General features: G+C 72.8%; 57 protein-coding genes and 1 pseudogene. 32 read left to right on the top strand and 26 right to left on the bottom strand.

Translation table 11 applies throughout. The features are described from left to right. The 3 genes and pseudogenes from ACGF07_RS32050 to ACGF07_RS32040 all read left to right on the top strand — a co-directional run. A pseudogene (locus ACGF07_RS32050) lies at positions 1–1,314 on the top strand (hypothetical protein); the annotation flags it as partial. A gap of 292 nt (positions 1,315–1,606) precedes the next feature. Beyond that, entirely contained in the window at positions 1,607–2,080 is a 474-nt protein-coding gene (locus ACGF07_RS32045) for a DUF6245 family protein (protein ID WP_392904528.1), read from the top strand. A gap of 180 nt (positions 2,081–2,260) precedes the next feature. Continuing rightward, the gene (locus ACGF07_RS32040) at positions 2,261–2,545 is read left to right on the top strand and encodes a hypothetical protein (RefSeq protein WP_392904526.1); all 285 of its coding nucleotides are present in this window, start codon (positions 2,261–2,263) and stop codon (positions 2,543–2,545) included. 26 nt (positions 2,546–2,571) lie between these two features. Here ACGF07_RS32040 and ACGF07_RS32035 read toward each other — a convergent pair whose 3' ends face one another. Beyond that, on the bottom strand, positions 2,572–3,819 hold the full coding sequence (locus tag ACGF07_RS32035; protein WP_392904524.1) for a hypothetical protein: 1,248 nt from the start codon (positions 3,817–3,819) through the stop codon (positions 2,572–2,574). Between the two features lie 185 nt (positions 3,820–4,004). Here ACGF07_RS32035 and ACGF07_RS32030 point away from each other — a divergent pair, with 185 nt between their 5' ends. Genes ACGF07_RS32030 through ACGF07_RS32020 form a run of 3 tightly spaced genes read left to right on the top strand, consistent with a single transcriptional unit; the run spans position 4,005 to position 5,613 of the window. Continuing rightward, positions 4,005–4,748, top strand: a complete 744-nt coding sequence (locus ACGF07_RS32030; RefSeq protein WP_392904521.1) for a hypothetical protein — start codon at positions 4,005–4,007, stop codon at positions 4,746–4,748. Beyond that, a complete protein-coding gene (locus ACGF07_RS32025; protein ID WP_392904518.1) occupies positions 4,745–5,140 on the top strand; it encodes a hypothetical protein in 396 nt (131 codons plus the stop codon). Before ACGF07_RS32030 ends, ACGF07_RS32025 begins: the two co-directional genes overlap by 4 nt. After that, entirely contained in the window at positions 5,137–5,613 is a 477-nt protein-coding gene (locus tag ACGF07_RS32020; RefSeq protein WP_392904516.1) for a hypothetical protein, read from the top strand. Before ACGF07_RS32025 ends, ACGF07_RS32020 begins: the two co-directional genes overlap by 4 nt. 69 nt (positions 5,614–5,682) lie before the next feature. Here ACGF07_RS32020 and ACGF07_RS32015 read toward each other — a convergent pair whose 3' ends face one another. The 8 genes from ACGF07_RS32015 to ACGF07_RS31980 all read right to left on the bottom strand — a co-directional run bounded on the left by ACGF07_RS32015 (position 5,683) and on the right by ACGF07_RS31980 (position 15,022). Then, on the bottom strand, positions 5,683–6,228 hold the full coding sequence (locus tag ACGF07_RS32015; protein ID WP_392904514.1) for a hypothetical protein: 546 nt from the start codon (positions 6,226–6,228) through the stop codon (positions 5,683–5,685). Continuing rightward, on the bottom strand, positions 6,221–7,927 hold the full coding sequence (locus tag ACGF07_RS32010; protein ID WP_392904513.1) for a type IV secretory system conjugative DNA transfer family protein: 1,707 nt from the start codon (positions 7,925–7,927) through the stop codon (positions 6,221–6,223). Before ACGF07_RS32010 ends, ACGF07_RS32015 begins: the two co-directional genes overlap by 8 nt. Next, positions 7,928–9,322 (bottom strand): type VI secretion protein, encoded by a 1,395-nt coding sequence (locus tag ACGF07_RS32005; RefSeq protein WP_392904558.1) that lies wholly within the window; start codon positions 9,320–9,322, stop codon positions 7,928–7,930. A 155-nt stretch (positions 9,323–9,477) separates the two neighbouring features. Beyond that, a complete protein-coding gene (locus ACGF07_RS32000; RefSeq protein WP_392904511.1) occupies positions 9,478–11,010 on the bottom strand; it encodes an SCO6880 family protein in 1,533 nt (510 codons plus the stop codon). A 3-nt stretch (positions 11,011–11,013) separates the two neighbouring features. Next, entirely contained in the window at positions 11,014–12,948 is a 1,935-nt protein-coding gene (locus ACGF07_RS31995; RefSeq protein WP_392904509.1) for a hypothetical protein, read from the bottom strand. Beyond that, positions 12,938–13,735, bottom strand: coding sequence for a hypothetical protein (locus tag ACGF07_RS31990; protein ID WP_392904507.1), 798 nt, complete (start codon positions 13,733–13,735; stop codon positions 12,938–12,940). The genes ACGF07_RS31995 and ACGF07_RS31990 overlap by 11 nt, the downstream gene beginning before the upstream one ends. 4 nt (positions 13,736–13,739) lie before the next feature. Continuing rightward, a complete protein-coding gene (locus ACGF07_RS31985; protein WP_392904505.1) occupies positions 13,740–14,123 on the bottom strand; it encodes a hypothetical protein in 384 nt (127 codons plus the stop codon). After that, positions 14,123–15,022, bottom strand: a complete 900-nt coding sequence (locus ACGF07_RS31980) for a hypothetical protein (RefSeq protein WP_392904502.1) — start codon at positions 15,020–15,022, stop codon at positions 14,123–14,125. The genes ACGF07_RS31985 and ACGF07_RS31980 overlap by 1 nt, the downstream gene beginning before the upstream one ends. A 481-nt stretch (positions 15,023–15,503) precedes the next feature. Between ACGF07_RS31980 and ACGF07_RS31975 the strand changes: the two genes are divergently transcribed. From ACGF07_RS31975 to ACGF07_RS31940, 8 genes are all read left to right on the top strand, one after another. After that, entirely contained in the window at positions 15,504–16,457 is a 954-nt protein-coding gene (locus ACGF07_RS31975) for an NlpC/P60 family protein (protein ID WP_392904500.1), read from the top strand. 20 nt (positions 16,458–16,477) lie between these two features. Beyond that, the gene (locus ACGF07_RS31970; protein ID WP_392904497.1) at positions 16,478–17,155 is read left to right on the top strand and encodes a hypothetical protein; all 678 of its coding nucleotides are present in this window, start codon (positions 16,478–16,480) and stop codon (positions 17,153–17,155) included. A gap of 222 nt (positions 17,156–17,377) precedes the next feature. After that, positions 17,378–17,965, top strand: a complete 588-nt coding sequence (locus ACGF07_RS31965) for a hypothetical protein (RefSeq protein WP_392904495.1) — start codon at positions 17,378–17,380, stop codon at positions 17,963–17,965. A gap of 20 nt (positions 17,966–17,985) precedes the next feature. After that, entirely contained in the window at positions 17,986–18,669 is a 684-nt protein-coding gene (locus tag ACGF07_RS31960; protein WP_392904492.1) for a hypothetical protein, read from the top strand. Between the two features lie 235 nt (positions 18,670–18,904). Next, a complete protein-coding gene (locus ACGF07_RS31955) occupies positions 18,905–19,417 on the top strand; it encodes a hypothetical protein (RefSeq protein WP_392904489.1) in 513 nt (170 codons plus the stop codon). Positions 19,418–19,431: 14 nt separating this feature from the next. Beyond that, positions 19,432–19,638 (top strand): hypothetical protein, encoded by a 207-nt coding sequence (locus ACGF07_RS31950; protein WP_392904486.1) that lies wholly within the window; start codon positions 19,432–19,434, stop codon positions 19,636–19,638. A 192-nt stretch (positions 19,639–19,830) separates the two neighbouring features. Beyond that, positions 19,831–20,586 (top strand): hypothetical protein, encoded by a 756-nt coding sequence (locus tag ACGF07_RS31945; protein ID WP_392904484.1) that lies wholly within the window; start codon positions 19,831–19,833, stop codon positions 20,584–20,586. 35 nt (positions 20,587–20,621) lie between these two features. Further along, positions 20,622–20,786, top strand: a complete 165-nt coding sequence (locus ACGF07_RS31940; RefSeq protein ID WP_392904481.1) for a pRL2-8 — start codon at positions 20,622–20,624, stop codon at positions 20,784–20,786. A gap of 287 nt (positions 20,787–21,073) precedes the next feature. Here ACGF07_RS31940 and ACGF07_RS31935 read toward each other — a convergent pair whose 3' ends face one another. Then, positions 21,074–21,427, bottom strand: a complete 354-nt coding sequence (locus tag ACGF07_RS31935) for a hypothetical protein (protein ID WP_392904479.1) — start codon at positions 21,425–21,427, stop codon at positions 21,074–21,076. A 150-nt stretch (positions 21,428–21,577) separates the two neighbouring features. On the opposite strand from ACGF07_RS31935, the gene ACGF07_RS31930 reads away from it, so the two are divergent. After that, entirely contained in the window at positions 21,578–22,135 is a 558-nt protein-coding gene (locus ACGF07_RS31930) for a hypothetical protein (RefSeq protein WP_392904477.1), read from the top strand. A gap of 358 nt (positions 22,136–22,493) precedes the next feature. Continuing rightward, complete coding sequence (locus tag ACGF07_RS31925; protein WP_392904475.1) at positions 22,494–22,727, top strand: hypothetical protein; 234 nt, start codon at positions 22,494–22,496, stop codon at positions 22,725–22,727. Between the two features lie 29 nt (positions 22,728–22,756). Here ACGF07_RS31925 and ACGF07_RS31920 read toward each other — a convergent pair whose 3' ends face one another. The 10 genes from ACGF07_RS31920 to ACGF07_RS31875 all read right to left on the bottom strand — a co-directional run bounded on the left by ACGF07_RS31920 (position 22,757) and on the right by ACGF07_RS31875 (position 28,398). Continuing rightward, positions 22,757–23,545, bottom strand: a complete 789-nt coding sequence (locus ACGF07_RS31920) for a hypothetical protein (RefSeq protein WP_392904473.1) — start codon at positions 23,543–23,545, stop codon at positions 22,757–22,759. Between the two features lie 171 nt (positions 23,546–23,716). After that, positions 23,717–24,046, bottom strand: a complete 330-nt coding sequence (locus ACGF07_RS31915) for a hypothetical protein (protein WP_392904471.1) — start codon at positions 24,044–24,046, stop codon at positions 23,717–23,719. Continuing rightward, positions 24,043–24,906, bottom strand: a complete 864-nt coding sequence (locus tag ACGF07_RS31910) for a ParA family protein (RefSeq protein ID WP_392904468.1) — start codon at positions 24,904–24,906, stop codon at positions 24,043–24,045. The genes ACGF07_RS31915 and ACGF07_RS31910 overlap by 4 nt, the downstream gene beginning before the upstream one ends. A 278-nt stretch (positions 24,907–25,184) precedes the next feature. Beyond that, the gene (locus tag ACGF07_RS31905; RefSeq protein ID WP_392904466.1) at positions 25,185–25,505 is read right to left on the bottom strand and encodes a helix-turn-helix domain-containing protein; all 321 of its coding nucleotides are present in this window, start codon (positions 25,503–25,505) and stop codon (positions 25,185–25,187) included. Beyond that, positions 25,502–25,939, bottom strand: a complete 438-nt coding sequence (locus tag ACGF07_RS31900) for a type II toxin-antitoxin system RelE/ParE family toxin (RefSeq protein WP_392904464.1) — start codon at positions 25,937–25,939, stop codon at positions 25,502–25,504. The genes ACGF07_RS31905 and ACGF07_RS31900 overlap by 4 nt, the downstream gene beginning before the upstream one ends. Next, positions 25,920–26,588: a Crp/Fnr family transcriptional regulator gene (locus ACGF07_RS31895; RefSeq protein ID WP_392904462.1), complete on the bottom strand. Its 669-nt coding sequence runs from the start codon at positions 26,586–26,588 to the stop codon at positions 25,920–25,922. The genes ACGF07_RS31900 and ACGF07_RS31895 overlap by 20 nt, the downstream gene beginning before the upstream one ends. Continuing rightward, positions 26,585–27,208, bottom strand: a complete 624-nt coding sequence (locus ACGF07_RS31890; protein WP_392904459.1) for a hypothetical protein — start codon at positions 27,206–27,208, stop codon at positions 26,585–26,587. The genes ACGF07_RS31895 and ACGF07_RS31890 overlap by 4 nt, the downstream gene beginning before the upstream one ends. After that, the gene (locus tag ACGF07_RS31885; RefSeq protein WP_392904457.1) at positions 27,205–27,555 is read right to left on the bottom strand and encodes a hypothetical protein; all 351 of its coding nucleotides are present in this window, start codon (positions 27,553–27,555) and stop codon (positions 27,205–27,207) included. The genes ACGF07_RS31890 and ACGF07_RS31885 overlap by 4 nt, the downstream gene beginning before the upstream one ends. Next, entirely contained in the window at positions 27,552–27,971 is a 420-nt protein-coding gene (locus ACGF07_RS31880; RefSeq protein WP_392904455.1) for a hypothetical protein, read from the bottom strand. Before ACGF07_RS31880 ends, ACGF07_RS31885 begins: the two co-directional genes overlap by 4 nt. Before the next feature lie 112 nt (positions 27,972–28,083). Continuing rightward, entirely contained in the window at positions 28,084–28,398 is a 315-nt protein-coding gene (locus ACGF07_RS31875; protein ID WP_392904453.1) for a hypothetical protein, read from the bottom strand. Positions 28,399–29,284: 886 nt separating this feature from the next. Between ACGF07_RS31875 and ACGF07_RS31870 the strand changes: the two genes are divergently transcribed. After that, on the top strand, positions 29,285–30,004 hold the full coding sequence (locus ACGF07_RS31870) for a hypothetical protein (protein WP_392904450.1): 720 nt from the start codon (positions 29,285–29,287) through the stop codon (positions 30,002–30,004). Positions 30,005–30,116: 112 nt separating this feature from the next. Here the strand turns inward: ACGF07_RS31870 and dnaB are convergent, their stop codons facing one another. From dnaB to ACGF07_RS31850, 4 genes are all read right to left on the bottom strand, one after another. Beyond that, on the bottom strand, positions 30,117–31,553 hold the full coding sequence (dnaB, locus tag ACGF07_RS31865; protein WP_392904448.1) for a replicative DNA helicase: 1,437 nt from the start codon (positions 31,551–31,553) through the stop codon (positions 30,117–30,119). Between the two features lie 91 nt (positions 31,554–31,644). Then, positions 31,645–33,060: a hypothetical protein gene (locus ACGF07_RS31860; protein ID WP_392904446.1), complete on the bottom strand. Its 1,416-nt coding sequence runs from the start codon at positions 33,058–33,060 to the stop codon at positions 31,645–31,647. Positions 33,061–33,540: 480 nt separating this feature from the next. Then, on the bottom strand, positions 33,541–33,810 hold the full coding sequence (locus ACGF07_RS31855) for a helix-turn-helix domain-containing protein (RefSeq protein WP_392904443.1): 270 nt from the start codon (positions 33,808–33,810) through the stop codon (positions 33,541–33,543). 69 nt (positions 33,811–33,879) lie between these two features. Then, positions 33,880–34,614: a GntR family transcriptional regulator gene (locus ACGF07_RS31850; RefSeq protein WP_392904441.1), complete on the bottom strand. Its 735-nt coding sequence runs from the start codon at positions 34,612–34,614 to the stop codon at positions 33,880–33,882. A gap of 246 nt (positions 34,615–34,860) precedes the next feature. On the opposite strand from ACGF07_RS31850, the gene ACGF07_RS31845 reads away from it, so the two are divergent. From ACGF07_RS31845 to ACGF07_RS31790, 12 genes are all read left to right on the top strand, one after another. After that, positions 34,861–35,184: a hypothetical protein gene (locus ACGF07_RS31845; protein WP_392904439.1), complete on the top strand. Its 324-nt coding sequence runs from the start codon at positions 34,861–34,863 to the stop codon at positions 35,182–35,184. Beyond that, positions 35,181–35,414 (top strand): hypothetical protein, encoded by a 234-nt coding sequence (locus ACGF07_RS31840; RefSeq protein WP_392904436.1) that lies wholly within the window; start codon positions 35,181–35,183, stop codon positions 35,412–35,414. Before ACGF07_RS31845 ends, ACGF07_RS31840 begins: the two co-directional genes overlap by 4 nt. Continuing rightward, a complete protein-coding gene (locus tag ACGF07_RS31835) occupies positions 35,414–35,632 on the top strand; it encodes a hypothetical protein (RefSeq protein ID WP_392904435.1) in 219 nt (72 codons plus the stop codon). Before ACGF07_RS31840 ends, ACGF07_RS31835 begins: the two co-directional genes overlap by 1 nt. Then, positions 35,629–35,793, top strand: coding sequence for a hypothetical protein (locus ACGF07_RS31830; RefSeq protein ID WP_392904433.1), 165 nt, complete (start codon positions 35,629–35,631; stop codon positions 35,791–35,793). Before ACGF07_RS31835 ends, ACGF07_RS31830 begins: the two co-directional genes overlap by 4 nt. Further along, on the top strand, positions 35,790–36,161 hold the full coding sequence (locus ACGF07_RS31825; RefSeq protein ID WP_392904430.1) for a hypothetical protein: 372 nt from the start codon (positions 35,790–35,792) through the stop codon (positions 36,159–36,161). The genes ACGF07_RS31830 and ACGF07_RS31825 overlap by 4 nt, the downstream gene beginning before the upstream one ends. Positions 36,162–36,208: 47 nt before the next feature. Continuing rightward, on the top strand, positions 36,209–36,349 hold the full coding sequence (locus ACGF07_RS31820) for a hypothetical protein (protein WP_392904428.1): 141 nt from the start codon (positions 36,209–36,211) through the stop codon (positions 36,347–36,349). After that, the gene (locus ACGF07_RS31815; protein WP_392904426.1) at positions 36,346–37,647 is read left to right on the top strand and encodes a hypothetical protein; all 1,302 of its coding nucleotides are present in this window, start codon (positions 36,346–36,348) and stop codon (positions 37,645–37,647) included. Before ACGF07_RS31820 ends, ACGF07_RS31815 begins: the two co-directional genes overlap by 4 nt. A 148-nt stretch (positions 37,648–37,795) precedes the next feature. Further along, positions 37,796–38,035 (top strand): hypothetical protein, encoded by a 240-nt coding sequence (locus tag ACGF07_RS31810; protein ID WP_392904423.1) that lies wholly within the window; start codon positions 37,796–37,798, stop codon positions 38,033–38,035. 188 nt (positions 38,036–38,223) lie between these two features. Next, positions 38,224–40,584 carry an FtsK/SpoIIIE domain-containing protein gene (locus tag ACGF07_RS31805; RefSeq protein ID WP_392904420.1) on the top strand — a complete coding sequence of 787 codons (2,361 nt, stop codon included), beginning with the start codon at positions 38,224–38,226 and terminating at the stop codon, positions 40,582–40,584. Positions 40,585–40,782: 198 nt separating this feature from the next. Continuing rightward, the gene (locus tag ACGF07_RS31800) at positions 40,783–41,400 is read left to right on the top strand and encodes a hypothetical protein (RefSeq protein ID WP_392904419.1); all 618 of its coding nucleotides are present in this window, start codon (positions 40,783–40,785) and stop codon (positions 41,398–41,400) included. Between the two features lie 157 nt (positions 41,401–41,557). Beyond that, on the top strand, positions 41,558–42,322 hold the full coding sequence (locus ACGF07_RS31795) for a hypothetical protein (RefSeq protein WP_392904416.1): 765 nt from the start codon (positions 41,558–41,560) through the stop codon (positions 42,320–42,322). A gap of 142 nt (positions 42,323–42,464) precedes the next feature. After that, positions 42,465–43,388 carry a tetratricopeptide repeat protein gene (locus ACGF07_RS31790; protein WP_392904414.1) on the top strand — a complete coding sequence of 308 codons (924 nt, stop codon included), beginning with the start codon at positions 42,465–42,467 and terminating at the stop codon, positions 43,386–43,388. Between the two features lie 323 nt (positions 43,389–43,711). On the opposite strand, the gene ACGF07_RS31785 is transcribed toward ACGF07_RS31790, so the two are convergent. Beyond that, the gene (locus ACGF07_RS31785; RefSeq protein ID WP_392904412.1) at positions 43,712–44,239 is read right to left on the bottom strand and encodes a GNAT family N-acetyltransferase; all 528 of its coding nucleotides are present in this window, start codon (positions 44,237–44,239) and stop codon (positions 43,712–43,714) included. Further along, complete coding sequence (locus ACGF07_RS31780; RefSeq protein ID WP_392904410.1) at positions 44,236–45,498, bottom strand: XRE family transcriptional regulator; 1,263 nt, start codon at positions 45,496–45,498, stop codon at positions 44,236–44,238. Before ACGF07_RS31780 ends, ACGF07_RS31785 begins: the two co-directional genes overlap by 4 nt. 245 nt (positions 45,499–45,743) lie before the next feature. On the opposite strand from ACGF07_RS31780, the gene ACGF07_RS31775 reads away from it, so the two are divergent. From ACGF07_RS31775 to ACGF07_RS31765, 3 genes are all read left to right on the top strand, one after another. Continuing rightward, positions 45,744–46,094 carry a hypothetical protein gene (locus ACGF07_RS31775; RefSeq protein ID WP_392904408.1) on the top strand — a complete coding sequence of 117 codons (351 nt, stop codon included), beginning with the start codon at positions 45,744–45,746 and terminating at the stop codon, positions 46,092–46,094. A 5-nt stretch (positions 46,095–46,099) separates the two neighbouring features. Continuing rightward, on the top strand, positions 46,100–46,528 hold the full coding sequence (locus ACGF07_RS31770) for a hypothetical protein (RefSeq protein WP_392904406.1): 429 nt from the start codon (positions 46,100–46,102) through the stop codon (positions 46,526–46,528). Positions 46,529–46,616: 88 nt separating this feature from the next. Beyond that, on the top strand, positions 46,617–47,036 hold the full coding sequence (locus ACGF07_RS31765) for a hypothetical protein (protein WP_392904405.1): 420 nt from the start codon (positions 46,617–46,619) through the stop codon (positions 47,034–47,036). Positions 47,037–47,407: the final 371 nt, after the last annotated feature.

Here is a 47,407-nt window from a genome sequence, read left to right as displayed (position 1 = left end):
GAGGAGCCGGCCCCGGTCGTCACCACCGAGGTGGTGGCCGAGGCCGAGCTGGACGAGGACCAGGACCAGCCCGAGCTCACCCAGGAGCCGGCCGAGCTCACGGCCGAGATGGCGGTCGAGGTTGCCGAAGCGGTCGCCGAACTCACCATCGAGGACGAGCTGGACGAGCCCGAGGCCACCACCGAGGTGGAGCCGAGCGCCCTGCAGGCCGAGCTCGCGGTCGACGGCGCCGAGGCAGAGCTGCAGGAGGACCAGGCCGTCGAGGAGCCGGCCCCGGTCGTCACCACCGAGGTGGTGGCCGAGGCCGAGCTGGACGAGGACCAGGACCAGCCCGAGCTCACCCAGGAGCCGGCCGAGGTGGCGGTCGAGGTTGCCGAAGCGGTCGCCGAACTCACCGTCGAGGAGGACCTGGACGAGCCCGAGGTCACCACCGAGGTACCGCAACAGGCCGCCGTCGAGACCGCCGCAGCCGAGCGCGATACCCAGCAGGACCAGCCCGAGCCGGCCGACGAGGAGAGCTGGCAGCACCTGCCCTACGCCATGCTGTCCGATGCTGAGCTGTCGGCCGCCCTGGCCTACGCGGTGGATGCCGCCGAGACCGCCCAGGACCAGGCCGCTGCCCAGGAAGCCCGCGCCGCCGAGCTGGCCGCCGCCCTCGCCCCCGGTGGGGAGATCGAGCAGCGCGTCGCCGCCCGGGCCGAGCGCGTCGAGGCCATCCAGGAGATGCGCGCGGCCGCCGTCCAGGTCGAGGAACTCACCGCCGGCATCGAGTACGACCAGCGCCAGGCCGCCGGCATCGAGGCCCGCCTGGCGGAGACCGGGCGATTCGGTCGGCCTGCCGTGCGCGGCCCCGAGCGCGAGCAGTTGGAGCGCCAGCTGCTCGACCTGCGCGCGGCCGCCGGGCGCCGGGACCAGGAGCTCGCCGCCGCCCGTCAGCAGCTGCAGGACAGCACCCAGCGCGCCGGCAGCCCGGCCGAGCACGAGGAGGTGCTGGCCAACTGGCAGCGCGCCGGCGGCAGCCGCGAGGCAGTGCTGGCACGGACCACCGCATCGCGCGAGCGAGGCCTGCAGGCCGCCCGCGCCGAGGCCGACGCCGCCCGCGGCCGGGTCACCGAGCTGGACACCTCGGCCGCCACGATCCGCCAGGAGATGCAGCGGCGCGACGCCCAGCCGTACGCCCAGCGCCTCGCCGAGGAGGCCCGGCGAATCCAGGCCGCCCAGCGCGCCGCCGAGCAGCAGCGCCAGCAGAACCAGCAGCAACAGGGCCCCGACCAGAACCGCGGCGGCCGCGGCCGCAACGGCCCCGAACTGTAGGAGAACAATGTGAGGCCCGGGGGCGAGCCCCAGGCCTCACGAGTCCAGGTTGTATACCGCTCGCTTCTGTCCGTTCGGCACCCGCCCTGCACGGACTGGCCACCTGGCAACACCGGCACTGCGCGTGCTGGTCGGGCTGCGGGGACCGGCACGTACCGTCCGAGAGTAGCGGAGCATCCTAGCCCGGACGCGAGACCGTCAGCACGGGTTGACGAATGCTCATCCCGGGGGATGGGGCTGTTGCCAGGGTGAGCACAGCGGCCGCCGTCCCGGCCCCACTAGGCTCCGGGCCATGTCGATCCCGAACCAACAGCAGATGCCCGCGCCCGCCCCGAGCGCGGCGGCAATCTCGGCGGCGATGGCCGCACTTGGGGCGTACGCCGAGCCCCCGACTGCCGGCGAACTGGAGCAGCAGGCCCGGGCCGTGGGCGGCGAGCACGTCCTGGCCGCCGTCCTGGCCAATGCCTTGTACGGCGCCGCGATCGGCACCGGGATGCTCACCGAGGGGCACATGCTCGCCCAGGGCGCCGGCGCCGAGGAGATGTCGCTGGCCCGCCGGCAGGTGCTCCAGGCGTCCGGCGCCGAGGGCCCGGGCGTGATTGGAGTGCTGCACTGGCAGGCCGGGCACGTCTCGCACCTGCTCAAGGGACTGGACGCGCAGGGCTGCGGCCCGGTGGTCGCGGCGGCCGCCCGTACGGCCAGCGCGCTGCTGGCGCTGCTCGCCTGCTCGGCGGTGTTCTCCACCGAGGACGAGCGGGCCGGGTAGATCCCCGACGAACTGGCCCGCGCCCGACGCGAACTCGCCGAGGCCCTGGCCGAGCTCGATGCACTGCCAGCCACGGCTGCGGCGATGTTCCTCGGTGCCGTACCCGGCATGTAGGGGCGCCGTCAGCGCCGGTTGACGGAGTGTTCGCCCGAGCGGGCGGAGCTGTGCCAGGGTGGGCGCATGACCGACCTGGTGGACACGTACGCCGAACTCGGCGCCCGACTGGGCACCTGGCTGACCGCCCCCTCGCCGCTCACCGCGGACGCGCTGCTCGACTGCCTGCGCGCGGCGGAGGCCGGCACCACCGGCGAAGTGCGGTCGTTCTGGGGGTTCGCCGCGATGAACTGGCAGGCCAGCATCAGCGCCACCGCGGACACCCGGCCGAGCGTCGGCGAACTGCGGGCGGTCGCCATCGAGTACGCCGAGATTGCCCGCAGCCGGGAGACGGCGAACGCCGGGCAGTGACCCACTGCCCGGCGTTCGAGGCCTCGCTACTCGGCGGGTGCACCGCCGGGCAGGATGAGGGCGAGCTGGCCGTCCGAACCCAGACGCCCCTGGCCGTCGGACCGCTGGTCGTTGACGATGACGAACCCGTCCTCGGTGGTCTCGACCGGACGGGTGGTGTCGGCGGCGCCCTGCTCGGCCGCGAGCTGTCGGGTGCGACGGCGGCGCGACGCAGCCACCTTGGACATGGGGTTGTCGGCGAGCCCGCCGCGGTCGCGCTCGTAACCCTCGCCGGCCTTCGAACCCGGCTTCCACCGGCCGTGTTCGTCGGCGGCTTGGGAGCTCGCCCCGGCCGCCCGGGCGGCGCTGCGACCGGAGGCGCGCCAGCCGTGCGAGGTGAACGTCCTTCCGCGCTCGTCGGTGGCGTGGCCGGCCGCGCCCACCAGTTTCTTGGAGATGTCGTTGACCGATCCGGGGTGCAGTTCGGCGCTGACGTTGCCCCACCGGTCGACCTTGCGCAGCAGGCGGCCCTCGGTGACGCCGCGTTCGGCGAGGAGCGTGCGCCAGGCGGTGAGCGCCGCATGCGGACACAGCGCGTCCCCGGTGGCGGGCAGGAACAGCTCGGCGCCCTTCCCGGCCTGGTCGGTCTTGCTGCTGCGGAAGCGGACCGCAACACCCTTGGGGCTGCTGGTCGTCCAGGCGTCGGACAGGTTCAGCGCCGCGAGCTCGGACCGGCGGGTCCACGCCGCGTAGGACAGCGCGCACAGCAGCCGGTCGCGGGCGCCGGTCAGGGTGCTCGGGTCGATCCGCTCGGCCACGTCGAGCGCCTGGTCGTCGGTGACGATCGCCGACTTCTTCGTGGTGCGGCCGGCGTCGGCAAGGCGCTTGCCGTGCGCGCGGATCAGCGTGCGGGCGTCGTCGGCGTCCGGCTTGGGCTGCCGGGCGATCTTGTGCATGGACTGGATGGCCGCGACGGCCTGGTCCAGGGACGACGCGGCGTAGGGCTTGCCGGTGCGCTCGCTGACCGTCTCGGTGAGGTGGTGGACCCATTCGGTGAGGGTTGCGGTCGTCATGGGCAGGGTGGTGCGTCCGTTGGCCCGGCACCACTGGTCGGCCTGGCTCCACCAGTTGCGGTACGCGCGGCGGGTGTTCTCCGGGACGGCGACCACCAGCGCTTCGCGGGTCGCCGGTGTGAGGTGGTGGTCGGCGTCCGTCCACGGGCCCGCGCCCGGGACCGCGAGGGCGCTTCGAGCGCCCGGGAGAGCGACGCTCAGCCCTTCCGAAGGCTGGTCCATTTGCCCCCTTTCGTCGCCCGTGATTTGGAGCAATATCACGAGTGAGCCGAACCTTACCAGGCTCGGCCGACGCTGCGTCAGCGATTCGCTGACGCGTGGGCCGGATGTCAGCGAAACGCTGACATTAGCTGAAAGTGTCAGGGTTAGCCTGACAAAGTTAATCTGTCAGGAGTAGCCTGACAGGCATGACGGACACCGATCCCGGCACCGACCGGTACGCCTACAGCCGGACCGCCCTCGCCCGGCTCGCCCTCTCCCACGAACTCGCCGGACTCGCCGACCGGGCCGCGGCCGGCGTGCCCACCGTGAACGACGCCTTCACCAACCCGGGCGAGTCGGTCGGCGACGCGCTGCACCTGGTCGAGCTCGCCCAGGAGGTGCTCGCCCGGGCCGTGGTCTACGAACGGCAGCGCGGCGCCAGCTGGGAGAAGATCGGCGAACAGCTCGACGTCGCCCGGCAGTCTGCGCACGAGCGGTACCGGGAGGCCGAGGAGGAGTGGGGGCAAGCCCTGGTGGAGCCGCTCTACCCGGCCGAGCCCGGGCGCCGCGTGCGCGGCCTGCGGCTGCACGAAGCCGCGTACGAGCCCACCAAGGCCGGCCGGCGGCTCGACCAGTGGGCGCGCGAGCACGTCGACCAGTGGGCGAGTGCGCACGGCAAGCAGCACCGCGACGACGAGCACCCGGTTACCGGCCGCTTGCCGCACCTGACCACCGCCGAGGAGATGGTGCAGGTCATGGACGCCATCAACCTGCTGCACCGGACCCACGCCGGCCCGGCCAAGCGCGCCGAGGTCATGGAGCGCAAGGCGGCGCTGCTGGACCGGATCGCCGTCGAGGACGGCAAGCCCGAGGCTGCCCAGCAGGCCGCCGAGGCCCGCGCCTACGCCGCCCAGCTGCGGGCCGAGGCCGAAGCCGAGGCGACGCCGTGACCCGCGTCAACCCGGACCAGGCCTACCGGGACGCCCCGCCGCAGCCCGCCGAGCTCGGCGAGGTCATGCGCGGGCTGGCGGAGTGGATCGAGGGGAAGCTGACCCCGGCCGGCGTGCGCGAGCACAAGCTGCGGGCCGCCGCGGCCGCCGACCGCAGCGCGCTGCTGGCCGCCGACGAGGTCACCCACTACAAGGGGCAGCGCACCGCGGCCGCCCGCGAGGTCCGCGCCCTGGTGGGGGAGACCCGGGAGTCGGCAGAGGAGGCCGCGGCCGCGCTGATCGAGCACGACCGCCAGCACCGGACGGCCCTGGCCGAGCCGGCCGGGCTGACCGGCCGGGACTACGTCCGCGCCGAGTACCTGGCGTGGCAGACGAAGGAGAACGCGCGATGACGGAGCCGACACCCGCAGAGCTGCGCGAGCTGCAGGGCCGCGCGGAGGCGCTGCTGGCCGACCTGGAGGCCGTCCACGGCCGCCTGCTCGCCGCCGACGAGCCGCTCAGGGATACCCGGTTCGCGCTCACCGGAGGCAAGGACGGCCTGCGCGAGGCCGTCGACTCCTTCTCGCGCTGCGCGGGCGAGATCGCCCGGGTTCGCACGGCCCGCGACCCGCGGCTCTGCAAAGCGCACTGGGGGATCTGCCCGACGTGCGGGCCGACCCTGCGCAGCAGCGGCGGCGAGACCTGGTGCGAGCAGTGCGGCACCCGGTGGGACTACGACCGTCTCGGCAGCCCGTGCCTGGAGGTGGCCGAGTTCATCGGCGAAGACCCGGGCGGCGGCCGGGTCCTGCTGTGCGGCGCCCACGGCCGCCAGCTGGAGAAGCAGGTCACCAACGGCCGGCTGATCCCGCTCGGCGAAGAGGAGTAGGCCCCACCTGCAGCCGGCAACGAGAAGCGCCCCGCCATCGGCGGGGCGCTTCTCGTTGCCGGCGGTGGATCAGGCGCCGCCGCGACGCTCGGCCTTCGCCCGCTCGGCGGCCGCGAGCTCGGCCGCCAGCCGGTTGGCCTCGGCCTCGGCCGGGTGGAACACCGGCGCGGTCACCCACTCCGGATCGTCGTCCAGCCAGTCCTGCAGGCCCTCCCCGGTCGCCTTCGGCGGAGCGGTTTCCTGGTGCGACTCCAGGCAGGCCGGCGCCGCCAACTTTGGCGCCAGGGTGTGCAGCCGGCTGATCCACTCGATCTCGCCGAGCGTGCCCACCTTCGCCGGGTCGCCGGCGTACGTGCGCACCCACCCGAGGTAGAGGGCGGTCAGGATCTCCCGCACCTTCCGGTGGCGGTACCAGCAGCGCGGCACCTCCCGCGGCATCTCGTGATACTCGATCAGCCAGTCCACCCACAGGCCGAGCTCGCCGATGCGCTGCTGGCGGTCGGCCGGCTCCATCGCCGACCAGACCCACCGGCGCGGTGGGGTGGTCTTCTGCCCGGTGGCGCTGGCCACCGTCTCGGCCGGCACCTGCTGGGCCAGCTCGGCAGGCTCAAGCACCAGTGATCTCCTTCGTCATGGACACCCCGGCCGGCTCCAGGGGGCGGGCCAGCCAGGCCTTGATATCCGCATCGCGCCAGCTCGGACGCATGTTGACCCGGATCGGTGCGCGGTTGAAGTACAGCACGATGGCGGTCAGGTCCGGGATCTGGCGCAGCTGGTGGACCGGCAGCAGGTCGGACTCCACCCACTGCGTCGAGGTGGACTCGCCGGTGCTGCTGCTGGTCCGGCTGGTCCGCTCGACCAGCTCGCGGCCGAACAGGAACGAGAAGTACCGCAGGGTTTCGTCATCGGCGAGGCCAGGCAGCAGCATTCGCAGCGTGGACGCCGAGATGATGGTCCGCGCGCCCTCGGCGCCCATCCGCTGGACCAGTTGTGAGTAGCTGTGCCAGAAGGTGAACATTGCCACGCCCATGCCGCGGCCCGTGGTCAGCGTGTTGGGCAGCTTCGGGTAGCGCAGCATGTTGCCGGCTTCATCAATGAAGCCGCCCAGGGTGCGCTCCGGGTGGCGGCCGGTTCGCTCGTAGCGCCGCTCCGCCTCATGGATCACCGAGGCGATCAGCGAGGTGAACAGCGGAGAGAACCGCTCGGCGTTGGTGGGCGAGGCGATCAGCACCAGCGTGCCGTTGCTCTCCAGGAGCTTCTCGGCGGTGAAGTCGGTACGGGACGCCACGTCGCGCACGCCCTTGTTGCGCCAGACCGCCGCCAGCACGTTGAGCGTGAACTGGACGCTCCCCACGCCGTCCTCGTGGAGCGTGGTCCACGGCTGGGCGTAGTCGACCGCGGCCTCGGGGTAGCGGTCTTCCAGGATGGCGCGCACGTGGTCGACGGCGCCGGCGCCGAGCGCGAGCCACCGGCGGAAGTCGTTGATGCCGCCGCCGGAGATGCGGGCGGCCAGCAGCAGGCCGGCGACGATCGCCCGGGCCTGGATCAGCCAGGGCTCGGCCTTGGGGTCGTACGACTTCTGTGCGGCGTCGGCCTGCCATTCCGCCATCAGTTCGGCGCGGTCTTCGTCGGTGGCGTAGTCCACCGGCGACCAGTGCGCTTGAATCCACGGGCCGGGCGGCAGGCCGCCGGGGGCGATCACCCACACCGGGCCGAGGTGGCGCCGGGCCTGGTAGATCTCCTCCAGGTCACCCACCTTGGTGCCGGTGACGATCGCCGGCCCCTGCCACTCGGCCGCGTTGGGGATGACCACGCCGGTGGTCTTCGCCGAGCCGGGCGGCCCGAACGCGATCCCCGAGGCCGAGCGTTCGATCGCGCCGACGATCTGCTTCGTCTGCTGGCCGCGGCCGGCGGTGAGGCGGTCCGGCCGCTCCTTCGGCGCCTCGGCCAGCGCCATCTCCCGCTCGACACCGGCCCCGCCCCACGCCGCACCGCCCGCAGGTGCCTGCCGCCGGCGCCGGGTGAGACGGCGGACCAGCACCCGGGCGAGGACGCCCAGGAGCACGACCAGCACGGCGAACACCGAGTAGAACAGCCAGGTGGGCGGGGCCGGGCTGTACACCGCCCCCGGTCCCTCGGCGACGGACAGCAGCGCCGTGCCGGGAACGGACGAGGTCATGTGGGGCAGGCCCTGCCCGGACAGCAGCCCGGACAGGACGCCGGCCGCCAAGGACACCGCGCCCAGCGAGATGACCGCGCCGGCGCCGAGCGCGGTCATGAACGTGCTGTCGTCCATCCGGCTGCTGTCGGACACTCAGACCACCATCTTTTCGTCGGTCTCGAAGAGTCGTTCTTCCTCGCGCGAGAGCACCAGCTGCACCGCGTGCGAGCCGCCGCCGCGGCCGACCTTCCACAGGGCCCGGCCGCGCTGGCCGGCGCCCCAGCTCCCGATCAGGTCGCACTCGGCATCGGTGAGGCCGATCGCCTCGCGGGTGATCTGCAGCGGCTTGGTGTCCTGCGCGAGCTGAATCCGGGTTTCGCACGAGCTGATCAGGTCCTTGGCGATGGCGACCGCCTCGGAGCCGGCCGCGCCGACCGCTTCGAAGTCCGAGAGCCGGTGGGTGGCCAGGAGCTGGATCGTGCCCTTCGCCCGGGAGAGCCGCAGGTCGGCGTCGATCTTGCGGACCATGCTCGCGCCGCCGGACTGCATCTGTCGCCACAGCTCATCGCGGACCACGATCCACGGCCGGCCGGGCTGGTCGATCGCCGCCTGCGCCCAGGAACTGACGCAGGTCAGCACCATGGCGACCGTTTCGTCTCCGTACTGCTCCAGGGCGGAGATGTCGACCGACTGGATCGGCGCGTTCCAGTCCAGGCCGATGCTGGTCTGCTGGTCAAACAGGCCGCCGAGGTGGCCGGTCACCATGGCGCCGAGCGCCGAGCGGATGGAGGCCATCTGCTCGCGGGCGGTCTGGATGTCGTTGCCGCGCACCCGCAGCTCGCGGGCCATCGCCTCGCTCGGGTCGCGCAGCACGTCGTAGACCTGCGGCAGCGTGGGGGTGGCCAGGCGCGTCTCGCTGGTGCCGCTCAGCGCGCCGGTCACCTCCCGCACCGCCACGTCCAGGCACTCCTCTTCCTGTGGCAGCAGCGAGCGCCGCAGCTGGAGCTCCAGCAGCGCCTTGCACAGGGTGAGGCGGCGCCGGTGAATCTCCGTCAGCCGGCTGAGCAGCTCGGTGCGGTCCTTCACCAGGTCCAGGCCCATGCCGAGCGGGCCTGCGTCCAGCGGGTTGATCCGGCCGGCGAGGCCCGGGCCGAGGCGGACCGGCTCCACCCCGAGGTGCTCGCACATCCGGGCGTACTCGCCTTTAACATCGCCCGCGATCAAGGTGCGTTGCCCGAGCGCCATCAGCCGGAAGCAGAGCGCTTTGATGTGCGCCGACTTCCCCGACCCGGGGATGCCGGTGATCATCACGTTCGGGTTGGTGGTCAAGCCCTCGCGCACCCACACGCTTGGGTGCGCCGAAAAGGCTTGCCTGGTCAGGGTGTTCTGCCCGATGTACACCCCGATGGCCGGCAAGCTCGCGGCGTGCAGGAACGGGTACACACCGGCGGCGCGGCCGGTGTCCGCGCGGAAGACGGCCGGCTTGGCGGGCGAGGCGGCCCGCCCCGCGTAGGGCTGGTGCCAGCCCAGGCGCGGGGCGATCCGCATAGCCGCCTCGGGGTCTTCGAGCAGCCGGGCCCGGCGCAACTCGCGCGCGGTGAGCTGGCGCTGGCGGGGCAGCGCCTCGGTGGAGGGCAGCAGCTCGGCCAGTGAGGTGGCGTCGAGGGCGCTGTCCCCTCGGGTGCGCCGGAAGAACGGGAAGCTCACAGTGCCATCCTCCGAGGGGGCAGACCCATGCCCAGCGGCAGCGCCGCGGACGCGAAACCTTCGTCCTGCGCACCCCAGCAGCGGCGGAGCTCCAGGCCGGCATCGCTGGCGTCCGCCTGCAGCTCGGCGCACGCCGTCTCCAGCTCATCGAAGCTGGTCACGGTGACCGCGAGCATGGCGACCATGCGCACGACGCCCTGGCCGCTGGCCCGGGCGATGTCCTGCGCCCGGGCGGTTGCATCCTCGCGCCGCTCGTCCTCGGACTCGGCGCGGCCGGTCTTCTGGCGCAGGATGCCGGCCGCCTGGCGCTTGGCCTTCTCGCGGCTCAACTCCCGGCGGGCCCGCGACGGTCCGAGCGGCTCGTACACCAGCGACAGCGAGCGCCTGGCGTTCTCGCGCGGCCGGAGCAAGGGCTGCAGGAACGTGGCGTACACCTCGGAGTGCGGGAAGCCGCGCACCTGGTAGGTGACGGTCCAGGCGCCATCGTGCCGGTAGACGCCCCAGCTGGTCTCGGCGGCCGCCGGCCCGGCGAGCGCCGGGTCGACGCCGGCCGGCAGACCCTTGTGGCCGGGGTTGGTGGCCGCGGCGGCCCGGGCGGCCAGCATCAGCTGGGCCTCGGGGTCGAACGCCGAGCGGATCACCTCGGCGACCCGGCGGGGCGAGAGCACCTCTACCACCTGCAGGCCGGCCGAGGAGAGCGTGCCCTGCAGGGCGTTGTACTCCCGCACCAGCACCGCGGCGGCGCCGACCTGGCCGCCGCCGGCGCCGCGCACGGCGAGCCGGGCCCGGGCCGAGGACAGCGTGACCGACAGGTAGGTCTCCCGCGCGGTCGCGGCCGGGCCGGCGCTCTCCATCAGCTCGCCGAGGGACTGCACGGCGGCCGCCGGCGCGTCCGGGCTGATGTGACGGGTCGTCCAGGCCCGCAGCGCCGCCCCGTCGTCGGGGAGCGAGCGCTGGTGGACCTGAATCCGGGTGATCGCACCGTCTTCCTTGCACAGGCCGCGCAGGAAGGCGGCCCACTGCCGCACCCGGGTGTTCTGCTTGTCGGTGTCGATCAGTGCCAGGCCGGGGAAGGTGACCCGCGCGATCAGCGTGTAGGTCTCCTCCACCGGGTTGTGCACGATGCCGACAGAGCCGCCCAGGCCGTCCGGTGCGGTCAGAACGCGCAGGCGCGCCAGCACGCCCGGCAGGTCCATGGGCTGCTCGCCGTCTTTGGTGGCCGGGGCGAACACCCCGGACATGAACACGTTTCGCTTCGTTGCCACGCTGATCTGATGCCTAACTGCGAGGAGGACCCATTCCTCGGCGGCTAGCCCCATCACGCGCCCGTAGGCGAGCAGGAGCAGGACGCCCGCGACGGGCAGCGCGACGAGGGCAGCGGTCCAGCTGTGCTGATAGATGGGCATGAGGGCGATGACCGACGCGGCGGCCATCATGGCGAAGCCGACCCCCGACAGGTTGCCGATGAATCCCGACTTCTCGGCCTGCCACCCTGTGTAGGTGTCCGGTTGGACGGTGTGCTGAGACATAGGTCAGCTCCCCTTGTTCGGCGGGGTGGGCGGGGTCGGGGGAGGCGTCGGCGGGTTGCTCTCGGTGGGCTGGCTCGGGGCGGGCCCGCCGCCGCTGGCCGGCCGGGGGCCGGAGCCCTCGGCCAGGCCGGCGCCGGTGCCGGGACCGCCGGCCGGGCGGTCTGCCGGGCGCGAGCCGGTGTCGGCCGACTCCGCCTCGGGCTTGTCGGCCGGGACCGCGGTACGGGCGTTGTCGTCGGATCGGCGCGGGGGCACCACGTTGCCGTTGTGGTGGGCCGGGCCGCCCAGGTCGGCGTGCGCCGCCGCGTTGTGGGTGGCCGCTTCCACGATGCCGAAGCCGGCGGCCGCCGCCTGCAGGCCCAGGCCGACGCCGCCGCCGACGCCGCTCCAGAACCCGCGCTTCTTGCCGCCGCCGTTGCCGCCCCCGCCGCCGGAGGAGGAGTTGGCGTTGTCCTCTTCCAGCGCCCGGGTGTAGCCGGAGCCGCCGCCGACCGCGCCGGCGCCGGCGGCCGCGCCGGTGTAGCCGCCGAACATGGCGCCGAGGCTGGAGCCCACCGCGCCGAGCATGCCGGCGCCGGTGCCGTTGCCGTTGCCCGTGGACGAGAAGGTGATGAACTTCGCCAGGGCGGGCCAGGAGAAGCACGCCAGCAGGAACATGATCAGACCCACGATGACGTTCTGCAGGCCGCTGCCGCGGGCCATCGCCGAGAAGCCGATGGCGAAGCAGAGCACGATGACGAGCTTCATCAGCACCAGGGTGATGGCCGCGTTCCTGGCCTTCGGCCACCACTCCTTCGTCGCGTCGGACAGCTGGCCGGCGACGGTCACCGGCATGGTGGCCGCGAGGACCATGATCCCGGCCTGGCGGACCATGACCTCGATCCACAGGGCCCCGATGGCCAGGATGCACAGGATGCCGAGCACGATCACGACGCCGACCGCCTCGGATGCCACCGTGCCGCCGGTGACCAGGGCGGCGCCGCCGGCCGACGCGGTACCGCCGCCGCCGACCAGGGCGGCGAACAGCGTTCCGAGCTGCGTTTTCATCGCCGTGGCGGCGTCCGCTTCGCCGTTGCCGCCGCCGGTGAACGACACATTGATGATCCAGGTAGAGACGGCGTCCACCCAGCTGAGCGCGGTCTGCAGGGCGAGGCCGTACACCGCCAGCACCATGGCCCACTTGCCCAGGCCGGCCAGCACGGTGCCCAGCGGGGCGCCGTTGCTGGAGATGGCCACCTTGGCGAACTGAATCAGCATCAGGAAGACGGCCACGAGGACGGACAGCACGGTCATGATGCCCATGACCTGGCCGATCCCGGTCTGGTCCAGGTTGATCGTGGAGGCGGAGTTGAAGGCGTCAGCGAACTGCTGCAGGGCCCAGACGGTCCCCTCGCCGATGGCGCCAGCCGCTTCCTTCATGGCGTCGGACGCCATTTTGCTGATCTTCCCGGCGACCCAGTCCACCGGGCCATTGACCGGCGGCGGGTACTGGCCGCCGAACTCGTTCATGCAGTCCTGAAAGCCGCGGGTCTGCTCGGTGATGCACTTGGTCAGCGCCTTGTCCAGCGGCGCGTAGTTGGGCAGCGAGTGGTCGTAGGAGTCCTCCCACTTCTTGAGGTGGGCGAGCTCGACCTTCTTAATGTCGTCGTCAGTACAGCCCTTGCTGTCGCCGATCATGTCGGCGCTGCAAGGCTCCGAGGTGCCGGGCAGCTGCCCGGCCTCCAGGCTGCAGCCGTCAGCTTCCGACAGGATGCAGTACTTGCCGTTCTTGTCGACGCCGACCGCCTCGCCCGCCCAGTCCTTCGGAATCGGGTCGGGCGGCCCCACGGAGGCGTGCTTGGACGGGTCGTCGGCCATCGCCGAGGGCGCGGCCACGCCGGCGCTCAGCAGCAGGGCGACGAGCAGGGCGAAGACGCGCAGTATCCGCCTAGTCTTCACGGATCACCTCCCACCAGCCATCGGCGCGCGCAGGCACCGAGTTGGGGTCGTAGCTGAGCGGGAACGTGCGCTTGGCCATGTACTGCGGATCGGTGGTGATCTTCCAATCTCCGTCCTGCCAGATCATCAGCACGTCGCTGGTCTGGTCTCGCAGCGGGCGGTCGTCGGGTTTGGCGTCGGGCAGCGTCGCCGAGCGGCTGTAGTGCATCCACACCTGGACGACCTGGCCGTCCGGCGTGATGGACTTGCCGCGCACCGCGTCCACCGAGGTGGAGATGGTCAGCCCGGCCGGCATGCCGCCAGAGGGCTGCAGGCCCACCGCGGCGCGCAGGGCCCGGGTGTCGGAGACGGCCTTGTCGATGCTCGGCTCGGAGCCGTGCGCGGTGATGGTGGACAGCTGGCGACGCAGCATGTCGTCGTCCAACAGGCTGAGTTCGTCCATGTGGTAGACGGCCGCGCTGATCGCCCCGAGCCCGTCGTCCGGGAACCCGATGCTGACGCCGTTCTTCTGTCCGGTCGGCTTGCGCAGCTTCACCGGCTTGGCCTGCGCCGGGGTGAGCATGGTCGGCGCGCCGCTGCTCGGCGAGGCCGAGCTGGCGCCGGCGGACGAGGAAGTGCGCGGGGTCGGGGTGGGGGCGGCGTGGTGGCCGTTGTCGCCGGTGTGGTCGGGGCCCAGGTTCTCGACCAGGAAGACGCCGCCGGCGGCCAGGGCGGCCACGACCACCACGCCGATGGCCGCCAGGCGTAGGCGGGCCCGCCGGGCCGCGCGGTCGTATCGGTCGGCCATCAGCTCACACCGCCATCGTGTAGACGGACCACACCAGACCCGAGGTCACCGCGATGCCGCCGCCGGCGATCAGCGACATGATGACGGCCTTCTTCCCCTTGGCCGCCAGGGCGCCGCGGTCGGTGTTCTCCCCGACGCCGATGCAGGCCCAGCCGGCCAGGCCGCCGAGGACGGCGAGCGCCAGGCCGCCGCCGGCCACCCAGCCCAGGATCGTGCCGGTCGGGTTCTTCACGTTGTCCGGCAGGGTCGGGGTGTAGTCCGGAATCGGGTTCGCCGGCGCCGGCTTGGGCGTGGGGTCGGCGAGGATGTGCGAGTGGCTGTCGGCGGCGGCGAGGATGTGCTGGTGGCTGTCCATCGCGGCGGACAGGACGTGCAGGAGCTGGCTCATCAGGACGACACTTTCTCGGGAACGTGGACGGGAAGCGGGGCGGCGGCGGGAGCCGGCGCGGCCGGCAACGGGTCACCCCAGGAGGCATGAGCGGAAGCCAGGACTGCCCGGGCGAGCGCGGTAGCCGCCTGCGCCGAGCGGGAGCTGAGCCTAGTGACATCACGCAGGCCGTACGCCCGGATTTGCGGATCATGGTCGACGCGCACCACGGCCGACACCATCGGCGCCAGCATGGTCTCGCCCGCCTTCACCGCCGCTGGCAGCCGGCCGTCAGCGGTCCCGACGAGGGCGACCACCATCCGGTCGAGGGGCAGGCCCTCGGCCGTGGCCGCCATGAGGGCGATCTGGGCCGCCTGCATGCCGGAGGCAGTGGCCGCGACCGCCAGCACGGGGACCGCGAAGGGCAACGCGCACCAGGCCGCCGTCAGTCCGGTACGGCCCTCGGTGCGAGCCGAGACGATGTCGTGCGCCACCGGGTGCGCGGTGTCCGCGACCAGCACCTGCCACCCGCCGGCGGCCGCCAGCTGCTGCCAGGCCGCCGGGGCGTCCGGCAGCCGCAGCGCCGGCGCGCTCCACTCCTGGTGGTCGGTAAGCACCTGCCAGCTCCCGCCGTCAGGAGCGGGGAAGGTGGTGGCGGCCGTGCGGATCTGCCGCCTGGTCAGCGGGAGATGAGGCGGGATGGAGACCAGTCCGGCCCCCGGTTGCTGAGCCCACGCCGGCCAGGGGGACGCGAGCCGGTGGGCGAGGTCTGCGACCACGCTCGATCCGAGCTGACTCATCCCGGTGGCCAGCAGTCCGGCCGTTGTCGTCCGTCCACTGCCGCCTACTGCGGACAGGACGGGGATCAGGATTCGGCTGTGGGTGGGCAGCACCACAGCCGGCTGTGCTCGTCTTGCCAATGCTCCCCCGAATTGCCAATTGCGCCACTGCGCGGGTAAATCCTCCTTGCCTGCTGTCTCGCTGGTCAGTCTAATCTCGCTGTCGAACGTGTGTCCCGAGAGTAATTCTGGTGACGACCAGTCAAGTCACCCCGTGTGAGCAGGACGGGCGGATGGTTCATCCCGATTAACGACAGATTGCGCGATTTGCAACGCCCCTGAACGGGCGGGGGGTCACCGACCAGGGGCTTTATCCGCCGGGCGTGTCGGATGGGGTGTGAGAATGAGGTTGCTCCGCCTGCGACCGGATTGACTCCTGACGGTCAATCAGATCGTTGTGCGTAGAGGAACAGGCGGTATGCGAGGTGGAGGGGGGACGGGAGTGCAAGCGAAACGGGGGCTTGCGGCCGCAGCCGCGGCCATAGCGGCCAGTCCGCTGCTGCTCGGCGTTGGTCTAGTCCTATTCGTCAGTACATTCGATGACCACAAGACCAAGGGGCCCGTGCTGGTCGGCAGCGACTCGCTGCGGGTCGGCGGGGACGGCGTCCCGGGGCAGTACGCCGATCTCATCAGGAACGCGGCCAAGGCCTGCGACCAGGGGCTGAGTGCGGCCGTGCTGGCCGCCCAGCTGCAGCAGGAGAGCGGCTTCGACCCGCACGCCAACAGCGGCCAGGCCCAGGGCATCGCCCAGTTCACGCCGGACACCTGGTCAAGCTGGGGCAACGGCGGCGACGTGTGGAAGCCCGAGGATGCGATCCCCGCGCAAGGGCGGTTCATGTGCTCGCTGTTGAAGACGGCGAAGGAGCACCCCGACTACAGCGGGTCGGCCATCGAGCTGGCGCTGGCCGGCTATAACGCCGGGTGGGGAAGGGTGGACGAGTTCAAGGGCGTGCCGCCGGCGAGCTTCGCCAAGGGGCAGACGTACAACTACGTGCAGAACATCATGGCCCTGGTGCGCAAGTACACCGATGCGTCGACCGGCAACGACACCCCGGTGGACCTGCCGCCCGACTACCAACTCCCCGATGGCACCCCGCAGCAGGTCAAAACCGCCGTGGCGTGGGCGCTGGCCCAGCGCGGCGGGTGGTACCAGTGGGGCGGCAACTGCACCAACCCGCTCGGGGATGCCCCGGACGGCCGGTGCGACTGTTCCAGCCTGATGCAGCAGGCCTACGCCCACGCCGGCGTCGACCTCCCGCGTACGACGTTCGATCAGGTCAAGGCGGGCACCAGGGTGTCGATCAACGATCCGCACCCGGGCGACCTGGTGTTCAGCCCCGGGTCGGACGGCAGCGACGACAGCCCCGGCCACGTGGGCATGTACGTGGGTAACGGCATGGTGGTGGAGGCCCCGCACACCGGTGCGCAGACCAGGGTCGTGCCGTACGACAACTGGAAGAACAGCACGTCGCCGATCAACCGGGTCACCGCGGTGGTCCGGATCGTCGGCTCGTGACCCGAGAGAGGCAGGCGACGATGCACGATGACCAGCTGGTCCTCCCTTGGGGGACCGTCACCCCCGAGTTCTGGTCGGACCTGGCCGAGGACGAGCCGGACGAGCCGCCGGCCTACGAGGAGCCGGCCTTCCTCGCCGAGATGCGGACGGCCGAGCCCGTGCCGGCGGCCGCGCTGCCGGCCCCGGCCCGCGAGGTGCCCACCGCGGTGCTCGGCCCCGTCGCGGTCGGCCAGGCCCCGGCGGCCGCCCCCGCGCCGGTGCAGTCCGAACAGGCCGACTACGCCGGGCGGTTCGCGGCGCTGGCGGAGAAGCTCACCAAGCCGCAGACCAACCTCACGCTGCTACTGGCCAGCTCGGAGGCCATGCACCTGGACCAGGAGCTCACCGACGTGTTCGGCCCGAGCGATCCGAACGTGATCAGCGTTCGCGAACTGCGGGCGCTGATCGCTCACCTGCAGGGCCAGCGCGCCGCGGCCGCCCGCCTGTACCTGCACGTCACCGGCCTGCAGGCCACCGTCGCCGGCGTCGGCCACGACCTGACGAAGGCCAACGCACAACGGACCTTCGCCGAGTGGAAGGCGATCACCGATCCGGTCGAGCGCGCCGCGGTCGGCCGGGACATCCTGCCCATGCTCACCGCCGTGGCCGGCGCCAAGGCCAAGGCCACCCGCGAGGTGCAGGCCGCCCTCGGCGGGTAGCCGCCGCAACCCGTTCGCCAGCCCCCCGAGCCGCCGCCGGCCGGGGGGCTTTCGCATGCCCCGAAACGGCCCCCGAGCGGGTGAATTTTTCCTCGCGTACGCGAGCGCAGAAGGGGGGTATCTGTCCAACTCACCCTGAAATCAAGGCTCTTGACGTGGTTTCGGGTGATGTGTCACGTTCTGTCCCACCCGTTCCCGGGCCACCCGAGAGAGGACCCCCTGATGACCCAGACCCACCCCCAGCCGGTCGACGTACGGCTGATCGGCGGCGAGATCGCCGTCCGCGCCCTCGCCGAGTCGATCGCCGCCACCCCCGGCAGCACCCCGGCGTCCTACGCCCCCAGCCGCAAGGGGTCCGGCCTGCGCGCCTACCTGTCCGTGGTGGTCGACCCGGCCGCCCTGGTCCAGCCTGCCGACCCCGAGCCGAAGGTCTCGCCGACCGCCAAGGCCGACCAGGCCAAGCGCCGGCGCGACCTCGGCGGCGAGCTCGGCGCCCTGGTCCACGGCGAGCGGGCCCTGCGCACCGCGCCGTGGGCCCCGCCGCAGGTGGGCGACGTGCTGCACGTCCACTTCGAAGGGTCGGGCGCCATGCCGGAGTTCGGCGAGACGTACCTGGTCGAGCGCGACGAGTGGGGCGGCCTGGCGCTGCGACTGCTCGCGCTCACCCCGGACGCGCCCAGGTCGGCCGGCGCCTTTGCCGGCCCCGACCCGGACGACCCGCTGTTCACGCCGTGGATGGAGGCCGGCCCGCACCGGCTCACCCTGGTGCGCAACGGCCGGGTGGTCCACGACGGCCCCAACACCCTCTGACCAGCAAGGGAGAGACGACCATGACCCGACTCACCGAGTACCGCGAGGACCAGGCCGCCGGCCGCCTGCGCGTGCCGATCACGAGCTTCCGGTGGGCCGTGCACGCCGGCCTCGCACCCAAGCCCGACGCCGGCCCCGGCCGGTGGTCCCGCGCTGCCGTCGAGGCGATGGACCGCGCTGGCATCGCCTCGGCCACGCCCTACACGCTCAGCGGCAGCCAGGCCGCCGACCGGATCGCCCAGGCGATCGGCCGGCCCAACGAGCCGAGGCAGCGCGCCAACGTGACCGCGTTCGTGGTGCGCCGGCTGATCGGCCGCGGTCTGCTGGTCGACCTGTCCGGCAACCCGGACGGCTCGCTGCTGCACCCAGAGCAGCTCGCCGAGGTGTGCCGACGCGAGGACCTGGCCCGGCTGGTCGCCGAGGAAACCCCGCTCGGCCCCGAGCAGGCCGCCGAGCACCTCGGCATCCGCCGCGCCGACTTCGACCACGTGGTCCGCCTCGGATGGCTCGCCCCCGTCGAGCACTTCGAGGTGCGGTTCGGTACGTCGAAGGCCGGCGCCGTCTACGTCCCCGCGTTCCGCACCGTCGATGTCGACCAGCTGTTCGCGGCGCATCCGGAAGTGGACTGGTCGGCCGTGCGCTCCCTCGGCAAGGGCGCGCGCTCCCCGCTGACCAAGCTCAAGACGGCCGCCATGGCGAGCTGAGTCCGCAGGTCACCGGCCGTGCGGCGGAGTTGAGGACGGTCGCTCGGCGTGCTGGCGCGTCGACGCGCAGGCAGGCTGACGCGCCGTCACCCTTGCGCTACCGCCCCAACTATGCGCATAGTTGGGGCGTCGGGAGGCGCCGGGAATCCGGTCGAAGACCGGGCCCCGGCGTCTCTCGGCTGACCTGAATTCCTGCGGCCGTGGTGACTACCTCGGCCCTAAAGGAGGCATGGAGATGTCCGACACCATCACCGTCACCCGCCTCGCCATCCGGGGTTTCACTGGCGACGAGCCGAAGCCGGAATATGCCGGCGAGGGCGAGGACCGGCGCGCCTGGCTCGCCGCCCGTTACTACAACAAGCTCGCCCCGATCACCGCCGAGGGCGACAAGCTGTCCGCCGCCTTCGACGCAGCCCGGGCCACCGCCGCTCAGCTGTGGGAGGCCCTGGCCACCACCAGCACGGACCAGTGGCTCGCCGCGCACCACCGGTGGGTGCTGGCCGAGGCCGCCGTGACCGAGATCGGCGACCAGGTGGAGCTCTGCCACCGGTCCCACCGGTACACCGAGGATGGCCTGACGCTCAGTGATCACACCTTCGAGACGCTCAACGAGGCCATCAGGCAGACGCCGGGCACCGACTGGCCGGGCGGGGTGCGCGCCTACAGCGACGTGTTCAAGGCCCGCGAGCAGCGCAACGAGCGGGAGCGTCTGGCGGGCAAGACCGCGGCCCACGCCACTGCCCGCTGACCGGAAGCAGCACGATGGCAACCCAGAAGAAAGTCGACGCCGAACTGCGGATCAGACGCGCCGGCGGCACCGTCCGGCGAAACCTGACACTCTCCGCCTCCGCCGTCGAAACCGCGGAGGAGCTGGCCGAAGGCCGTTCACTGTCCTTGATCGTGGACGAGGCCCTCGCCCAGTGGAACGAGCGCACCCGCCGCAGCCGGCGCCGCACACCGCCGCCGTGACGACGTTCACCCGGTGGCTGCCCAGTACTGGGCAGCCACCGGCCAGCCGGTGGGTCACCATCAGGTGAGCGCGTAGGGACCATCGCCTACATCAGCAAGACGCCAGCGCGCTGACATGCCAGCGCGCTGGCGCGCCGAACGGCGGCCCAGACCTCTCACAGCCGGCCGCCCCACCCCAGAAAGGACCGCACCATGCGCGTTCGGATCATCAGCTTCGGCCACCTGCACGGCGAGCGCCCCGCCGAGGCCCACGTCACCGTCGACCTGCGGACCCACTTCCGTGACCCCCACTTCGACCGCGAGCTGACCCAGCTCACCGGCGAGGACCCGCGGGTCGTGGACGCCGTCCTGACCACCCCGGGGTTCGCCGAGGCGATCGACGCCGGCACCGCCGCCGTCCGGGCGTTCGCCTCGGGCCCGGTCGACGCCGACATGGTGGTGGCCGCCGGATGCGGAGGCGGGCGCCACCGGGCCTACGTCTACGCCGTGATCCTGGCCCAGCTGTTGGACGCCGAGGGCTACGAGGTGGTGGTCGAGCACCGCGACGTGCACCGCCCGGTGGTCGAGCGCACCGCCACCGGCGAGCGCATCACCGCGGCCGCCGTCGAGCCGGCCCGCGACAACCTGCCGGCCCCGATCACCGGCGCCGAGGCGGACGGCCAGCTGCGCGAGGACCTGCAGCTGCTCGCCCCGGCCGCCACCGCCGCGCTGCAGCTGCTCGCCGACGCGATCAGCAAGCGCGCCGCCGACCACGACGACGTGGTGGAGGCCATCAAGGCCGCCGGCCTGCACGAGGCCTTCGCGAAGGTCTTCGAGGCCGCCGCCGATTCCGTCTGGGCCCGGCACGACGCCCAGGGCGGCGACCCGTACGACCTGGACGTGCGCCTGACCGTCGACAACCTGAGCGGCGCGGCGGGCGACGTGCGCCGCGCCTTCACCTGGATCTGAGACCCACGCGACCCGACACCGAGGAGAGGCAGGCGATGGCGAACGACAAGGCCAACAACCCGCCGAAGGGCCAGTGCCGGCAGTGCTGGTACCACGCCTATGCCAGCCGCGAGGTGCACGCGCACCTCGGGCCGCGCGAGGACTGCCCGGACTGCGTGGACCACATGGTCAACGGCCACAGGGACATGATCGTCACGTAGCCGGCCCGGGCCTCACCGCCAGCGGGCCAGCGCGCTGGAACGCCAGCACGCCAGCAGGTTGGCGCGCCACTGCTCCGGTGGCCGAGCCAAGCGAGCGGGGCGCCCCGGCCCAATAGCCGGCCGCCCCGCCCCAACCCCAGGAAGGAACCGCCCCGATCGGGCCCGCGAGGCCGGCCGGGCGGACGAGATCCGGCTGCGCCAGGCCCGGGCTCACCTGGCCGAGGCGGTGCTGCGCTTCCACCACGGCGGCGGCCCCTCGCCCGAGGTCACCCGGGTGTGGTGACCGCTCATCTGGCGTCGACGCCAACGTGGCCGCGGTCATCTTCGCCATGACCCTGGTGGCCGCGCGGGCGGTGCAGCTGCTCGATCAGCTCCTCGTGCCGCACGCCCGTGACGTGGTCGACGGTGGCGGCCAGCACGTCCCGGGGCCCGGACGCCTGGGCCTCGCGGGTGAGCGCGCTCGCCTGGGCGGACAGCTCGTCGGCCGCGGCCGACAGCTCGCCGGCGACTTCCGCGAGGTAGGCCCAGCTCCCGCCGGTGACCGCGTTAGCGCAGCGCTGCACCAGGTCGAGCACGTGGGCGTACCGGGCGCCGGTCGCCCGCGCCGCCGGCGTCAGCTCGTCCAGCCGATCGCGGTCCATACCTCGACCGTGCCACGCCCGCCCGGCTACCGCCACCTGCCTGGGGCAACGCCCGGCCGGAGCGGGCCAGCGTGCTGGCGTGCGGGTACGCCAGCACGCCAAAACGCGGCGTCAGCGAAACGCTGACGCCGCGCGGGGGCCACGGGCGGGGTGCAGACCCTCGCCGCCGCTGGCGAACTCCAGCGCGACCTCCAGCGCGAGCTGACGTACGACGGGCTGCGGGCCGCTGAGGCGAAGGGCAGCAAGGGCGGCCGGCGCCCCGCCGTCCCGGCCGGGACGATCGGCGACGTCCGCACCGCGTACCTGGAGGGCAGCTCCATCGCCGCCCTCGCCCGCGACCACGGCGTCAGCCGCGGTGCCATCCGCACCGCCGTCGCCGACCTCCTGCCCGAGCACACCGCCGCCGAGGCGGACGGCCCGGCCCCCGAGCTGCCGGTCACCCTCGACATGCCGGGCAAGGTCGCTGACTTCCTCCGCACCGCCGAGCTGGAGCCCGCCGAACACGCGGTGCTCGACCAGGGCGTGGCCGTACGGCGCGGGCAGGGTTACACCCTGCGCGTCAGCGCAGTCCCCGCGGTGCACCGCCAGCTCCTCGCCCGCTGCCAGCCGCTCGACGGCGGCCACGGCCTCCCGGTGGTTCCGGCCCAGCGCAAGGCCCGCCGCGAGTACGAGAGCCGCGTCAGCTCCCTCGCGCCGACCGGACCATGATCGTTCTCACCGATAACCACGGTTCCATTGATCCCCGAGGCCGGATTTCCCGGGCCTGACCTGGGATGCAATCCTGGTGAGCCCGCCAGCAGAGGAGATCCGGTGTCCTTCCCCGCCCGGGCCGGCGCGGTCGCCGAGCTCGACCTGGCGCCCACCCGCGCCCCGGGACCGTGAGCAGCCGGCGGGGCCGGGCCGTGCGAGCGGGCCCGGGAGGCCGGCCGGGCGGCCGAGATCCGGCTGCGCCGGGCCTGGGCGAACCTGGCCGAGGCGGTGCTGCGCTACCACCACGGCGGCGGGCCCACCCCCGAGGTCACCCGGGTGTGGTGACCGCTCCCCCGGTGGCGGCGCCGTCGACAACGTGACCGCGGTCATCTTCACCACCACCCTGGTGACCGCCCGGGCGGTGCAGCTGCTCGATCAGCTCCTCGTGGCGCACCCCGGTGACGTGGTCGACGGCGGCGGCCCACCGCCACCCACCCGGGCGGCCGGGAACATCGGCGCCGGATCGTGCGCTAGCGGCGGGCTCGGCGAGCCAGCACGCTGGCGCGTTGGCCCGCCAGAACGCCAGAACGCGGTGTCAGCGGACTGCTGACACCGCGCTGGGTGGGGACGAGTCCGGCGTCAGCGCTTCGCTGACGCCGCCTGCTTGGCCGTGCGGGCGCGGGCGCGCTCCTCGATGACGGTATCGACGGCGCGGCGCCGCTGGGTCATCAGCTCCACCACCGCTCGCCGGGCCTCCTCCGCCTCGGCCGCCCGCGGACCGGTGGGCACCGGCAGGTCGGCCGGGTCGCTGGCAATGGCCAGCTTGTAGCGGACCGAGGCGAGCGTCTCGCAGATCGCGGCCGGATCGGGGATCTCCGCGGCACACCGGCGGGCCAGGATGCCGAAGTAATAGGTATGGTCGATGGCCTCGCCGGGCTTGCCGGCCGCGGGCCAGGCCTCGGCGGAGTCGAGCAGCTGGGCGGCCACCTCACGCACCCGGCCAGCATGGTCGACGGCCCACTGCTTCTCGGTCCGCTCGCGCAGCTCCTCGGCCCGGCGGGCGGCTACGTCCCCGCGGCCGGTGCGGGAGCTCTGCAGCAGGCGCTTGGCCCGCGTCTCCGCGCTCTGCCGGGTCCGCAGGTTCTGGGCCCGGGCAACCCGGTCCCAGCTCACCCCCCGCGCGCGAACGTCCCGGACCAGGCCCACCTCGAAACTGTCCAGCTTCTCGCGGGCCTCGACCAGCACGGTGAGGGCGGCCAGCAGAACCTCGTCCGGCACCGGCTCATCGCCGGGGCGGGAGGCGCGCCCGAGCTCGGCCATGGCGTCCTGCAGCAGCCGGAGCGCGGGGACGTAGGACTCGTGGCTGTACCGGCCGGCCAGCAGGGCGCGCGCTGCTTCGAGCCGGTCGAAGGTGTTCGTCTCATCCATGGTGTCAGCATTCCACTGACATGGAACTGGCGTCAGCATTTCGCTGACATCCGGTCCGAACGTGGCGCGCTGGCCTGTCCGCGGGTCAGCGGGTCAGCGGTCCAGCGCGCTGGCGGGAGCAACGGCGAAGGCCTTCACCACCACGGTGGTGAAGGCCTTCGCCGTGCTGGTCTAGCGGCCGCCGAGCTTCTGCTGCAGCAGCTTCTCCGGCGGATGCTTGGCCAGGAACAGCTCCAGCGCCTGCCTGATCCCCTCGCGCTTCTCGATCCCCAACAACTCGCACACGACGCCGAGCTTGGTCTGCAGGTCCTTGGGCGCGTACGTCGACAGGGTTTCCCAGTCAAGCTCGGCCGCCACAGGCGCGGCCTTGGTGGCCCCCGGCTTGGCCGCGGCCTTGCGGGCCGGCTTGCCGCCCGGGCCGCTGTCGCCGACGTTGAGCTCCTCGGGGTTCGCCGTGAGGGGCGTCCGCCCGGCAGGGGTCTTCTGGTGACGCTGGCTCACGCGGCGAGTTCCTTCCTGAACTTGATGATGCGGGCGGCCAGCAGGTCGAAGACCGCGGCCATCTCCTTGCCGGGGCCGGTTCCGTACAGCCGCAGCGGCAGCGCCACGTCGCAGGCGTCCTTGATGACGGCCCGCTCGTGGATCGCCTTGATCGGCTCCCCGTCCGGCCCCTTGGCCGACCAGACCAGGCCGGGGAACTGGTCGGGGATGGTGCCGAGGTGGAATTCGTGGCTGTTGAGCCCGGGCCGGTAGTGCGTGGGGACGACCAGTCCCACGTGCAGGTCGGGGTTACCGAGGGCCTCGGCCTTGCGCTTGATGAAGTCGGATACGCGGATGGCGCCTTCCACCCCGTCGTACTCGGTCTCGACGGCGAGGATCACCATGTCGACGGCCGCGAGGGCCAGCTGGGTGAGGTGGCCGAGATTCGGAGGGGTGTCGAACAGGGAGATCCGGCCCGCGTCCACGTCACCGATGGCCGTCTTCAACCGCAGGTGCGCGCCGGCCTCCAACTCCGTGATCCGATTTTCGAGATCAAAGCGGGCGCCGGCCACGCGGATTCGCTGGCTGTAGATGCTCTCCACCCGCCGCACCGTGCCGTCCGGCTGCTCCTCCGTCTCCACGCCCCACCCGCACGGCCGCAGCGCGTCGATCACACAGCCCGGCTCTTCGGCCTTGATCGCCTCGCTGATCGACACGTCCGAGGTGGTGGGCCGGGCGGCCAGGCGCCGGCTGGCGTTGCCCTGGGGGTCCAGCTCGTATACGTCGACGTCCTCGCCGGCCTCGGCCAACGCGGCCGCGGTGTTCACCACCAGCGCGGTCTTGGCACTGCCACCCTTGTTGTTGCACACCGCGATGCGCAAGCCATCCTTGCGTCGCCGGCGGCCGGTCCCCCGGACCGTTCTGCGGACCATCCCGTCACCTTCCTCTCCGTGGCCGTACGCCGTGGACACCATGCCACACGCAGGCCTGCGTCCACACCGGCGCCGCCGGTCCGCCGGGGCTGTGACCAGGGAGGATGATCCGCTCGGGCGTGCGGGCGCACTGGCGTGTCCGCACGTCAGCGCGCTGGCACGCACGTGCGCGGGCACGGAGAAGCCCGCCTCCCTGCTGCTCCGGGAGGCGGGCTTCGGTACGGGGGTCAGGCCACGCGCGGCACGAACCTCAGACCGGGGTCGGGCTCGGCCAGGGCGAGCTGGGCGTCCGCCTCGAAGGCTCGGCCGAGGGCCTGCAGCACCTCCATGCTGGGGTCGACGGCAGAGTCCTCGATGTCCTCGACCACCTCGGTGGCCAGGCCGGCCGCCTCGGCGAGCTGCTCGTGCGACCAGCCGCGGGCGGTGCGCTGCTCGTAGACGGCGCCGGCCAGCGCCATCCGCCAGCCGGCGGCGACGTAGGCCGGGTGCTCCTCCCACCCGCCGGTCGCCATCGACCACCGGGTGTGCACGTCGCTGGCCCTGCTCATCGCCGGCCCTCCTTCACGCTGCGGCTCCACACATCATCATGCTCCCCGGGCGCCCCGTGATGCTCCTCGCACGCCTTCCGCGCCCGGTAGGCCCGCTCCTTCGCGGGCCGGTCGTTGTCCCGCCGCTTGCGGAACGCGGTCAGCAGCACCGCGGCCGGCCGGTCCGGCGGGAACCAGTAGGTGATCCGGTACGGGCCGGGCCGCAGCTCCAACACCCCGGACTCCAGCCGCTTGGCGTACGGCTCGGTGAGCTCGCGGCCCTGGACGGCCAGCAGCTCGGCGAAGCGGAGCACGGCGGCGAACTCCTGGTCCGCGAGGGTCTCCAGCCACAGCCGCACCTCCTCTTCCACCTCGATGTCGAGCAGGTCGGCGCCGGCGGTCAGCTGCTCGCGGATGCCCAGCAGCCAGCGGTGCCTACGCGCGGGCGTCGCCACGGCTCACCTCCTGCAGCGCGGCCAGGTCCTGGACCACGATCTGCCGGCGCTCGGTGGTGACGACGCCCTGGCCCCGGAGCAACCGGAGGGTTCGCACGATCGCCTCGCGGGACGCGCCCGCCCAGTCGGCCAGGTCCTGCTGGGTCAGCGGAAGCCGCACGGCGCCCGTCTCCGCGTCGGTAGCGCCGATCTGCGGTGCCAGGGCGACCAGTTGCGCGGCGACTCGCTGGGCGACGGTGTGCGTGGCCAACTCCAGCCGCGCCTGGTCGGATTCGCGCAGCCGCCGGCCGATGATCCCGAACACCGCGGCCGCGGCCGCGGGGTGCTCCCCCACCAGCGCCCGGAAGTCGGCGCCGGCCACGGTGAGCGCCGTCACGCCGGTCAGGGCGATCACCGATGCGGTGCGCGGCGTGCCGCACAGGGCGGCCTGCTCGCCGAGGACATCCGGCGCGCTGCTCAGGGCGAGAACGATCCCGGCCTCGTCGGTGCTGTTCCGCAGCGTGACCTTGACGCTTCCGGCGCGCAGCATCACCACCTGGTCGGAGAGGTCGCCCTGGTGGAGGATGACCTGGCCGGCCCGGTATCTGACTTCGGCGCCGACGCCGTTCTCGGTGGCGAGGGCCTGCAGGATCGTGGCGTGCTCCGTCACCGGGTCGCCTCCAGCTCGCGCAGCGCGGCCTCCTCCGCGTGCTGGTCGGCCACGCTGCCGAGGGCGCCGAAGTCGACGCGCAGGCGCTGGATGGCCACGCGCCGGCGGGCCAGGTCGAGCCGCCGGTCGAGCGGGGCCGGCGCCCCGCGGCGGGCGGCGTCCAGGTACTCCTGGGTGAGGATGCCGACTTCGAGCATCTCCCGCTGCAGGCCGTCTGTGTCGGCCTGGGCCTGGCGCAACTGCCGCTCGCGCCAGGCCCGGTATTCCTGGTGGACGTAGCCGCGCGGGTCGGCCGTCCAGGCCGGCGCCTCGGGGCCGAGCGGGCCGAGGTGGCCGCCGCGGGCGCGGTCGTGCTCCAGCAGGGCGGTGGCGGTCTTCTCCGCGTTCTGCAGCGCCTGCTCGGCCAGGAAGTCGGCCGTCTCGCTGGACACGGCGTCGCGCGGGCCGGCCTGCAGCGCGCTGCGGTCGGACAGCGCGGCCTGGCGCAGCAGCCACGGGCGGTGGCGCTCCAGCCGGCTGCCGGTGCCGGTCAGGTCTGCGGCGATGTTGAGCAGGGCCTGGGTTTCGGTGATCTGGTCGGGCGCGTGCTCGTACGCCTCGGCCGGGGTGGGCGTGGTCACTGGGGCGTCTCCTGGCGGTCTCGGGCGGGTTCGGGCTGCGGGCGGTCGCACCAGCGGCAGGTGCCGGTGCGGACGGTGGTCCGGCCGCCGCAGTAGCAGCAGGTGCCGGTGGCGGTGACCGGGCCGCGTCCGGCCTGGCAGGCCGGACACAGGTCCTCCGGCTCCGGCGGGGCGAACGGGTCGTCCCACACGTCGAACGGCTTGTGCTTGGTGATCCGCCAGCCGATCCGCTCCGCCTGTTGCTGGGCAGTGCCTTCGGGGGCGCCGGGTGTCACGGTCGCGTAGAACGCGGCCAGGCACTGGGGGGTGTCGCAGCGCACGACGTGGATATGGACATCCAGGCTCACGGCCGGCTCCACGCTGCGTACTCGGTGCGGACGTAGGCAGCGAGGCCGCCGGGGGCTTCCCAGTGCGGGGAGGTGGGGCCGTGCTCGCCGCGCCAGGGGCCGGCCTCGGCCAGGTCCTCGCCGCTGGTCAGCGCGTCGTGGCGCATCAGGTCGTAGGCGTCCTGCGCGGCCGCGCGGGCCAGGCGGTCGACCAGCTCGGTGGCCTGGTCCTGCTCGACCGCGGCCAGGTGGGACCGGTCGGACAGGGCGGCCTGGCGCAGGCGGAACTCGCGCTCGGCGTCCGGCTCCAACCGGTCGGCCAGGAACTCGCCGGCCATGGCCAGGACCAGCGGCGCCTCGTCCAGCAGGTCGGGGGCTCCGGCGTAGGCGCTGGCCGGGGCCGGGGCGCCGAAGCCGTAAGGGTCGGGGGTCTGCATCGTGCCTCTTCCTCGTGCGGGGCCGCCCGGGCCGGGCGGTCGGCCTGGTGGCCGAGGACCCCGCCGTACCGCCAGGGCGGCCGGGACGGCGGGGAGTTCGGTCACCAGGCGGTCAGGCCCGGCGGTCGGTCAGGGCGAGCACGGCCAGGGTCAGGCCTCGGATCTGGTCGGCCACCTCGTACAGGCCGGGGTCGATGTGCTCGCTGATCGATCCCGCGCAGCGCAGGGCCTCGGCGCGCAGGTCGCGGACGGGCGCGGGACGCGGGATGCCGTTGCGGTGGACGTGGACCACCTGGGTCCTGCTGGTCAGGGCCTCGCCGATCTCGAACTCGTCGTCGTACTCCCAGCACCCGCCGTCCTCGAAGGTGGCCGACACGCCCCACAGCCCGCGCTCCGGGTCGACGGCCAGCAGCTCGGCGGCGATCACCCCGCCGGTGCCGACGCGGGGCGACCACCTGCTGCGCGAGGGTGTCGGGCCGGTCGTCGGCCGGCACCCACGGCGGGGTGCGCGGCGCCGGGACGGGGGAGCGGGGCGTCAGCGCACCCCCGGGCCCAGACCCCGCCGGCCGCTCACGGGCCCGGGGCGCCGGCAGGCGCCAGGTCGAGCTCGGCGACGGCGCTGGCCCGGGCGGGGAAGGACACCGGATCTCCTCTGCTGGCAGGGCTCACCAGGATTCCACCCCAGGTCAGGCCCGGGAAATCGGCCGCGCGGAGTCGGCGCGCTGGCGCGTGGACGCGTCAGCGGGCCAGCGCGCCGGTGCCGGGCCAGCCACCCGGGCTAACGAGCAGCCGGCCCGGCCGGGCACGGGCGGACGCCGGCCCCGGTCCGACGCGCGGAGAACTTCACACCCCCGACCAGGCCGGGCCCGTCTTTCCAGGTAGCGGCGCGAAGCGCCTTCCTTTCAGGTCTTTGAGCTCAACCACCATCGGCGCGGCGCCCCGGGGTGGACGGCTGGGGACGGCAGACGTGGATGCCGCGCGGGGGTGTGCACGGGGCCCCACCAGCCCGGCACGGGCCTGTAGGGCAAGGCAGGTGGGCCACCACAGGCCCCGTGCGCGGCCCCGCTCCGCTTCGGCCGCCCTCGGGCGGCCTTCCTAGACCAGGTTTATCTACGTAGATAAATCTGGATAGCCGGGCGCCCTCGGCGCCGCCGCGCTGCGGTTTATCTACGTGGTTTGTTCACTCTCTCGGATAGTTCCGACCCCGGGCGAGCTCGCGCACCCAGTGGCTGACCTGGTGAAAGACCGCCATCCGGGGAAGGGGCGGCCGGGCGATTTCGCGCTGCAGCTTATCTACCTAGAAACTTCTCCTCATGGGTTTGACTGTGCTGGCCCTGGAGCCAGAAGACCGCGCCGGCTTCATCGAGGCCGCGAACCGCCACCAGGCCGTCGAGCGCCGGTGGGTGGCGAAGGCCCGCAAGGCAGCCGACGAGTTGCCGACCCGGACCGAGCGGGCGGAGGCCCGGCGGGAGGTGCGCGCTGAGCTGGACAGCCGGCGGGCGGCCGGCGAACTGCTCGGCACCCGGGACCTGGTGCTCGCCTCGGCCCTGCGCCGGGTGCTGACCGCCCGCGGCCTGGCCGGCGACTACAAGCCGGTGCCGCCGGGCACCACCTCGCGCGGCCGGCCGATCGGCGACTCGGACCGCAAGCACGGCCACGTCCGCGGGTCGGGCGGCTACCAGGCCGACATGCGGGTGGAGCTCCCGGACGCGCTGGAGGAGCAGCTGCGCCGGGCCGTCTACTGGCACACCTGGGAGGTGATCGAGCAGCTGCGGCGGTGGGCGGACAAGTGGGGCGAGTGCCCGGAGATCCGCTTCCGCCAGGCCGCGGCCAAGGGTGTGCCGGCCGCCCTGGCGATGCTGGCGGCCGCCATGGCGCCGCGGGCCGACCGGGCCGCGTTGGAGGAGCGCGAGCGGTTGCGCGCCCAGATCATCACCACCGGCGACCTGCTGCGGGCCGCCGTGAAGCTGGCGGCCGCCGAGCTCCCGGAGGAGCTCCCGCTGGACCTGCCGGGCGGCGCGCAGGCCGGCTGACGCGGAAGCCGAACGGCCCCGCCCACCTGGTGCAGTGCCAGGTGAGCGGGGCCGTTCCGGCTCTACGGGCGAGAAATACCCACCCGAGGAATGTCCGGAATGCGAATTCGATTTACTCGCGCGCCATATCCACAAAACGCGAATAGTGACCCTGGAATGCCACAGTAATGGTTGACGTCGGCCCATTTCGGTGCTTTGCCACGATCAAATCGGCCTCGCCCGCCCGGGGCGACTCCTTTTCGTAGGCGTCTTCGCGGTGCAGCAGGATCACCATATCCGCATCCTGCTCGATGCTGCCACTTTCACGAAGGTCAGAGATCAGCGGCTTCTTGTCGGTGCGCTGCTCGGGACCGCGGTTCAGCTGCGAGAGCGCGATCACCGGCACTTCGAGTTCCTTCGCCAGGAGCTTGAGGTTGCGCGACATGTCGGAGACTTCCTGCTGCCGGGTCTCGGCGCGGCGGCCGCCGTGCTGCATCAGCTGCAGGTAGTCGACCACCACCAGGTCGAGGCCGTGGCGCTGCTTCTGGCGCCGGGCCTTCGCCCGGATCTCCATCATGGACTGGTTGGGGCTGTCGTCCACGTACAGCGGGGCGGCGGTCACGTCCGGCATCCGGCGGGCTACCCGCGCCCAGTCGTCCTCGGTCATGTTGCCGGTGCGCATGTGCTGCAGGCTGACCCGGGCCTCGGCGGACAACAGCCGCATGTTGATTTCGTCCCGGCCCATTTCGAGGCTGAACAGTGTTGCGTTCAGAGCCGCCCGAATGGTCACCTCTCGCAAAATGTCCAGGGCGAGGGTGCTTTTCCCGATGGCCGGGCGGGCCGCAATCACGACCAGCTGTCCGGGCTGCAGGCCGTTGGTCAGCGCGTCCAGGTCGGTGAATCCGGTTGGAACGCCGGTCAGGCCGGTGCGATTGCTGATCGACTCCATCAGCTCAATCGTGCCTTGCATGCTCTCCGAGGCGCGGATCACCTGTTCTTCGGTGCGCACGCGGGAGAGCGAGGCGACCTCGGCCTGCGCGGCGTCCACGATCTCGGCGACCTCCCCCTCGCCGGCGTAGCCCATACCGGCAATCCGGGTGCCAGCGCCCACCAGGCCGCGCAGTACGGCCTTCTCGGCGACGATCTCGGCGTAGTAGGCCGCGTTCGCCGCAGTCGGCACCGTGTTGACCAGGGTGTGCAGGTAGGACGGTCCGCCGACCTTCTGCAGCTCGCCGCGCTTGGTGAGCTCGGCGGCGACGGTGATGGGGTCGGCCGGCTCGCCCTGGTTGTACAGGTCGATGACGGCCAGGAAGATCGTTTCGTGTGCGGGGCGGTAGAAGTCACCCGCCTTGAGCTGCACGTCGACCACCTCGCCAATGGCGTCCTTCGACAGCAGCATGCCGCCGAGGACGGACTGCTCGGCGCTCAGGTCCTGCGGGGGCACGCGCTCGAAGTCCTCGGCGTCGCCCTTGCGTCGGGCCGGGCCGGGCTGGTCGACCTCGGGCCAGTCGTACGGTTCGCCGGCGTCCGGGGTCGAGGTGGGGGAGTGCTGCGCGGGTACGCTGGTCATCAGATCATTCCTGTTCGAGAGATGGGTGTGATCGGCGGCCGCCGGGGCCTGGCAGGGTTACACCGGCGGCCTTCGTGCTGTTCAGGAAGTCTCAGGCGCCCTGGCTCTGCATCAGGGCGTCGAGCGCGGCGAGCTGTTCGGCGCGCTCCGCTGACTCGGCCTCGGCGTCCATCACGCGACGCTTGGCCAGGCCAGCGGCTCGGCCACCGCGGTCACGGGTGCGCGCGCGCCGGCTGGACGGGATCGCCCGGGCGCTGCGGACCAGCAGATCCTTGATCTCCTGCGCCAGGTCCGGCGCGTCGGTCTCCTGGTCGTCGGTGTCGACCGGAACCTCGGCCACCTCGGGCGCCGCGAAGTCCGGGCCCGAACGGCAGATCAGGCAGCTGGAGGCCTCGCGGTTGGGGTGGAACTCGCAGGGCTCAGTGGGTCCAGTCGGCGGCTGCTCGCCAGCCGGCTCGCCGGCGGAGGCCGGACCGCGGTACCGCTTGAGCTCGCCGATGCGGTACTTGAGCGTGGCCGGGTAGGAGTCGACGGGCCGGGCGCCCTTCTTCTCCTCCGTCAGAACGGCCACCAGCTCGGGCCCGAGAGCCCAACCCTGCTCAGTGCAGACGCGCACCAGCAGCGGGGCAAGCCGGCTGGCCGGGCCGATGCCGCACTCCCACGCACCCGGCAGGTTACGGAGGAACTCGCTTGCAGCAGCCAGCCGTGCCTCGCGCTCAGCCTTCGCGGGGTTCTTTCCGTTGGCGGAGCGAACCCCTCCCCCTCCCGGTACGGCGTCAGCCGAAGCAGGCGGTGCCGTTGTGGTGCGGGGGGTAGGGGGGGTTTCCCCCTCCGGGGGGGTGTGGGGGGGTGCAGCCTCACCGCGTACGGCTACCCGGTTTGCGGTCTGACCTGCAGGAATGACCTTTTCACCGCGTCCCGGGTAGCCGGATGCGGCTGCACCGCGTACGGCTACCCGGTTTGCGGTCTGACCTGCGGAAACGCCATTCGTCGCACTATCGGACGGCACCGCTTCCCGGTACCCGGTTTGCGGTGTGACCTGCGACTTTGCGCGGGCCACCGCGTCGGCCTGAGCCTGCGCGCGGGCCAGCGTCTCGGGCGAAGTGGTGGCCTGGCCGTGGTCGGGGTTGTCGGCGGGGTCTTCGTACGCGAGGTAGACCACGGGGCCCTTGCGGCCGCCGCCGTTCTTGTGCGGGAGCTGGACACGGTGGATGTAGCCGGCCGCGATGATCCGCGCGAACGAGGCGTAGACGGCCTCCCGGCCGACCAGCACGTCCTCGCGCTTCGCCGAGACGATCCCCAGGCTCTGGAGCCGTTTCCAGACGATCTGAGGGGTGATCTCCTCACCGCTGGCGATGGCGAACAGCAGGTGCGTCAGGACCAGGTGGTCGAGGGCGTGCACCAGGACGCCGCCAAAGGCCATCCCCCGGAAGATCGTGACGGCCTTCGCCGGTGCGCCCCGCAGAACGGCGCCGAACTCTTCAATGCCGAACGCGTCCCCGGTCATCGAGCCACCTCCGCCGAGGCCTCGCTGGCCGCCAGCGATTTGGGGCGCGACACGCCACCCAAACGGCTGATCACGGTCCTGCTGCATCCGGCGGCCCCGGCGCCAGTGCTGGCCGGGGTCGGGCAAGTGAACAAGCGCATGCGCCAGTGCCTCCGATGTCGCAAAACTGGCGCGTCCTATTTCGGGTGCGGTTTTCCCAGGGCTGTGCTGCCGGTACCATGTAGGCAGCGCTGGGAAGCGGGTGAGGTGTCCCCAAAGGGGCCGCACACCACAGCTCGCAGCCGAAGGTCGTCTCCCAGTGCGACGACTTTTAAGGGAACTCGAACCGTCCGCCAAGATCAGACGAGTTCCGGGTTAGGCCCCCGCTGGCAGGATGCCGCGGGGGTTTAACTCTTTCCGGCCAGGCCGGACACAGCAGTACGTGGTGGTGTGCTGCGGTCACGCAACGATCACCGGCAGCCACCATACCGGGTCGCTCGGCTATTCACCGAGACGGTCGGTTTCCAGAGCATAGACCCGGCGCGTCGTCAGCAGGCCCGCCTCGGTGAGATCCTGCAGCGCGTCGGTGACCATCCGTCGGGTGAGCCCGAGCGTGTCGGCCAGGTCTTTGATCACCGGCATCAGGTCCAGGCCATCCCCCCGAGTGGCTCGCGCGGCGAGTTCCGCGTGTACCCGTTCGGCGTTGACGGAACACTCTTCCAGCCGATCAGCGACAGGCCCCGAACGGGTGATAGCCGGTTGGGTCGTCACGTTCTGGCTCCCTGCTCTCGGTGATGGGTGGGGGTGGGCTGGCCGGGGTTCCCGACCAGCCCCTGCTGGCTACTCGGCCGGCGGCAGGTCGTAGCTGTAGGTCGAGCTGCGGCCGTTGCCGGAGATGCTGACGCCGTACTCAACCACGGTGCCATCGGTGGTGGTCAAAACCGTGGACGAGACCTTGACGGCGGCGGGCAGCTCCAGGCCGAGCGCGGCGGCGTCGTCTTCCGTGGCGAGCCGGGTGTCGATGGAGTCCTGGCCGCTCACCGCCTGGAGGCCGGCCTGCAGTTCGAGGTAGCGCCAAGACCCGGCGGTGATCCGCTCCGGGACCAGCAGGTCGGGTGCGGCCTCGGCGTGGGCGCCGTCGTACCAGCTGGTGGAAGCACTGCGCGGCTTGCCGTCGGCGCCGTACGTGACTCGAACGCGCTTGATGGCCGGCGCGCCGGGCCCGATCCCGAGGACTGTGGCCACGTTGTCCGGGGCGGCGACCAACTCGGCGGAGGTGATCTTTGCGTACTCGCCCGGGGTGTAGATCCTGCCGGTTCGGCGCACGCTGAGCGCACGGTCCCGGCCGGCCAGGTGCGGGGGCTCGTTCACGACTGTGCCGCGGTTCCGGATCGAGGTGACCAGGCCCTCGGCCTGCAGCTGGCTGTAGGCCCGCCGGACGGTCACCTCGGACCATCCTCGCTCGGCCGCCAGGTCGACCTGGCGGGGGAGGATGCTGCCGGGCGCGTACGTCCCGTCAGTGATCTGCCCTCGGAGCTGGTCAGCGAGCTGCTGCCACTTCGGGATGGAGGTCATAACGCTCCTTTCGGTGTTGGCGTCGACCCACACAATACCGCTAACGGTGTCGTTATTGACAACCCCTCAGATGTGCGTCATCGTCTTCCATGTCGCCAGTCGGAGCGGGAAGCGACCCCGCGAAGGCCTGGCGAACTACCGCACTACACCCGTGCCAAAAACGGCGCTGCGGGTCAGGGAAGCGACCCCTAACCCGCAGCTCCCGGCAGTGGCACCCCTCACTCACGATGAGGAGTTGATCTACCGGTGCGTCCCATCATTCCGGGTTCCACCCCGCGGATCGAATCCGCCCCGCTCTTCTCGGCCACCTCGGTGGCCAGCATCGACGAGGTGCAGGACCTCTCCATCGCCCTCGGCGTCGACCTGTTCCTCTTCGCGGCCGACCTGATCGGTGAGTCCGCCGAGGAGAAGGCCGCCCGCCTGGACGCCGCCCGCGACATGCTCGCCGACGACCCGGCCGGCCTCTACCTCGGCGCACAGGCCGCGAACGTCCGCGACGAGGGCGTGATCATCCCGCTGCTCGTCCACGCCTCGCTGCGCTCCACCCACACGAGGAGGGCCGCGGCGTGAAGACCGTCATCAGCCCCCGCGACCTCATCCTCGGCGTGGTCACCCGCCTGCAGATCCTCGCCCCGGTCGGCCTGATCCTGTGGCTGCTCGGCGTGCAGATCAGCCCCCTGGTCCGCCTGGTCCTGGTCCCCGCGGTGCTGGCGATCCTCGCGGTCGACACCATCGCGCACACCGCCCCGGCCGGCACCGGCTACACCTTCCGCACCCGCACCAACGGCGGCGGCTCCTGATGGCCCGCCGGCCCAGCCAGCGCGCCAGCACGCGGACGCGCCAGAGCGCCAGCGCGCTGGAGACCCTCGCCGACCTGGCCGTCCTCGCGGCCGCCGGCTGGCTGACCTACCGCAGCATCACCCACGGCGCCTCGGTCCTGCCGTCGCTCGCCGTCGGCCTCGGGCTCTACCTGCTCGGCCTGGCCGGCCTGCGCTGGCTGCTGCGGGGTGGCCGATGAGCACCGACCCCGTGGCCGCCGCCGCCGCGCTCGCCCAGCAGGTCGCCGAGCACCAGGCCCACCTGGACCGCATCGCCGACCAGACCCGCGCTCTCGCCCAGCAGTCCGCCCAGCAGCCCATCGTCCTGACCGCCCCCCAGCCCGCCGGGAGCCCCCAGTGATCGCCATCTGCAGCCGCATCCGCACCTTCGCCGTGGACTTCATCACCAGCACGAACAAGACCATGATCTTCGCCGCCGCGTTCGGCGTCGCGTGGGCCGCTGACAGCGTGGTGGGGGACCTGGCCACCATCCGGCCGACCGCCGCCGTGATCACCCTGCTGGTCTCCACCGCCGCCGACCTGTGCGCGGTTGTCTGGTGGCGGTACTACGCCCCCGAGCTCCCCGCCTACGCCACCCGCGAGGACGCGATCGAGCACCTGATCGCCGTCGGGGTCGACCCGGCGGAGCTGGAGCTGATCTTCGACGTGAAGCTGATCGACTACGCCAAGCTGGCGGCCGCCGAGGACGGGACGGGGCCGGCGCGGTGAGCGCCTGCAGCCCCGGCGGCGACACGCCGAATAGTTCGTCCGACCCGGTGACCTCCCGAGTGATCGAGCGCGCGAGGATCATGCACGCGGCCAAGAGGACCGGCGACATCGAGGTGATGCGCCGGACCGCGATCGAGCTGCACACCACCTTCCCCGACACCCCCCGAGCCGAGGAGACCCGCACGTGACGATGTCCGATTTCTACGAGCAGCGGCAGCGCCAGAAGGCACAGGACCGCGCCGACACCCGCGAGGACAAGCGGCTCGAAGCCGAGATCAAGCGGCAGGCCGACGCCGACAAGGCCGAGCGGGAGCAGCAGCGCGAGGCCGCCCGGGCCGAGCAGGAGCGGCGCGACCGGCGCGAGGCCGAGCAGCGCAAGAAGCGCGAGAAGGCCGAGCGCGCCCAGCGCCGGGCCGACCAGCTCGGCCTGGCCAAGGCCTGGCTGGCCGCCGAGGCCGACACCGCGTTCAGCGTGGCGCTGATCATCCTCGCGGTGGTCCCGGCGATCATCTCCCAAGTGGGCGCCCTGTCCGGGAAGACCGACCCCGGCAGCGCCACCTCCCTGGCGCTGATGCTGGAGCTCGGCGCCTGGTCGGCGACCGTCGGCGCCACCCGAGCGATGAAGGACGGCCGGCCGGTCACCCCGTACCGGGTGGCGATGTGGGGGTGCGCGGCCATCGCGGCCGCCATCAACGTGGCGCACAACGGCGGCGTGCACGACTGGTTCGGGTGGGTCATGGGCGCGGCCTCGCTCGCCGGGGTGGCGTTCTGGGAGCTCCGCTGCGTCGGCCGGCACGGCACCAGCCGCCGCACGAAGGCGGAGCGGAAGGAGGCCCGCAAGCGCCGGTTGCACCAGAAGGAGCGCAAGCGGTTGCACCCGGAAATCTGGCACACCGCCGCCGGCATCCTGGCCGATGCGGAGTACGGCAGCATCACCCAGGAACAGGCCTGGACGCTCGCCCGGGAGATCCACCGGGGCACCAACGAGGCCGGCCTGACGCCCGCTCTGGTCGCGCTACGTGAGGCCTCCCGCAAGCAGATGGAGAAGGCCCGCGGCACCGTCGCGGCCGCCGCGGAAGCCGACCCGCTGTTCCCCGACACCGTTCCCGACGAGCTGCTGCGGGAGTTCCGCGGAACGTTCGGCACGGTGTACCGCAGCCCGCTCGGCAGCGACGCCGACGGCGACGAAGGCCCCTCGGACGGCCCGCTCAACACCGCCCCGAAGGCCCCTTCCGGCGGCCCTTCCGACACGGCGGGAGCCCTAGGGGGGAAAGAGAAGCAGGCCACCCGCGGCGGCCGCCGGGAACGCCTTCCCAAGCCGCTCGACCCGGAGCACCTGGAACAGGTGCGGTACGAGGCGATGAAGCTCGGAACGCAGAAGAAGACCATCTCCAACCGCATCGTGCGGAAGCTCATCGGCGGCGGTGAGAACGAGTACATCGCCCGCCTGACCCGGACCGTGAAGGGCGAGCGCGGAGAGCAGTGACCGCTCCCGCCAGCTCCACCAGGAATCACCGAACGTAACGACCGCTCGAAGCGGGGCGGGTCACCCGGCGAAGGCCTTCGGGGCCACGGGAAGGCAACCCCGCGAACCGCCAGAAGGAACCGTCAGCACCAGAAGGAGACGATCACCGATGAGCCCCACCAGCGCCCGACAGAGCGTCCAGGCCGTGACCGAGGAGCAGGTCCGCACGTGGCTGGAGCAGGCGGACGGCCACTACCAGCGGGCCGCCGAGCTCAACGCCGACCCCGCGTCCACCCGCCGCGCCGAGCTGGAGCTGGAACTGGCCCGGTACGCCAAGGAGCGCTCCGAGGACCTGGCCGACCCGGCCGGCCGCCTCGCGGCGGACCACACCACCGCGTCGTTCATCTGATCTCGCTCAGACAAACTCCCAGCTAGCCAGCGCGCCAGCCCGCAGACGCACTACCGCGCAGACGGGCAAGCGGCCCAGCGCGCCAGAACGCCAGCGCGCCAGCGCGCTGAGTACGACCCCGGGCCGGTGACACCGACACCGGCCCGGACCTCGGAACTTCCCCGCAGCGCTACAAGAAAGGCAGTGCCATGACCGATCTGATCGGGCGCCCCGAAGACGGGGTGTACGTCGCGGACGTGATCGACCTCGGCAAGCGGATGGGCCGCGCGGCCCGTGCGGCCGGGCTCGACACCTTCGGCGCCCTGCCGGAGCCTCCCGCCGACACGGTGCCCGCTGGCTACGGTCCGGTGGTCGGTCAGGTGGTGGTCGACGGCCAGGTGGTCGGCACGGTCGACCTGGCCGGCCAGGTGGTCGACCCCGAGGCCGACTGGGACGAGGACGAGGACCAGGGCGAGGCCGGTCCGGTGTCCTGGTGGGAGCGCGAGCACTGGCAGGTGATCCCGCCGGCCTTCGCCGGCCCCGAGCAGGCCAAGGCCACGATGCGCCAGGCCGCCGCGCTGGCCGCCAACCGCGCCCGCTTCCACGGCCTGCGGGTGCCGGTCTACGGCTGGCGGGTTCTGCGGGTGGCCGCCTTCGGCGCCCGGCACGCGGTCGGCGAGATGTGGCACTACGCGCTGGCCAGCGAGTACGCCGAGGAGATCCGCGCGGCCAAGCGGTCCCGGGACCGCGAGGCCATCGCCCAGGCCCGGGCCGAGCGCCGCGCGGTGATCCGCGAGCGGCTGACCAGTGGCCGCGCGATGGTCTGCTACGGCGCCGCGGCCGGCCTGCTCTGGCTCGCTGCCACGTACGGCCTGGTGGCCGCCGGCAGCCTGCTGACCACCGCGGCGTTCTTCCTCGGCGGCCGGGCGTACAGGTTGATGCACGAGGGGGACGAGCCGCTGCAGCTGCTCGACACCTACGCGCCGCAGGGTCCGCGGACCGACCTCGGCGCGGACCGGATCACCGAGGCGCTGGTCGCGGCCAAGTTCCTGGCCGAGGGCCAGTCGGTCAAGATGGTGGCGCTCCCGCTGGCCGATGGCCCGCACACCGCCCGGGCCACGTTCGACATGCCCGGCGGGAAGACCGCGGCCGCCCTGGTCAAGCCCGAGCCGGTCGAGGCCGTCGCCTCGGCCCTCGGCGTCGAGTCTTCCTGGCTGGACCTGGAGCAGGACGGCCCCGCGAACCGGGTGTCCATCTGGCTGACCACCCGCGACCCGTTCGGCGAGCCCCGCCGCTCCCCGCTGCTCGACATGGACCTGACCGCCGGTCTGGACGCCTTCGACGGCGGCGTGCCGCTCGCCTTCGACAAGCGCGGCCGCACGATCCGGCCCCGGGTGCGGGACTCGCACAGCGCCATCGGCGGCGCGACCCGCTCGGGCAAGGGCATGGGCATTGCCAACCTGGTGCTGGGCTCGGCGTTCGACGTGCGGATCAACTTCCGCAACGTCGACGGCAAGCCGCCGGAGCACTGGGCGTACGCGCCGATCTGCTCGACCATGTTCGAGCTGGACCCCGAGCGGCTGCTGCTGCTGCTTGAGGCCGAGATCGCCGAGATGAACCGCCGCAAGGGCCTGCTGCGCGAGGCCGGCCGCAAGCGCCTGACCACCGACCTGCTGCACCTGATGCCGGTGGAGCTGGTCACCGTTGACGAGCTGATCACCTACCTCGGCAAGCACGTGCCCGAGAAACTGCGCCAGGCCATTGAGGCCGCGCTGGTCGTACTCGCGGCTCAGGGCGCGTCGTACGGCATCCTGCTGGACCTGGCGACGCAGTACCCGAGCACCGACGTGCTGCCCGAGCTGATCCGCGCGAACTGCAGTTCCCGCTGGGCCATGCGCACCGCGAACTACACCGGCACGAACGCCATCCTCGGCGCCGGCTCGTCCGGTGCCGGCTACAAGGCCGAGCTGATCAGCAAGAAGCTGCGCGGCCTCGGCTGGCTGGCGATGGACGGGATCGACACCGTGCTCGCCCGTTCCTTCGTGATCTACGACGGGGAGGACGACACCCCCGACGACGTGTCCGTGCTCATGGCCAAGGCGGTTGACCTGCGCCAGCGGTACAACCGCCTGCCCGGCCAGTTCGAGGACCCCATCGAGCGGTACCTGATCAAGAAGACGGGCGTCTCCTCCGCCGGTGGCGGCCCCAAGGGCGACGGAACCCCCGGCATCATCTCGGCGGCCGCCGGGGTCCTCACCGACCTGGTAGCGGTGTTCGAGAAGGCCGGGCAGCCCGACCGGCTGACCACGGCCCAGGTCCTGGACGGCCTGGCCGCCTTGCGCCCGGGGGTCTGGTCACTGCCGGCGCTCTTCCCCGACGGACCGGTCGACCAGGCCGTGTATGTCCAGCGCGGCGGCACCGAGCTGAGCAAGGCCATCGCCGAGGCCCTGCAGGGCACCGGCCGCGCGCTCAAGTCCACGGGATGGACCTCGGGCGGGCGCGCGAACGGCTACAAGCGCGACGAGGTGCGTGCCGCCGCCGGACTCCCCGCCCTGACCGCTTCGCCCTGAAATATCCGCCCGTACGGGGCCCGTACGGACTGCAAAACCGCAGGTCAGGCGCCGGTACGGGGCCCGTACGGCCCCCAGGTCAGCCGGTACTCCGTACCGGGCCAGCCCCGCCCGTACCGACCCCGTACCGGGGTCTGACCTGCGCAAACGCGCCCCGTACCGGGCCCGTACGGGCCCACAAACCACCACATACCGCCCATGCTCCGAGAGGCAACGATCATGACCAGCCCGGCCCCCATCGAGCCGTACGACCGGCCGGTGTACGTGCCCCAGCAGATCCAGACCCCGATCCCGGCGGCGCCGGCCGCCTTCCCGGCGGTGATCCTCCCGGCCGCGGTGCAGCCGGCCGGCCAGCCGGTCGAGCAGGTGGTGACCGTCCGCCTGGCCAACGGCGAGGTGGTGCCCGCCTACCTGCAGACCCCCGCCCCGGCGCCCTTCCTCGCGCACCAGCAGCAGCCGGTCGTCATCGAGCGCGGCTCGGCCTGGCCGGCCCCCTCCCGCCGCGCGGTGGACGCCGTCCTGTGGGCCGGAGCCTTCACCCTCGGGTCGTGGGGGCTGAGCATCTTCGTGGCGGCCGTGGCCGCGCTGCTGCACGACATCGTGGTGCTCGCCGCGGTGGGGGCGGCCGTCTATGTCGCCGCCCCCTCAGCCCGGAACTTGATCACCCGCCGGGGCAGCGGAGTCTCGGGCAGCACCACGGTGATGCCGGGCGCCACGGTGAACAACACCACGGTGGTGAACATCGGCAGTGCCGAGGGCCGCAAGAGCCGGGCCCGGGTGAAGGCGAAGAACATCACCATCCGCGCCGGCCGCTGAAAGGGAGTGAGTTGACATGGGGTTTTTCAGTCCATCCGCGGTGAAGTTCCAGGGGCTGCTCAAGGCGGGCAATCAGCCGATCGCCTGCCCGACGTGCGGAACCACCGGAGGCCACACCCTGATTCGCCCCCGCCACCGTGGCGGGGCGCCCAGGGTCATGTGCGCCAGCAAGCAGCGCCACACCTTCACCCACCCCGCGATCACCGCCGAGGTGTGGGACAAGGTGGCCAAGGCGAAGTCCGGCGAAGTCCGACTCTCCGCCGGCGGCCAGGCCCTGACCGGGACCGTGGTCGACGGCCGCGATCCGAAGGCGAAGCAGGCCAAGGGCGGGGCCGGCAAGGGCACCGCGCCCACCGCGTTCAAGTCCGGCCCGGCCCCGGCGGCCGCCCCCGCGCGCCGGCCCGCCGGCAGCGGCGGGGTGGTGGCCGCGTTCGGCGCGGTCACCGCCGCGTTCAACGCGGTCAGCAGCGTGGCCAACGCCGCCAGCGCGGGTGCCGGCGCCGTGTCCTCGGTGGCCGGCACTGCCGGCCAGGGGCTCGGCATCGTGCGCGAAGGCGTCGCCGTCGCCCGCGACGGCGTCAAAGGCCGGATCGAGCGTGGCCGCGACGAGCGCCGGCACACCGAGGCCAACGCCGCGCGCGCCCACCAGGCCGCCACCAAGGCCGCCGACCACCAGGCCGCCGCGGCGACCCGCGCCGACCAGCTGGCCGCCGCTCAGGCCGCGCGGGAGGACCGGTTCCGCCGCGAGCAGGCCGTGCGCGACGACCGCGCCGCCCGTGCGCAGTCCGGCCGGAACTACCGGCTCACCCAGGAGGCACTCAAGACCCAGCGGGCCGCCCACCGGGCGGCCAGCACCGGCAGGCCGAAGAGGGTGAAGGCCAAGACGGACGCGCCGGCGGTCGACCTGTCCGACTACTCCTGACCGAGCAACCCAGCGCGCCAGCCTGCAGACACGCCAGCAGGCTGGCGCGCTGACGTCTGTGGACATCCCTGGTCGCAGGCGCCTCCCGTTTCGCCCGACGCCCGCCGTCGTTGAGTTGGGCGAGGGGAGGAGGCCTCAGCGAATGATCCGTCGAAGGCCTGCCGGCCCGGCCATCTCGCCGCCGTCCGGCATGGAGCCCGGCGCGCCGGAGGAGGCACTGCCGCCCGCGTCGCGCCCGCTCCGGGCCGCGCTGCAGCAGGGGCGGATCGCCCTCGCCGAGCAGCTCGCCCAGGAGCTCCAGCACGAGCTGGCGGCCGCGCACGGCGCCGAGCACCCCGAGGTGCTGCAGGTGGTCGAGGCCCGCGCGTACCTGGCCCACCTGGCAGGGCGCCAGGGCGAGGCCGCCCGGCTCTACCAGGACGCGGCCGCCGGGTGGGCCCGCACCGGCTCGCCGCGGTGCTGGCCGGCCACGTTGTGCGCGCAGGCCTGCGAGCAGCTGGCCGCCGAGCCGGTGCGGCCGCCAGTGGCAGGCCGGGCCGACCTGGTGCTGCAGCGCGGCCGCGTCGCCGCCCGGGCCGCCGCTCAGGCCGCTGGCCCCGCGGTGCACCGCGGCACCCTGGTGCTGCTGCTGGCCGCCACCTCGGTGGTCTTCGCCGCGGTCGGCCTGGCCGCCGAGCCCGGCAGCGAGCAGACCGCCGGCCCGGCGCTGGAGCTCACCACGTCGGTGGTCGGCCAGGCCCTGCAGCACGGCCAGCCGAGCTCGGCGCCGACGCCCGCCCCGCCGCCGGTTCCGGTCGCCTCACTGACCGCCGAACCGCCGAGCGAGCAGCCCGACGACCAGGACCCGGCCGACGCCGGCGCGGCCGAGGCGCCCCCGGCCGGTCGGCCCTCGCACCGTCCCCGGCCGGCCCGGCCGATGTCTCCAGCCGGGCCGTCGGCGCCCTCCCGGTCGCAACCGCAGCCGGCGGAGCCGCCCCAGCTGGCCGATCCGTGCGCCGCGGCCCGCGAGTACGGGCACCTGCCGGACAGCGTCATCGCCATGTGCCACCAGGCGTACGGGCGCTGAGCATGGCGAGCGCCGGCGCGAACGTGTCTGCGGCCGGTCGGCTCGTGCGGGGCCGTGGCCGGCCCCGCTCGAGCAGCCCGGCCCGTTGGTGGCCGAGGCCGTGCCCGGCGGCCCGCCTAGCGCTGTCAGCATTCCGCTGACAAGGGTGGAATGCTGGCGCGCCTGCAGTTCAACGTGCTGGCCTTTCAACGTGCTGGCACGTCTGCGTGTCCAGCCGCTGGCCCGCTCACCTGCTGGCGCGCTGTCCTTTTCGTACGGCGAAGGGCCCGTGCACCGCGAACCGGTGCACGAGCCCCAGGTGAGCGCCCCGTCCGATGCGAACGTCAGACGGACTCGGGTTCGAGATGGCGCAGCATGATGGCGTACAGCGGGCTGTCTTCGAACGGGCGCTCTTCGCCCACCTTGCGGTAGCCCCACGACTCGTAGAGCGCCTGCACTTTGGGGTGCTCGGTGTCCACGGACAGCACGGCCAGCGCCTCGGGCCGGTCGGCCAGCAGCGTCTCGTGCAGCTGCTCGGCAACACCCTGCTTACGCCAACGGGGGCGGACCATCAGCTCGGAGACACCGAACGTGGCGGTGCGCGCGGGCGCCGGCGTCACGAACTGACGCCACCACTCCCGCCCTTCGGTCAGCGGGGCGCCGTAGGCGTACCCGACCGGCTCTGTGCCGTCGTAGCCGACCACGCAACTGAAACCGGCCTTTGTGCTCCAATGGTCCACGAACCACGCGAAGCGCTGCACGAACGGGTCGTCGCGGCGGTCGGCGTAGGCGTCGGCGTGCACGTCGAGCAGCAACTGGCGGAAGCCGTCGGGCAGGCTGCCGTACTGGTAGTGGCGAAGCTCTATCGTCACGAGCTGGTGGTCCTCTCGGTGCGGATGCGTTCGCTCCACTGCTGGGCGGCAGCGGAGCCAGGAGCGATGCTGATCAAACCGCGGTGAAAGTCACCCTGCATGGAACGCAGGCGCCCAGGCAACGGGGCACCGGCCATCAATTCCCGGGCCTCGGCCGCCGTCGCGCACGCCTGCTCGATCTCGTCCTGGTGCAGCTGCGCGAGCGCCAGCCGGGTGGTCACCATCGCCCGGTTGCGCCGGAACTGCTCCGGGAGCCGGGACAGGGACCGATGGCAGGAGCCTTCGGCGTGCTCCGGCTTGCCCAGGTGGTCGAAGACGATCGAGGCCAGGCCGTCCAGCTCGGCCTGGCCGTAGAACGCGAGCCACGACGGCCGAGGCAGCGCCAGGTCGGCGCGGCCCAGCGCGTCACCGGCGTGCCCGAGCGAGCGCAGCGCCGCTTGCCGATCGCCCACACCCGCGTAGCCGACGGCGACCCGGGCATGGGCGAGCGAGGCATACAGCGGGTCGCGGCGGGTGACGCCGCAGGCCTGCGCGGCCTGAGCAGCGGCCACGGCCAGCGGATAGCGCTGCTGCTGGTAGGCCATCAATGCCGTGGAGTTCCACACCCGCAGCTGCAGGCTGGTGTCCTTCGCCAGGCCGGCCAGCGTCAGCGCGCGGTCCAGGTGGCGCTGGGCACGGTCGAACTCGCGCCCGTCCACGCACGACCATGCCGCCGTGGTCGTGTAGTCGGCCGCCACCGCAGCCAGGGCGCGGCGCACCCGGTCGCTGGCCGGACGCTGCTGCAGGTCCTCGGCCATCTTGGCGCCGGCGAGCGCGGCCTGTTCCAGTTCCGCGTGTCCGCCGAGCTGGTCGTCCAGGGCGTTGAGGTTGTCGAGCCGGGCGCGCAGCCGCTCGACATCCGACATGCCGACCTGCGAGCGTCCGGTCAGGCCCGGCACGACGACGGCCGCCACGGCGGCAGTGGAGATGAACGTACGGCGTTTCACGGGCTGCTCCGGGTGGTGCTGAGGGCGCGCGGCGCCCCGCGGGGTGAAACCGAGTCGCTCGGGCGGACAGCCGAATACTGCCTCGATACAGACCCGCTGCAGAGTGTTCGGCCACCGAGTGCGGCCGCTGGTCCAGTCGGTGACGGTTCGCTCGCAGATGCGCCCGTAGCGGCCTGTCAGCTTCTCTGCCTCGCGGTTGACCGCGTCGGCCAACCCCGCGTTCGTAAGGCCCAGTTCGCGCATCGCGGCCCGGAGTTCTTCGTTCGCTGCCACTAGCTCAACGTAGCGCCGCGCCTACGGAGAGCGCAGGGAGAATGGCAATGTGATGGTCAAAACTTCCTGGCGCGTGCGTGCGGGAACCGGCCTCTTTGTCCTTACAGCCCCGCCTGATTGGCCGTTGACTGGTTGTCGGCTGCACGAGCGGCCGACCCCCGGCGGGCCTGCCGCCTGCGCGCGCATTGCATCCCCTGGCGCGCGGCGGCAGGCCCGTATCCGTCTCTCCGTTCGGAGGTAGGCCGATGCCCCCCGCGCGCCGCAGCCCGACCCCGTCCGCCAGCCGTCGCCCCCGCAGCGCGCCGCCGATGTGCGAGGGCGGACGAAGCCGGAGGGAGGCCTGGCTGGCCCAGCCGACGCACCAGTGGATGACGCCCGGCGCACTCGCCGTTGCCCCGTACACGACGGCCCCAGGGTGGCCGGCGGTCGAGGTGCTCGGCGAGATCCAGCAGGTCGGCACGCACCCCTGGCGCGAGGACGAGATTCCCCGCGTGGTGTTCCTGCGGCCCCCGGGCGGCGGCATCGAGTGGACGGCCCGGGTGGACGAGGTCAGGCAGCCACCGGCCGCGCTGGCCGCGGCCGCCGACGGGAAGTGACCGCCGTGGACACCGCCCCCGCCCACGCCGCGCCGCACCAGCTCGCCCAGCGGCTGCTCGCCCAGCCCTGGCCCGAGTGGCTGGACGACCGCCCGGCCGTGGTCGTCCCGCAGCCGGCCGACCGGCCGGCCCGCCCGATGCTCGCCGTCGACGGCTGGTCCATCCACCGCCCCGACCCCTCGGCCGACCCGGCGCCCGGGTGGGAGGCGGTGCTGGACGAGCACCTGCTGACCGTCACCCGCCCCGGCGGCGAGACCTGGTTCACCGGGCAGCTCCCGCTCACCCGCGAGTGGCGCCGCAGCGTCCGCAACCGCGGCGAGATCACGCTGATCAGCGGCCCGTTCGGCAATCTCGGCGGCTTCACCGCCGCGGCGACCAGCGGCCAGCTGCAGCTGGTGACCGTTGCCGCCCGCTTCGCTGGCGGCACCTGGTGATGCCCGCACCAGCCCGCGCACCGCTTCGTTGACCACCACGGCCGCCCCGCCGCGGTCCCGCACCCACCCCCGAGCTCTGGGAGCACCGTTGAGCACCACGACCACCACCGTCGGCGCCATCGCCGAGGCCTGCCGCGCACTCGACATCCCCACGGCCGAGCAGGCCACCCTCACCGACCTGCAGACCCAGCTCCAGGCCAAGCACCCCCACCTCGGCGACCGGGCGCGCCGACTGGTCGACCACGCCGGCATGATGCTGGGCACCGTGCTGTGGGTCGGCGTCGACGGGGAGACCGGCCGCGAGGGCCTGGCCGACGTGCTGGACCTGGTCCGCCGCGCCGGCGCCCTGGTGCCCGGTGGCGCCGGCTATTTCGCCCGCGCCACCGGCGGGTTCGGGTGCGCGCTGTGCGGCCGGACCGCGCCCGAGTCGGTCACGGCCGACGACATCGCCGACTGGTACGACGGGCATGCCGATATGTGTGACCCGCGTCTGCCCGCCCGGCGGTAGACGCCGCCAGCCCCAGCCGAGGCCCCCGCTGCCGCAGTGGCGGGGGCCTCGGCGTGCCTGCACGTCAGCACGTCAGCGCGCCAGCTCAGACTTGTGGGTGGTGCTCGGGGTGGGTGGTGGGGTTCGCCGTTCGGGGTGGGGGTGGGTGGGTTGTTGAGAGTGTGGTGGGTGGTGGTGGCTGGTGGGGGTGGGGCGGCGGTGGGGTGGGGGGCTGCCGGCTGGTGGTGCCGTGGGTGGGTGGGTGCGGGTAGTGGGGGTGCCGTGGGTGGGCGGGCTGGGGGTGGTGTCCTTCCGTCATCGGCCTGCGGCCGATCCGGCAGTGGGCTCGCCTGGTCGTGTGAACGCGCTGTGCGGCTCCGGTTGGTTGGGTG

Origin of the sequence: Kitasatospora sp. NPDC048194, from assembly GCF_043202455.1 — a bacterium.
Classification (GTDB): Bacteria; Actinomycetota; Actinomycetes; order Streptomycetales; family Streptomycetaceae; genus Kitasatospora.
The sequence above is the reverse complement of the archived record's forward strand: the minus strand, read 5'-3'. Positions and strand labels throughout refer to the sequence as shown.

Coding starts and splice junctions, on each gene's coding strand:
- ACGF07_RS32045 (WP_392904528.1), top strand. CDS start 1,607: ATGTCGATCCCGAACCAACAGCAGATGCCCGCGCCCGCCCCGAGCGCG.
- ACGF07_RS32040 (WP_392904526.1), top strand. CDS start 2,261: ATGACCGACCTGGTGGACACGTACGCCGAACTCGGCGCCCGACTGGGC.
- ACGF07_RS32035 (WP_392904524.1), bottom strand. CDS start 3,819: ATGGACCAGCCTTCGGAAGGGCTGAGCGTCGCTCTCCCGGGCGCTCGA.
- ACGF07_RS32030 (WP_392904521.1), top strand. CDS start 4,005: ATGACGGACACCGATCCCGGCACCGACCGGTACGCCTACAGCCGGACC.
- ACGF07_RS32020 (WP_392904516.1), top strand. CDS start 5,137: ATGACGGAGCCGACACCCGCAGAGCTGCGCGAGCTGCAGGGCCGCGCG.
- ACGF07_RS32005 (WP_392904558.1), bottom strand. CDS start 9,322: ATGCGGATCGCCCCGCGCCTGGGCTGGCACCAGCCCTACGCGGGGCGG.
- ACGF07_RS32000 (WP_392904511.1), bottom strand. CDS start 11,010: ATGTCTCAGCACACCGTCCAACCGGACACCTACACAGGGTGGCAGGCC.
- ACGF07_RS31990 (WP_392904507.1), bottom strand. CDS start 13,735: ATGGCCGACCGATACGACCGCGCGGCCCGGCGGGCCCGCCTACGCCTG.
- ACGF07_RS31985 (WP_392904505.1), bottom strand. CDS start 14,123: ATGAGCCAGCTCCTGCACGTCCTGTCCGCCGCGATGGACAGCCACCAG.
- ACGF07_RS31970 (WP_392904497.1), top strand. CDS start 16,478: ATGCACGATGACCAGCTGGTCCTCCCTTGGGGGACCGTCACCCCCGAG.
- ACGF07_RS31965 (WP_392904495.1), top strand. CDS start 17,378: ATGACCCAGACCCACCCCCAGCCGGTCGACGTACGGCTGATCGGCGGC.
- ACGF07_RS31960 (WP_392904492.1), top strand. CDS start 17,986: ATGACCCGACTCACCGAGTACCGCGAGGACCAGGCCGCCGGCCGCCTG.
- ACGF07_RS31955 (WP_392904489.1), top strand. CDS start 18,905: ATGTCCGACACCATCACCGTCACCCGCCTCGCCATCCGGGGTTTCACT.
- ACGF07_RS31950 (WP_392904486.1), top strand. CDS start 19,432: ATGGCAACCCAGAAGAAAGTCGACGCCGAACTGCGGATCAGACGCGCC.
- ACGF07_RS31945 (WP_392904484.1), top strand. CDS start 19,831: ATGCGCGTTCGGATCATCAGCTTCGGCCACCTGCACGGCGAGCGCCCC.
- ACGF07_RS31940 (WP_392904481.1), top strand. CDS start 20,622: ATGGCGAACGACAAGGCCAACAACCCGCCGAAGGGCCAGTGCCGGCAG.
- ACGF07_RS31935 (WP_392904479.1), bottom strand. CDS start 21,427: ATGGACCGCGATCGGCTGGACGAGCTGACGCCGGCGGCGCGGGCGACC.
- ACGF07_RS31920 (WP_392904473.1), bottom strand. CDS start 23,545: ATGGATGAGACGAACACCTTCGACCGGCTCGAAGCAGCGCGCGCCCTG.
- ACGF07_RS31905 (WP_392904466.1), bottom strand. CDS start 25,505: ATGAGCAGGGCCAGCGACGTGCACACCCGGTGGTCGATGGCGACCGGC.
- ACGF07_RS31880 (WP_392904455.1), bottom strand. CDS start 27,971: ATGCAGACCCCCGACCCTTACGGCTTCGGCGCCCCGGCCCCGGCCAGC.
- ACGF07_RS31870 (WP_392904450.1), top strand. CDS start 29,285: ATGGGTTTGACTGTGCTGGCCCTGGAGCCAGAAGACCGCGCCGGCTTC.
- dnaB (WP_392904448.1), bottom strand. CDS start 31,553: ATGACCAGCGTACCCGCGCAGCACTCCCCCACCTCGACCCCGGACGCC.
- ACGF07_RS31860 (WP_392904446.1), bottom strand. CDS start 33,060: ATGACCGGGGACGCGTTCGGCATTGAAGAGTTCGGCGCCGTTCTGCGG.
- ACGF07_RS31850 (WP_392904441.1), bottom strand. CDS start 34,614: ATGACCTCCATCCCGAAGTGGCAGCAGCTCGCTGACCAGCTCCGAGGG.
- ACGF07_RS31835 (WP_392904435.1), top strand. CDS start 35,414: ATGGCCCGCCGGCCCAGCCAGCGCGCCAGCACGCGGACGCGCCAGAGC.
- ACGF07_RS31830 (WP_392904433.1), top strand. CDS start 35,629: ATGAGCACCGACCCCGTGGCCGCCGCCGCCGCGCTCGCCCAGCAGGTC.
- ACGF07_RS31810 (WP_392904423.1), top strand. CDS start 37,796: ATGAGCCCCACCAGCGCCCGACAGAGCGTCCAGGCCGTGACCGAGGAG.
- ACGF07_RS31805 (WP_392904420.1), top strand. CDS start 38,224: ATGACCGATCTGATCGGGCGCCCCGAAGACGGGGTGTACGTCGCGGAC.
- ACGF07_RS31800 (WP_392904419.1), top strand. CDS start 40,783: ATGCTCCGAGAGGCAACGATCATGACCAGCCCGGCCCCCATCGAGCCG.
- ACGF07_RS31795 (WP_392904416.1), top strand. CDS start 41,558: ATGTGCGCCAGCAAGCAGCGCCACACCTTCACCCACCCCGCGATCACC.
- ACGF07_RS31790 (WP_392904414.1), top strand. CDS start 42,465: ATGATCCGTCGAAGGCCTGCCGGCCCGGCCATCTCGCCGCCGTCCGGC.
- ACGF07_RS31775 (WP_392904408.1), top strand. CDS start 45,744: ATGCCCCCCGCGCGCCGCAGCCCGACCCCGTCCGCCAGCCGTCGCCCC.